The following is a 53,114-nucleotide window of genomic DNA, read 5'->3' on the forward strand; positions in this document are numbered from 1 at the left end:
CTTCATGGGCGACAACCGCGACAATTCCACCGATTCGCGCTTTCCACAGGCCGTGGGGGGCGTCGGCTTCGTGCCGTATGAAAACCTCATCGGGCGCGCCAACCGGGTGATCTTTTCCTCGGCGGGGCGGTCGATGCTGTTCTTCTGGACATGGCGCGGAGATCGCTTCTTCGAGGGGCTGGAGTGAAGCTTTCCGGCGAGATGCGGGCCTTTGCCGGGCGGCTCGGGCATGATTTCGCCCGGCCCGCGCTGCTGATCGAGGCGTTGACGCATTCGTCTATTTCCTCGCCCGGGCGGACAGACAACCAACGGCTGGAATTCCTTGGCGACCGGGTGCTCGGCCTCGTGATGGCCGAGGCGCTGCTCGAGGCGGACAGTGCCGCCGCCGAGGGCCAGCTTGCACCGCGTTTCAACGCGCTTGTGCGCAAGGAAACCTGCGCCGCCGTGGCGCGCGAGATCGACCTCGGCGCGGTGCTCAAGCTCGGGCGGTCCGAGATGCTCTCGGGCGGGCGGCGCAAGGAGGCGCTGCTGGGCGATGCGATGGAGGCGGTGATCGCGGCGGTCTATCTCGACGGGGGCTACGAGGCCGCGCGCGCCGTCGTGCTGCGGCTCTGGGGCGCGCGGATCGCGTCGGTGGAGGCGGATGCCCGCGACGCCAAGACAAGCCTCCAGGAATGGGCGCAGGCGCGCGGCCTGACGCCGCCGGCCTATGTCGAGACGGACCGTTCGGGCCCGGATCACGCGCCGCAATTCACCATCGAGGCGCGGCTCGACAGCGGCGAGCGCGCGGAGGCCACCGCCGGATCGAAGCGGCAGGCGGAACAGGCGGCGGCGGGGGCCTTGCTGGCGCGATTGGAGACAGGAACATGACCACCACCCGCGCCGGATTCGTCGCCCTGATCGGAGAGCCCAACGCGGGCAAATCCACGCTGCTCAATCGCATGGTGGGGGCCAAGGTCAGCATTGTCACCCACAAGGTGCAGACCACCCGCGCGCGTATTCGCGGCGTGGCGATGGCGGGCGACAGCCAGATCGTGTTCGTGGACACGCCGGGCCTGTTTCAGCCGCGCCGCAGGCTCGACCGGGCGATGGTGACGGCGGCGTGGGGGGGGGCTGCGGATGCCGATATCGTGGTGCTGCTGATCGAGGCGCATCGCGGGATCACCGAGGGTGTGGAGCGCATCCTCGAACGCCTCGGTGAGATCGCAAAGGGACACAAGATAGCCCTTGCGATCAACAAGATAGACCGCGTCGAGGCCCCCGTCCTGCTGGCGCTCACCAAGGAGATGAACGACCGGTTCGCGTTCGAGCGGACGTTCCTCATCTCCGCCGAGAAGGGGCATGGCGCGGGCGATCTGCGCGACTGGCTGGCGAGCGAGGTGCCCGAGGGGCCGTGGCTCTACCCCGAGGATCAGATCGCCGACCTGCCGATGCGGATGATCGCCGCCGAGATGACGCGGGAGAAGCTGACGCTGCGGCTGCATCAGGAACTGCCCTATCAACTGACCGTCGAGACCGAGAGCTGGGACGAGCGCAAGGACGGGTCGGCGCGGGTGGATCAGGTGATCTACGTGACGCGCGACGGTCACAAGGGGATCGTGCTGGGCCATCGCGGCGAGACCATCAAGGCCGTGTCCAAGGCCGCGCGCGAGGAGCTGGAGGCGTTCCTGGATCGGCGTATCCATTTGTTTTTGCAGGTAAAGGTGCGAACGGGCTGGATGGAGGAATCCGAGCGCTACTCCGAGATGGGACTGGATTTCAAGGACGGGAACTGATGCCGTGGCCCGGCTGACCGCGCGGTTCTGGGTCGATGCCTATCTGGCGCGGCTGCGGCTGGCGGATATCCCCGCCTTCGTGGTGGCGCATGGCGATGACACGGCGGGCGCGGTGCTGGTCAAGCTCAACACGCTGGACGGAAAAGCACATCTTTTTCAACGGTCTGTCGATCTCATGACGGGTGAGCGGGCTTGGGTCGTCCTGGCCGGGGGAGACGAGGCGGAGGTGGATGCAACCATCGACCGGCAGCGGGGTTTCGACCCGGACCTGTGGGTGGTCGAGGTGGAGGACCGGGCGGGGCGGCACCTGCTCGACGCGGACGGGCTGGGCGGGTGAGCGATGGACTGGCGCGATCAGGGCATATTGCTGAGCACGCGGCACCACGGAGAAACCTCTGTTATCATTGACGTTTTTACGCCAGAGTACGGGCGGCACGCGGGCGTTGTGCGCGGCGGCGCGTCGCGGCGGATGGCGCCGGTGTTGCAACCCGGCGCGCAACTGGACGTGGAATGGCGCGCGCGGCTAGAGGATCACCTTGGCACATTCCGGGTTGAGCCTTTGAAATCAAGGGCTTGGGTGATGGGAGATCGGCTCGCGCTGGCCGGGCTCAACGCGGTCTGCGGGCTGTTGCGCTTTGCCCTGCCGGAGCGCGAGGCGCACGGATCACTCTACCGTAAGAGCCTGATTTTGCTCGACCTTCTGGATCAGCCGGAGATCTGGCCGCTGGCCTATCTCAACTGGGAGATGACGCTGCTGGAGGAGATGGGCTTTGGCCTGGACCTGCGGCGCTGTGCGGTGATGGGGGAAAAAGCCAATGATCTCAGCTATATATCCCCGAAAACCGGGCGAGCGGTGTCGCGGGTGGGGGCGGGTGAGTGGGCCGACCGGCTGCTGCCGCTGCCGCCCTGCCTGTTGGGCGACGGTCCCGCGCCCGATACGGAAATCGTGCAAGGGCTTGATGTGACGGGGTATTTCCTGCGTCACCACCTTGCGCCGCATCTTGGCGACAAGCCCCTGCCCGACGCCCGCGCGCGGCTGGTGAGCCTCGTGACGGCGCGGGCGGGTGCCGGGTGAACCTGTAGGTTCAGGCGACGAACCGCGAGGTTCGGGAGGGGCACCGTGCGGTGCCCCTGTCAGCGGACCGGTCAGCGGACCGGTTAGCGGACCGTGACGACGGTGCATTCGGCGTTGTTGTTGACCTTTTGCGCGACGCTGCCGGCGAGCAGCGAGCGGATGCGCCCGAGACCGCGATGGCCGATCACGATCATGTCGGCCCCGGCCTTTTCGGCCATGTCGAGGATGCCGTCGGCGGGGTCGTCATCGGCGGTCAGGGTGTCCACCTTGCCCGCCCCCGCGGCGCGGGCGCGGTCGACACCGCGTGTCACGATTTCGTCCCCCATGAGGGTGATCATGCGCACCACGTCCGAGGACGGCCGCGAGGATGAGAAGATGTCGCCGCCGCCCGAGCCGCTGAGGATGTTGAAATCGACCTGCTGGGTCTTCTGGACCGATTCGACGATATGCTCGACCTCGGCCATGCGGGCAAGCTCGCGCGAGGGTCGGCCGAATTGCAGCACATGGCCGATGGTGAGCGGCACGTCGAATTTCGCCGCGAGTTCGGCGGCGAGGTCGATGGCCTTGTTGGCGGTATCCGATCCGTCGGTCGCGACAAGGATATGGGTCTTCATGGCTGGTGTCCTCCCTTTGCCCGGGGACGTACAGGTGCTGCACGGCCCCCTCGGGGGACAGCTTGGCATATCCGGCGGGGTGGTGGCTTTGATCGCGATCAAGGCGGGGAATGGCCTGAAGGGGACGTTGGCCCACCGGTTGGGGAGCCGCGCAGCGCCCGACCGCGGGTGGGCGCTCCGACGGTGAGCCGATGCACTTTATGGTGCGGCATATTCCGGCGATTGCAGTGGCTTGAGCGGATGAATAGCGCCCGCCCGTCCGGGCGGTCGGGCGCTGCGCGGCGGTGCCTTGCGGCACCTTGATTCCGCGCGTGGGCAAGCACCTGAGGTCGGCAACAGGCCACAAACTGCCTGACCCTGCCGCGTGCGCCCCACCCCCCCTACTCCGCCGCGCGGAACACCATCTCGCGGCCCGCGTCGTTGGACAGGATCAGCGTATCGCCCGCGATCTCGGCCAGCGTCATATCGCCGAGCGCGCGGAAGTAGCGGGTTTCGGCGTCGAGATCGGGGCAGGCGCGTTTCGTGCCGATGATGTGTCCGGCGGAGAACCACGGGTAGGGCACGGTCTGTTGGCCGGAGTAGCGGTTGCACGGGGCCTCGCCCGCGAGGCGGCCCTCCTCCGGGAAGGTGAGCGTGGCGCGGGCGGGAAAGGCAGCCCCGTCGATGCTGCGCAGCACCCATGTCGCCGTGGCCCCGCCGTGGCCCGAGACGGTCTCGTCCTTGCAATACCCCAGCAGCGACATGGCGACGAGAACGAGCGCGAAGCGCATGGCGATCACCTCAACGCCAGAACCAGATCGACCAGCGAGCCGATGGCCTCGCGGTTGGCCTCTGCCGTGCCGAGCGCCTGCATTCCGATGGCCGCGCCCAGCAGGATGCGCGACAATTCCGGGTTGGCGATGCCGCAGGCGGCGAGCAGCGCGCCGAGACGGTCGTGGCGGAGCGCATCGGTGCGCGCCACGGCCTGCGCGGCGAGGCGGTCGGTGGCGGCCCAGGCGCGGATCGCCGGTTCGGCGGCCTGCGGCGTGTCCGGGTCCGGCGCGGCGATGGCCTGCGCGGTGGCGCGCAGCCGGGCGGCGTCGGGGCCGTCGGCGGCAGGGTCGAGCGCGCTCTCCGCCGCCGCCTGCCACAGCGACAACAGCGCCCCGGAATAGGCGGGGACATCCGCGAAATGCCAGTAGAAAGAGCCCTTGGTGGCACCAAGGCGGCGCGCCAGCGGCTCGGCCCCGAGCGCGCCCGGCCCGGTCTCGCACAGCGCGTCGAGCCCGGCGGCGAGCCAGTCGTCGGGCGTGAGGCGAGGGCGGCGCGGCGCGGTCATGCCCCTGTGCTTAAGCGGTGCGCGGGGGCGCGGCAAGGGGCGCGATGGCCGCGGAGCGCGGCGCGCGCTGTCACGAAAGCTTTGCACCGATGTCGCACGCTTTTCGCACGGCGAGCCTAGAGAACGCGCAACGGACATGGGGGTGAGACGTGCTGCTGACAATCGAGGCGCTGACCAGGAGATTCGGCCGGAACACGGCGGTGGATTCGGTGAGCCTGTCGGTGGACCGGCCCGCGATGATCGGGATCATCGGACGGTCGGGGGCCGGCAAATCCACGCTGTTGCGGATGATGAACCGGCTGACCGATGCCACCTCGGGGCAGATCGTGTTCGAGGGGCGCGACGTGACCGCGCTGAAAGGGGCCGGCAAGCGCGCCTGGCAGTCGCAATGCGCGATGATATTCCAGCAGTTCAACCTCGTGCCGCGGATGGACGTGGTCAGCAACGTGCTGCACGGCACGCTCAACCGCCGCCCGGTGCTGGCGACGATGTTCAACCTCTACCCCGACGCGGATATTCACCGCGCCATCGGGATCCTCGACCGGCTGGGCATCGCCGAACATGCGCCGAAACGCGCCGAGGCGCTGTCGGGCGGGCAGCAGCAGCGGGTGGCGATTGCCCGCGCGCTGATGCAGGACCCCAGGATCATCCTCGCCGACGAGCCGATTGCCAGCCTCGACCCGATGAACGCGCAGATCGTGATGGACGCGCTGCGGCGGATTCACGAGGAGGACGGGCGCACCGTCATTGCCAACCTGCACACGCTCGATACCGCGCGGCGCTATTGCGACCGGGTGGTCGGGATGCTGCACGGGCGCGTGGTGTTCGACGGCACGCCCGAACAGCTCACCACCGGCGTGGCGCGTGACATCTACGGGGCCGATGCGAGCTTTACCGAGGACAGCACATCGACCGCCATCGAAACGCTGGACCGTGGGACGGTGCGCGCGCTGCGCGAGGCCGAAGCCGCGGTCTGACGACCCCCTGGCCCGCCGGGGGGTGGCGGGTCATCAACCCAAGACAACCCAACCGGAGAGAGACACATGACCAAACTCATTGCTGCCATCGTGGCCACCACCGCCCTCGTCAGCCCCGCGCTGGCGCAGGACAAGATCGACGAATTCCGCATCGGCGTGCTGGGCGGAGAGAACGCGCAGGACCGCATGACCTCGAACGAGTGTCTGCGGGAAAAGACCGAAGAGCTGCTGGGCGTGCCCACCAGGATCTTCACGCCCGCCGATTATGACGGGGTGATTCAGGGTCTGCTGGGCGGCACCATCGACGTCGCCTGGCTGGGTGCGTCGGGCTATGCCAAGACCTACCTGACCGATCCCGACGCGGTCGAGCCGGTTCTGGTCAAGGTCAACACCGACGGCTCCTACGGCTATCATTCCATCGGCTTTGCCCGCAAGGAGACCGGCATCGCCTCGCTGGAGGACATGCAGGGCAAGACCTTCGGCTTTGGCGATCCCAACTCGACCAGCGGCTACCTGATCCCGTCGATCGAGATCCCGCAGGAGATCGGCGCCAGCATGGACTCGGGCGATTATTTCGGCGAGGTGAAGTTTACCGGCGGTCACGAGCAGACCATCGTCGCCGTCGCCAATGGCGACATCGATGCCGGTGTGACCTGGGCCGATGGCCTGGGCGCCTGGGAAGACGGCTATAATTCGGGTGCGCTGCGCAAGGCTGCGGATGCGGGGCTCGTGGACATGAACCAGATGGTCGAAATCTGGAAATCCAAGCCGATCCCCGAAGGCCCGGTCGTTCTGCGTCAGGCGCTGCCCGAGGACGTCAAGCTCAAGGTGACGGGCCTGTGGGCATCGCTCAAGTCGATCGACGCGGATTGTGCCTATGGCGTGCTTCAGGGCGACGCGCTGGGCTTCATGCCGATCACGCATGACGCCTATCTGTCGATCATCGAGGCGCGCAAATCCAAGATGTAAGCCGTCAGGGCTGACACTCGGGCCGGGCCTGCCGCGCGCGCGGGCCCGGTCTTATTTGGCGGGGGATTAGGGATGAGCGATCTGACGGCAGGGCAGACGGGCGCGGCACGGGTCGAGGGCGTGCAAGCCGCCTATATGGCGATGACCCGGCGCAAGCGTGCCTACGGGTCGGTGATGCTGATCGTGTTCGTCGCGCTGATGGTCTCGGGCTTTCAGGTGGCCGACGGGCGCAACGCGGGCGGCTTTTGGGACGGGATCACCAATATCTTTCAGTTCCCCGGCGAGGTGCTGGCCGAGGCAAGCGAGAAGATCGCCAACCTGCCCGACCTCATGTGGAAATTCCTGCCTTCGCTCATCGAGACGATCAACATCGCGGCGGCGGCCACGCTTCTTGGGGCGATGCTTGGCGTGCTGATCTCGCTGCTGGCGACGCGGGGTCTTGCGAAATGGCCGCGCCTGATCGGGCTGTTTCGCCGGGTGATGGACATCCTGCGCGCGGTGCCCGAAATCGTGATCGCGCTGGTGCTGATCTTCATCCTCGGCGGCGGGCCGGTGCCCGCGATGATCGCCATCGCGCTGCACACGGTGGGGGCGCTGGGCAAGCTGTTTTCCGAGGTGAACGAGAATGCGAGCCACAAGCCCGTCGAGGGGTTGCATTCGGTGGGCGCCACATGGGGACAGCGGATGTGGCTCGGCGTGATCCCGCAGGTGGCGCCGAATTACCTGAGCTACGCGCTGCTGCGCTTCGAGATCAACATCCGCGCCTCGGCGATCCTCGGCTTCGTCGGCTCTGGCGGTATCGGCTACGATCTCAAGAACGCGTTTAGCTGGGGCCAGGGCCGCTATGACGAGGTGGCGGCGATCTTTCTGCTGCTGTTCGGGACCATCGTGCTCTTCGACCAGGTGTCGAGCCGCTACCGCAACAAGCTGATCGGGGGAGAGTGAGACCATGACCATGGCACGCGAGGCAGGCTTCGACGCCTCCGGGTTCTTTCGGCGCAAGAAACTCATGGCCTTTGCCGTCCCGGCGGCGATCCTCGCCTATTTCGTCTATATCTTCTTTGCCTTCGACATTCCGGGGCTGGCGGAGCGCGCGCGGATGGACAACGCGCGCATCCTTGTCGCCGACAGCTACAGCTACAAGACCCATGTCACGCGCGACAACCGGACGGGCGATCTGAGCATCGCGGTCGAGGGCGAGAACAAGGGCACATGGCCCGAGGGGCGCAGCCCCGACTGGGTGACGCCGGAGGGCGAGGACCGCACGCGCGTGGCGCTCAGGCACGGGCACGAGGTGGTGATCGAGGGCGACGCCATGCGCTATGACGTGCCGGGCTATGGGTTGATCACGGCGGAGGTGTCGCGGCAGGGCATCGACCTGCGCCTGCCGTCGAACGAGCCCCCCGACTGGATCAGCGCCAGCAATGCGCGCGTCGATATCACCACCGAGGGCGGGCGCGTGACGCTGACACGCGCGCGCACCGAGGTGATGCGCTATGCCTTCGGCTGGGAGCTGTTCTGGTTCACGCTCGACAGCCCGTTCCACGGCCAAAGCTTTGGCGAGTTGGCGGGGCTGGTGGTGTCGGGCGACCGCGTCGTCGAGGGCAAGAGCAACCTCGCCGCCATTCTGCACGACATCTGGAACAACAGGATGTGGCAGCACAAGGATGTGATGTGGGCGATTTTCGAGACCATCCTGATGGCCTTTCTCGGCACCATGGGGGCGGCCATCGTGGCGCTGCCGCTGGCCTTTGCGGCGGCGCGCAACTTCTCGCCGCTGATGGCGGTGCGCGCCATGGTGCGGCGGGTGTTCGATTTCGTGCGCGGCGTCGATGCGCTGATCTGGACGATCATCCTCGCCCGCGCCTTCGGCCCCGGCCCGCTGACCGGCGCGCTGGCGATCCTGATCACCGATACCGGCACCTTCGGCAAGCTCTTCTCCGAGGCGCTGGAGAACGTGGACCGCCGCGAGATCGAAGGCGTGCAATCGACGGGGGCGAGGCCGCTGCAACGCTACCGCTTCGGGGTCATCCCGCAGATCACGCCGGTGCTGCTGAGCCAGCTTCTCTATTACCTCGAATCCAACACCCGCAGCGCCACCATCATCGGCGCGATCACCGGCGGCGGCATCGGGTTGTTGCTGACGCAGGCGATGATCACGCAAAAGGACTGGGAAGAGGTGAGCTATTACATCATTCTCATCCTGATCATGGTGATGGTGATGGATACCGTCTCGGGCTGGTTGCGGCGGCGGCTCATCGCGGCGGATGACAGCGGGGTCTGAGGTGCCGGAAGTGAGTATTTGAACCAGGAAGAAACCGGGGCCTCGGGCTTCTTCTTGGCGAAAATACTCGCGCCGCAGGCATTTATCTCTTGGGGAGCACGACATGCCGGGACTGCACGCCGACGGGGCGGTGATTCACCCCGATTGCGAGATCACCGATTGCGCGTTCGGGGCCTGGACCGAGGTCGGGCGGGGCAGCCGTCTGGCGCATGTGGCGATGGGGGATTACTCCTATTGCGACCGGGCCTGCGATCTGGCCAATGCCGCGATCGGCAAGTTCGCCAATATCGCGAGTTATGTGCGGGTGGGGGCCACGGATCATCCGCTGGACCGGGCGTCCCTGCACCATTTCCTCTATCGCTCGGCGTCCTATTGGGACGATGCCGAGGACGATGCCGAGTGGTTCGCGCGGCGGCGGGCGCGGGTGGCGCGGATCGGGCATGACACATGGATCGGGCACGGCGCGCAGGTGAAGCCGGAGGTGTGCGTGGGCCATGGCGCGGTGGTGGCGGCGGGGGCGGTGGTGACGCGCGACGTGGCGCCCTACACGGTGGTGGCCGGGGTGCCGGCGCGGCCCTTGCGCGCGCGGCTGGCGCCCGATCTGGCGGAGCGGATGATCGCGCTGGCGTGGTGGGACTGGGATCACGCGCGGCTTCGTGCGGCGCTGGCGGATTTTCGGGGTCTGACGGCTGAGGCGTTTCTGGACCGCCACGAGCAGGAATAGGGCGACCACGGGGGCCGCCCTGCACCTGCTGAAATATGGGGGCATATCGGGACGTCGAATGCCGCACAAGGTATCGCGGGGCTGTGACAGGGGCATGACGCGGGGACGGATTCTTCAGTCGTCGGTGAGGGTGAGGGTCATCCGATCGCCGGCGAACCATGTGCGCCCGTATTCGACCGGCGTTCCATCGGGATCGACATTGACCGACAGCGTGCGCAGGAGCGGCGCGCCGGGCGGCAGCGCGAGGTGCAGCGCCTGGGTGGGGCTGGCGGCGGTGGCGGTGAGGCGGGTGGAGGCGCGGGTGTAGTCCGGGATGCCCGCCTCGCGCAGCGCGGCGGTGACCGAGCGGAGGCGGGCGAGCGCCTCGGGCAGGCCGGGCAGGCGGGCCGCCGGGAAGCAGGCGCGGAAGAGCGCCACCGGCACGCCGTCGGCCTGCGAGATGCCGTCGCAGACATGCACCTGCGCGCCCTGCGCGAGGCCGAGCGCCGCGGCCTCGCCCGGGTCGGCGGTGCGGGTCTCGATGGCGAGGATCTCCTTGGCGGGCAGCCTGCCGGCCGCGCGCAGCGCCTCGTGAAAGCGGACGCGGCGGCCGAGCGGGTAATCGGCCGGGCGGTGGGCGACGAAGGCGCCGGCGCCGCGCCGCGTGCGGATCGTGCCCGCCTCGGTCAGGGCGGCGAGGGCGCGGCGCACGGTGTGGCGGTTGACGCCGAAACGGGCAGCGAGGGCGGCCTCGGTCGGCAGCCGGTCGCCGGGGGCGTAGCGGCCTGCGGCGATATCGTCGCGCAGGGTGTCATGGATGCTGCGCCACAGCGCGGTGGGTTTGTCTCGGGGCATGTCACGGAAGTTTCACGGGGTGCGGGCTTGTTGGCGGCCCGGGTTTGCGGTAATTATTTGTCTAGTTGTATAGGAATCTCGACAACTTCGCAAGGTGTCTGTCATGGGCGAAAATTCCGAACGCAAGGCATGGATGGGGCTGCTGGCCCGGGCCCCTGCCGCCGATCTGGACCGGCTGTGGCGCGCGGTGGGGCCGATGCCCGAGCACGAATGGCTGCGCGCGCCCGAGGTGGGTGCGGTGATGGTGCGGGGCCGCGCCGGGGCGGAGGGAGCGGCGTTCAACCTTGGTGAAATGGTGGTGACGCGCTGTGCGGTGCGGCTGGCCGATGGACGGGTCGGGCATGGCCATGTGCAGGGGCGCGGCAAGGATCATGCCGAGCAGGCGGCGCTGATCGACGCGTTGATGCAGGGCGATGAGGCTGCGCGGCTGCGCGGCGCGGTGCTCGACCCGCTGGCGCGTGCCGAGGCCGCGCGCCGCGCCGACCGCGCGGGCAAGGCGGCGGCGACCAGGGTGGATTTCTTTACGCTGGTGCGGGGAGAGGATTGATGGAGACGGCGGCCCTTGGCGGTGGTTTCAATGAGGCATCGGTGGATGCGGCGCGCGCGTTTCGCGCGGTGATGCGGGCGATGGCGCGGCCCGGCACGATCGAGCGGGTCGCCGGGGCCGCGCCGCCCGCGCCGCTGTCGGTCGCCGCCGGCGTGGCGGTGCTGGTGCTGTGCGATCCGGGTACGCTGGTGTACCTGGCGGGCGGGCACGACACGCGCGGCTTGCGCGACTGGATCGGGTTTCACACCGGTGCGCCGGTGGTGGCGGAGCGGGGTGCGGCGATGTTTGCGCTGGGGGTGTGGGAGGCGCTGGCGCCGCTCGATGGCTACGCCTTGGGCGAGGCGGAGTTTCCCGACCGGTCGGCCACGCTGATCGTGGAGGTGGAGCGGCTGGAGCCGTATGGTGCGCGGCTGACGGGGCCGGGGATCAAGGGCGCGTCGGCGCTGTCGCTGCCCGAGGTGGCGGCGTTTCAGGCCAACGCGGCGCGGTTCCCGCTGGGGCTCGATTTCCTCTTGTGCTGTGGCAACCGGCTGGCCGGGCTGCCGCGCAGCAGCCATGTGGAGGCGGGCTGATGTATGTGGCGGTGAAGGGTGGCGAGCGGGCGATCGAGGCGGCGCATGGCTGGCTCGCCGAGGAGCGGCGCGGCGATCCGGGCGTCGCCGGGCTGAGCCTCGGGCAGGTGCGCGAGCAGCTCTCGCTGGCGGTCAACCGGGTGATGGCCGAGGGCTCGCTCTACGACCCCGACCTTGCCGCGCTGGCGATCAAGCAGGCGCGCGGCGACCTGATCGAGGCGATTTTCCTGATGCGCGCCTACCGCACGACGCTGCCGCGCTTTGGCGCGTCGGAGCCGGTGGAGACCGGCGCGATGCGCTGCGATCGGCGGATTTCGGCGGTGTTCAAGGACGCGCCGGGGGGGCAGGTTCTGGGCCCCACGTTTGATTACACCCACCGATTGCTGGATTTCGCGCTGGCCGCCGAGGGGGAGGCACCGGAGGCCGCGCGGGTGGAGGCGGCGGCAGAGGCGATGCCGCATATCATGGGTTATCTGAGCCGCGAGGGGCTGATGGAGCGCGAGGCGGAGGGCACCGCGGCGCCGCCGGACATGACGCGCGCGCCGATGGAATTGCCCGCGGACCGGGCGCTGCGGCTTCAGGCGCTGGCGCGGGGCGACGAGGGGTTCCTCCTGGGCCTCGCCTATTCGACGCAGCGCGGCTATGCGCGCAACCATGCCTTTGTGGCCGAGCTGCGCATCGGCGCGGTGGCGGTGGAGATGGAGATCCCCGAACTGGGGTTTGCCATCGAGCTGGGCGAGGTGGTGCTGACCGAGTGCGAGACGGTCAACCAGTTTACCGGCTCAAAAACCGAGCCTGCGCAGTTCACGCGGGGCTATGGCCTCGTGTTCGGCCAGACCGAGCGCAAGGCCATCGCCATGGCGCTGGTGGATCGCGCGCTGCGCTGGCGCGAGCTGGGCGAGGAGGATCAGGGCGCGCCCGCGCAGGACGAGGAATTCGTCCTGATGCATTGCGACAACATCCAGGCGACGGGCTTTCTGGAGCATATCAAGCTGCCGCATTACGTCGATTTCCAGTCCGAGCTGGAACTGGTGCGCAAGTTGCGGGCCGGGGCCGCGGGCGAACCGCGGGGAGCGGACGAATGACCCCGGCCGCAGGCTCACTCCGCGGGCGTCTGGTCGTTCGCCGCGTCGTCGCGCCTGGTCCTGAATCCCGAATTCGGAAAGATCTCCATCAGCATCTTTCCGGCAAGCAGGGCGCCGAACAGCACCATGATAGAGGTTGTCAGCATGGTCATCGTCATTGGTCAAATTCCTTCTATACGTGTGCGTGGGTAACGACCCTCTACCGCCGGAAACGGGCGACAAGATGATGGAAAGGGTCGATTTCATGAAATTTGAAAGCAAAAATGTGGCCGCCTACAACTTCGCCTATCTCGACGAACAGACCAAGCGGATGATCCGGCGCGCGATCCTCAAGGCGCTGGCCGTGCCCGGCTACCAGGTGCCGTTCGCCAGCCGCGAGATGCCGATGCCCTATGGCTGGGGGACGGGGGGCGTGCAGGTGAGCGCGGCCACGCTGACGCCCGACGATGTGCTCAAGGTGATCGACCAGGGCGCCGATGACACCACCAACGCGGTGTCGATCCGCAAGTTCTTCGAGAAGACGGCGGGGGTGGAGACCACCGAGGAGACGGCGCGCGCGTCGGTGATCCAGACACGGCACCGCATCCCCGAGACGCCGCTCTCGGAGGATCAGATCCTCGTCTACCAGGTGCCGATCCCCGAGCCGCTGCGGTTTCTGGAGCCGTCGGAGGTGGAGACGCGCAAGATGCACGCCCTCGAGGAATACGGGCTGATGCATGTCAAGCTCTACGAGGATATCAGCCGCCATGGCGCGATCGCCACCGCCTATGCCTATCCGGTCAAGGTGGCGGGGCGCTATGTGATGGACCCGTCGCCGATCCCGAAATTCGACAACCCGAAGCTGGGGGATTGCCCGGCGATCCAGCTTTTCGGCGCGGGGCGCGAGCAGCGTATCTACGCGCTGCCGCCCTGGACGCAGGTGGTGAGCCTCGATTTCGAGGATCACCCGTTCGAGCCGAGCAAGGCGGAGGCCGACTGCGCGCTGTGCGGGGCCGGGGACAGCTATCTCGACGAGGTGATCGTGGATGACGAGGGCGGGCGGATGTTCGTCTGTTCCGACACCGATTACTGCCGCGCGCGGCGTGCGGCGGGGCATGTGGGGGCGCAGGGCGCGCCCGGGGAGGGGACATGACGGCGCTCTTGCAGGTGCAGGGTATCGCGAAATCCTACGGGGCGCGCGTGGGCTGCGAGGATGTGTCCTTCGATCTGTGGCCCGGCGAGGTGATGGGGATCGTCGGCGAGAGCGGCTCGGGCAAGTCGACGCTGCTGGCGTGCCTGTCTGGGCAGATGGCGCCGGACCGGGGCGCGGTGATCTACGACACGCGCGACCGCGGGCCGGTGGACACGCGCGCGATGTCCGAGCCCGAGCGCCGGATGCTGATGCGCACCGACTGGGCGCTGGTGCACCAGACGCCGCGCGACGGGCTGCGCATGGGGGTCTCGGCGGGCGGTAATGTGGGCGAGCGGCTGATGGCCGTGGGCGCGCGGCATTACGGCGATATCCGGGCGCGGGCGGTGGACTGGCTGGGCCGGGTGGAGATCGGGCCCGACCGGGTGGACGACCTGCCCTCGGCGTTTTCCGGCGGCATGCAGCAGCGGCTGCAGATCGCGCGCAACCTGGTGACCGGGCCGCGGCTGGTGTTCATGGACGAGCCGACCGGGGGGCTCGACGTGAGCGTGCAGGCGCGGCTGCTCGATCTGCTGCGGGGGCTGGTGCGGGAGATGGGCCTCTCGGCGGTGATCGTGACGCATGACCTGGCGGTGGTGCGGCTGCTGGCGGACCGGCTGATGGTGATGAAGGACGGCCGGGTGGTCGAGGCGGGGCTGACCGACCAGGTGCTCGACGATCCGCAGCACGGCTATACGCAATTGCTGGTGTCGAGCGTGTTGCAGGTGTGAGCGAGTATTTTTCCCAGGAAGAAGGAGGGTGGCGGTGATCGAGGTCGAGGGTCTGGGCAAGCGGTTCGTGCTGCACAACCAGGGGGGCGCCGTCATCGAGGTGATGGCGGGGGCGCATCTGCGGGTCGGGCGCGGCGAGTGCGTGGCGCTGACGGGGGCCTCGGGCGCGGGCAAATCGACGCTGATGCGGATGATCCACGGCAATTACCGCGCCAGCGAGGGGCGGATCGTGGTGGCGGGCGTCGATGTGGCGCGCGCCGAGCCGCGCGAGATCATCCGGCTGCGGCGCGAGCGGTTGGGCCATGTCAGCCAGTTCCTGCGGGTGGTGCCGCGGGTGCCCGCGCGCGAGGTGGTGGCCGAGCCGCTGCTGGCGCTGGGCGTGGGCCGCGACGAGGCGCTGGGCCGGGCCGGGGCGCTGATGGCGCGGCTCAACATCCCCGAGGCGCTGTGGTCGCTCAGCCCGACGACGTTCTCGGGCGGCGAGCAGCAGCGGGTGAACATCGCGCGCGGCTTCGTGCACGGCTTTCCGGTGCTGTTGCTGGATGAGCCGACCGCGAGCCTCGACCCCGCCAACCGCGAGGTGGTGCTGTCGCTCATCGCGGAGGCCAAGGCGCGCGGCGCGGCGATCCTCGGCATCTTTCACGACGCGGCGGCGCGGGCGCGGGTCTGTGACCGCGAGGTGGACGTGGGGGCGTTCGCGCCCGCGCGGGGTGCGGCATGAGCCGGGGCCGGTTGATCGCCGTGGTGGGGCCGTCGGGCGTGGGCAAGGACACGCTGATGCGCGCCATGGTCGCGGCGCGGCCCGGTCTGCGCCGGGTGCGGCGGGTGATCACGCGGCCCGCCGATCCGGCCGGCGAGGGGCACGAGACGGTGAGCGAGGCGGAATTCGCGACGCGGCTGAAGGAGGGCGGATTCGCGCTTCATTGGCGGGCGCACGGGCTGCGCTATGGCGTGCCGGTGGGGGTCGCGCTCGACCTGTCGATGGGCCGCGACCTGCTGGTCAACCTGTCGCGCGCGGTGTTGGCGCAGGCGCAGGCCCGGTTCCGGCCCTTTGCGGTGCTGCATCTCGTGGCCGCGCCGGAGGTGCTGGCCGCGCGACTGGCGGCGCGGGGCCGCGAGGCGGGTGCCGAGATCGGGGAGCGGCTGTCGGGGGCCGTGCAGGCGCTGCCCGAGGGGGTGGGGCCGGTGATCGAGATCGACACCGACGCGCCGCCCGAATGGCTGGCGCGGCGGGCGCTGGCGGGTCTCTACGCGGAGAGGGTGTGACGGTGGATCAGGTGAAAGCGGCCCTGCCGGTCCTCGCCCATGAGCGACAGCGCGTCCACCGGGACCGGGCGCGGCAGCAGCGGCGCGAGGTGTGGGCCGAGCGTGGCGCGCAGCGCGGGAAATTCGGATTTCGGGCGCGGTCCGGTGAGGGTGATGTGGAAGCGGAAGCCGTCCATCACATGCGGATAGCCCCATTGTGCGAGGCGGGCCTCCTGTTCGGCGCTGAGCCCGCCGGCGCGGCGGCGGGCAAGCTGCGCCCCGGTGAGCGGCGCGCGAAACGGCTCGAAGGCGCGGACGCAGGCGGCGGCGAGGGCGTTGATGCCGGTCTCGTCGCCCTCGGGGCGCAGCGCGAGGAAGCGGCCAAGGGGCGCGACGGCAAGCCCGTCGAGCGTGACCGGGGCGGTGGCGGCGCAGAAAGCGGCGAAGGCGTCGCGCAAGGCCGCCTCGGTGGTACCGAGGGGCAGCGCGAAGGGCGGCTTCATGGTGGCGTGAAGGCCGTATTTCCGGGGCGTTTCGGTGAGTGTGCTGACCGGCGCGGGCAGGCCGGGGATGTCGGGGTGCGGCACGGCGGTGCCGCGCGCCGGATCCCAGCCGAGCCACGCCGCGCCGAAATCCGAAAGCGGCCCCGGCTGGGGCGTGACATAGACGGCGTAGCGGGTGAAGGGCATGGGGTCTGTCATCGCCGGGCCGGTCTCTTGCAGGAAAGCGTGACGGTGACATGACAGAAGAAACCATTCTCGCCAATGCCCTCCTTGTGCTGCCCGGCGAGGTGCGGTGCGGGTCGCTGTGCCTGCGCGCGGGCCGGATCGCCGATATCGGCAACGGCGCGGGCGTGCCGCCCGGCGCGGTGGATTGCGGCGGCGATTACCTGGCGCCGGGGCTGGTGGAGTTGCACACCGACAACCTTGAGCGGCACATTCAGCCGCGCCCCGGCGTGGACTGGCCGCACGCGGCGGCGATCCTCGCCCATGATGCCGAACTGGCCAGCGTCGGCATCACCACGGTGTTCGATGCGATGCGGGTGGGCTCGATCCCCACCGGCTTGGGCCGCTACGGGGCCTATGCGCGGGGCCTAGCCAACGAGCTGTGGGCGCTCCGCGAGGGGGATGCGCTGCGGATCAGCCATTTCCTGCACCTGCGCGCCGAGGTCTGTTCCGAGACGCTGGAGGCCGAGATGGAGGCGTTTGGCACCGGCGACCGGGTGGGCATCGTCAGCCTGATGGATCACACGCCGGGACAGCGGCAGTTTCGCGACATGGCCAAGCTGGAGACCTATGTAAAGGGCAAGCATGGGCTCGATGATGCCGGGTTTGCCGCGCATGTGGCGCAGCTCAAGGCGCTGCGCGCGGCCAATGGCGACCGGCACGAGGCGGCGGCGGTGGCCCATGCCGCGCGCTATGGCGCGGTGCTGGCGAGCCATGACGACACCACCGAGGAGCAGGTCGCGGTTTCGGAGGGCCACGGCATCCGGCTGGCCGAGTTTCCCACCACGGCGGAGGCGGCGCGGGCCTGCCACGGGCGCGGGATTGCCGTCATCATGGGCGCGCCCAACCTGATCCGGGGCGGGTCGCATTCCGGCAACGTGGCGGCGCGGGAGCTGGCGGAGGCGGGGCATCTCGACATCCTGTCGTCGGATTACGTGCCCTCGGCGCTGCTTTATTCGGCGGTGCTTCTGGGCAGGCTCTGGGGCGACATGGCGCGGGGGCTGGCCACGGTGACACTGGGCCCGGCGCGGGCCGCGGGGCTGGAGGACCGGGGGCGGATCGAAGCGGGCGCGCGCGGCGATCTCGTGCGGTTCGGGCTGCGCGGGGATGTACCGGCGGTGCGGGGTGTCTGGTCGCAGGGGCGGCGCGTGGGGTGAGGGGGCGCGGCGGCCTTCGGCCTTGATTCCGCGCCGGGGCCAGGGAGGCGAATGGCGGGAACAGCCCATGAACGGCCTCATGCAGCCCCGTCCACATTCTCCCAGGTGTCGACACCAAAAGTGCCTGCCGTCAAACGGAAGGGTTGCCTGCGACAAGATGAAAAGGCTCCCGGCCGTGGCGCGCGTTGGGCAGCGGCCCTCCTTTTTGACACCGCCACAAGCCCGGCGCATAACGGGTGCGCTTCCAATCCATTGCACCGGAGACCCCGATGACCGAGCCGCTTTTCGACATCCCCGCCCCGCCCCTCGTGCCCGTCGAGGGCGACGCGCGCGGCTACCCGGTGCGGCGCATCTTCTGCGTCGGGCGCAACTATGCCGCCCATGCCGCCGAGATGGGCAACGAGGTGGATCGCGAGGCACCGTTCTATTTCACCAAGTCGGCCCACGCGCTGTGCCTGTCCGGCGCGACCATCCCCTATCCGCCGGGCACGCAGGACTGCCATCACGAGATGGAATTCGTGGTGGCGCTGGGGGCGGACGCCTTTGAGGTGTCCGAGGCCGACGCGATGGCGGCGGTCTGGGGGTATGGCTGCGGCATCGACCTGACGCGCCGCGACCTGCAATCGCAGGCCAAGGACACGCGGCGGCCATGGGACCTGGGCAAGGATTTCGAGAACGCGGCGATCATCGGCGCGCTGACGCCCAGGGCGCGCTTTGGCGAGATCGGGGCGCAGGCGCTGCGCCTCATGGTGGGGGATCGCGTGGCGCAGGCGGCGCGGCTGTCGGAAATGGTGTGGCCGGTGCCCGCGATCATCGCGCACCTGTCGCGGTTTTATCACCTGGCTGCCGGCGACCTGATCTACACCGGCACACCGGCGGGCGTGGGGCCGGTGGGGCCGGGCGATCGCATGCGGGGCGAGATCGACGGGCTGCCGGCGGTCGAGGTGACGATCGGCGCGGGCGCGTAACGGCGTGGCACCGGCGCGGCGGCCGGTTTTTCGGGGGGAGGGAGGCCCGGTGGGGACGGGTCCTGGCCTGTTGCGGCCGTTCGCCTCTCTGGTCCCGGCGCGGAATCAAGGGCGAAGCCCGCCGCGCCATCGCATGTCCGCCCCGTCGCACCGGAGGTGCGCCGGTATACGCGGCACGCCTTCGGCGTGACGGACAGGCGATGTGGTCAAGCCAGCGCGCCGAGTGCATGTTTTGCGGGTATGCAGGGATAAAGCGCACTGAAAAGACGGTCGGGTCGCCTGCCCGCGGACATGCGATGGCGCGGCTTATCTCAATGTCCCCTCCAGGCGATTCGCGCACAGCCCCCGCGACACGCCCCGTTCACCCCGGCAGCCCCGCCGCCGCCATCAGCCGCCCGGTTTCTTCGGCCAGCAGACGCTCCTGCGCCGCCCCCGCCACCGGCACGCGGCCCGCCTCCAGAAAGAGCGGCGCGGCCAGCGGCGACACGCGGGACAGGCGGCGCAGGGTGATGCGGCCATTGATGCGGTCGAGCATCTCTTCGATGCGGCCGAAATCGACCAGCCCGCGCATGGCCTCGGCCCGCGTGATGTCGAGCAGAAGGTGGCCGGGGTCGTATTTCACCAGCGTGTCATAGAGGATATCCGACGACATCGTGGTCTGCCGCCCGGTCTTGCGCGCCTGCGGGCTGTTGCGTTGGATGAGGCCCGCGATGGTGGCCGAGGCGCGGAATGTCCGCTTCATCACCGCGTTGCCCATGAGCCAGCTTTCAAGGCCTTCGCGCAGCGCCTCGCGGGCAAAGATCGGGGCGGCATCGGTCAGCGGCTCCAGCCCCCAGATCAGCGTGGCGTAATCGGTGGCCACGAACCCCAGCGGCGCGAGGCCCTCTTCCTCCATCCGCTTGGTGACCAGCAGGCCGAGCGTCTGCATCGCGTTGCGCCCGGCAAAGCCGTAGATGCAGACATGCTCGCGCCCGTCATGCGGAAAGCTCTCGATCAGCAGGCGCCCCGCCTGGGGCATGTCCGAAACGCTGCGCTGCAATGCCAGCCAGTCGCGGATATGGGCGGGCAGGCCGGGCCAGTCGGGTTGGTTGAGGATGGCGAGGATACGCTCCGACAGTTGCGTCGAGGTGGCGAACTTGGTGCCCATGAAGGTGGCGATTTTCGGCGTGCGCCCGGGATCGCGGCTGACCTCGACGACCATTTCGCGCAGGGATTCGAAGCGCACGATCTGCCCGCCGATCAGGAAGGTGTCGCCGGGGCTGAGCGAGGCGGCAAAGCCTTCCTCGATCTCGCCCAGGGGCTTGCCGCCGCGTGCCCGGCGCATCCGTACCTTGAGCGTATCGGTGTCCTGAATCGTGCCGATATTCATCCGGATGAGGCGCGGGCTGCGCGGGTCGCGTAGCTGCCAGAGCCCGTCGGGGCGCTGTTTCAGCCGCTGCCATTGGTCATAGGCCCTGAGCGCATAGCCGCCCGTGGCGCAAAACTCCAGGCAGGCGTCGAAGTCTTCGCGCGTGAGCGTGGCATAGGCCCCGGCAGAGGCGACCTCGGCATAAAGCGCGTCCGCCTCGAACGGCCCGGCGCAGGCGGCGATCAGGATATGCTGGCACAGCACGTCGCGCGGACCCGGGCCGCGCGGCTCGCCGTCCAGATCGCGATCCTTGACGGCCTGAAGCGCGGCGAGGCATTCGACCACCTCGAACCGGTTGGCGGGCACCAGGAGCGCCTTGGACGGCGCGTTGTAGCGATGATTGGCCCGCCCGATCCGCTGCACGAGGCGTTTGACGTTCTTCGGCGCGCCGACCTGAATGACCAGATCGACATCGCCCCAGTCGAGCCCCAGATCGAGGCTGCCGGTGCAGACCACGGCGCGCAACTCGCCGCGCACCATCGCGCCCTCGACCCGTTCGCGCTGCGCGCGGTCGAGGCTGCCGTGATGGATGCCGATGGGCAGCGCGTCGTCGTTGGCAAGCCAGAGGTTGTGAAAGAAAATCTCGGCCTGCGCGCGGGTGTTGTGAAAGATGAGCGTGGTCCTGTGGCGGCGCACCTGATCCAGAACGGCGGGAATCGCATACGCGCCGCCGCCCCCGGACCACGGCGGGGCCTCGGCCGTTTCCAGCATGGCGATATCGGGGTCGGGGCCGGGATCGGCGTTCAGGATGTCGCAGCGATGATCGCGATGCGCCATGAAACGGGCGAGGGCAGGCGGATCCTCGACCGTCGCCGACAGCCCCACCCGGCGCAGATCGGGGCAGAGCGTCGTGAGCCGGGCCAGCGCCAGCATGAGCTGATCGCCGCGCTTCGATTCGGCGAGGGCGTGGATTTCGTCGATCACGACGCGCCGCAGCCCGGCGAAGATGCGCGGTGCGTCCTCGTAGGAGATCATCAGCGCCAAGCTCTCGGGCGTGGTCAGCAGGATATGCGGCGGGTCGGCGCGCTGCCGCCGCTTGACGTGGGCGGAGGTGTCGCCGGTGCGGTCCTCGACGCGCACGGGCAGGCCCATCTCCGCGACCGGGCGCGTGAGATTGCGCCGGATATCGGCGGCCAGCGCCTTGAGCGGCGAGACATAGAGCGTGTGCAGCCCGGCGTGATCGCCCTGCGCCAGATCGGCCAGCGTCGGCAGGAACCCCGCCAGCGTCTTGCCGCCGCCGGTGGGGGCGATCAGCAGCGTGGCCGGATCGTCCGCGCGGTCGAGCATGGCCCGCTGATGCGAGTGCATCTGCCAGTCACGGGCGGCGAACCATTGGGCGATGGGGGCTGGAGGCACGCTCATGGAGCGCAAGCTAGTGGATCGGCCGAAACATTTGAATCCCCAAGTCCGGCGACAAGCGGACAGCGCAAGTCAGTCGGATGGTTTGATCAGTTGATCGATCACTCAATAGCCAGGTGGTCGCCCCCTGACACAAGATACCCGGTTCAAGCAGGGTAAGGGCATGAGCCCGGCATGCGGGCTGGCGATCGCGCGGCGGCGCGCAAGCGCGCCTTGTTCCGCGCGATGCGAGGCAGGCGAATGGCAGCAACAGGCCATCCGCCCCCTTCACGACGACTCCGGCCATCGACATCACCGCCCCGCTCTTGGCCCGGTCCCCGCGTCGCGGATTTCGCCCCCGGCGGCCCCGCCGCCCGGCTCAGGCGCGCACCAGCGCCTCGTAGGCGTCCGAGATGTCGCGCGTCATCGCCCCCACCTCGAAGCTGTAATCCCCGATCTGTCCCACCGGCGTCACCTCGGCGGCAGAGCCGGTCAGCCAGCACTGCTGGAAACCTTCCAGCTCCTCGGGCAGGATGTGGCGCTCGTGCACCTTGATCTGGCGATCCTTCAGCAGCCCGATCACCGTCTGCCGCGTCAGCCCGTCGAGGATCGCGTCGGGCAGCGGCGTGTGCACCTCGCCATCCTTGACGAAGAAGATGTTGGCGCCCGTCGCCTCGGCCACGTAGCCGCGGTAATCGAGGAACATCGCGTCCGAGCAGCCCTTGGCCTCGGCGGCGTGCTTGGACATGGTACAGATCATGTAGAGCCCCGCCGCCTTGGCCGCGACCGGGATCGTCTCGGGGCTCGGGCGCTTCCACTTGGCGATATCGAGCTTCGCGCCGCGGGTCTTGGCATCGCCGTAATAGCTGCCCCATTCCCAGGCGGTCACCGCCATGCGGATCGGGTTGCGCGCGGCCGCGACACCCATGTCCTCGCCTGCGCCGCGGAACGCCAGCACCCGGACATAGGCATCGCTGAGGCCGTTGGCGTCGAGCACCGCGCGCTTGGCGGTCTCGATCTCGTCCACCGTGTAGGGGATCGGCATATCCATCAGCTCGCCCGATTTCAGCAGCCGCTCGGAATGGGCGCGGCTCTTGAAGACCTTGCCACTGTAACAACGCTCGCCCTCGAACACCGAGCTTGCGTAGTGCAGCGCATGGCTGAGGATATGCACATTGGCGTCGCGCCAGTCGATGAGCGCCCCGTCCATCCAGATCTTGCCGTCGCGATCGTCATAGCTTGCCATGAGCCTGTCCTTCACAGTATTTGCATTTATTGCGCAAGATACGACCACATCGGACATGAAATTACGCAGTTTCCGCGATTCGCTACCAATTCGATCTTGGAATGTCAATAAAGCTGACTTAATGTCGGGAACGTGAAGGGCGATTTGTGAACGAGGTGCCGGTATGGGAGAGATGCAGGGCGGCGAGAACCTCTTGTTTCTCACCGACGAGCAGTTGCGGCAGGGGATCGAGGCGATGTTCTTCGCCTATCGCGGCTTCACCGCCGATCCCGACCGTATCCTCGCGACGATGGCCTATGGCCGCGCCCATCACCGGGCGCTGCATTTCATTGCGCGCATCCCCGGCACCACGGTCAACAACCTGCTCGCCATCCTCGGCGTCACCAAGCAATCGCTCAACCGCGTGCTGCGGACGCTGATCGAGGACGGGCTGGTCGAGAGCCGCGTCGGCACCACCGACCGGCGCGAGCGGCACCTGCACCTCACCGAGGCGGGCGCGGCGCTGGAGCGCAGGCTGTCGGACGCACAGCGCGCGCGGATGCGCGCCGCCTACCGCGCCGCCGGTCCGCAGGCGGTGGCCGGGTTCCGCCAGGTGCTCGAGGCGATGATGGAGCCCGAGCTGCGCCGCCTCTATCACGCGATCAGGGAGTCCGACACATGACCGAGCCCGCCCCGCACCTGCTGATCGTGGACGATGACGAGCGGATCCGCGGCCTGCTGCGCAAATTCCTGATCCGGCAAGGCTTTCTCGTGTCGGTGGCGCGCGACGCGGCGCATGCGCGGCGGGTGCTGGTGGGGCTCGATTTCGACCTGATCGTGATGGACGTGATGATGCCCGGCGAGAGCGGGCTCGACCTTACCCGTGCCCTGCGCGAGACCAGCACAACCCCGATCCTGCTGCTCACCGCCAGGGGCGAGACCAGCGACCGCATCGAGGGGCTGGAGGCGGGCGGCGACGACTACCTGCCCAAGCCGTTCGAGCCGCGCGAACTGCTGCTGCGGATCAACGCCATCCTGCGCCGGATGCCGGAGCCGCAAGCCGAGGACAAGCAGCCCAGGGTCGTGCAGATGGGCCCCGTCCGCTACGATATCGAGCGCGGCGAGCTGAACCGTGGCGGCGTGCCGGTCAAGCTCACCGCCACCGAGGTGCAGCTCATGCGCATCTTTGCCGGCAACCTGCGGCAGGCGATCAGCCGCGCGCGGCTGGTGGAAGAGCTGGGCCGCGACGACGGGCAGGCACAGGAGCGCGCGGTGGACGTGCAGATCACCCGCCTGCGCCGCAAGATCGAGGCCGACCCGAAACAGCCGCGCTACCTGCAAACGGTGCGCGGCGAGGGCTACATGCTCACCCCGGACTGACCGCCCCCGACTGACCGCCCCGGATGATACATTCACACACGTAAATGTGACGCGCCTGGCCGCGCTTTGCTGTTGAGTTCCGGGGGCGTGCGCCGCCTTCTGGCATGGCCCCGCCGGGGCCGCGCTATTTTGGCCCCGCCGGGGCCGCGCCATTTTCAACAGGAGTGATCCGACATGCCATTGACCAGAATGTTCACCGCCGCCGCAACCGGCCTCGCGCTGTTTGCCGGCACCGCGCTGGCCGCGCCGGTTTCCGTCACCACCGTGCTCGACCCGCAGGAGCAGATGCGCTTCGAGATGGGCGACGGCACCAAGCATTTCGTGCTCGCCGTGCGCCGCGAGGGCGTCTCCGAGGGCGACGGCGTGCTCGCCGGGGCCGATGTCACCGAGTTCGGCTGGCACGACATCGACCCGCCCAACGCGGGAGACCCGCAGGGTTATCTGCGCTTCGAGGCCGGCAATGGCGACGTTGCCATCGTCAGGTTCACCGTGCGCGCGGTGTTCATGAAAGGTGCGGAGAAACCGGCGTTGCACGATAACGGATTCTGGGAATTGGTGAGCGGCACCGGACAGTTCGCAGGCAAGCGCGGCGTCGGCGCGCTCAGGATCGAGCCGGCGGGCGGGCCAAAGCGGCTCTTTACCCTCACCGGCGAGATCGGCGACGCCCCCTGACCGGTGGGGGCTGGCGGGGGCTGGCGGGGGCGCTGTCCCCGCCGCGTGCCCCGGTCACCCTGTCGGCCGGTTCGGGACGGGCAGGCGTACCGCGCCCGCGCGCCCCCGCGTGCAAACCCTGCCGTCGCGTGCCGCGACCGCGCGTCGTGGTCACGATCACGCCCCGCCGCGCCGCCCGCGCCCCGCCACCGCCGCGATACCGACAGGATACCGACCCTGTGCAGGCCAGCGGCGAAATTTATATTAATACATAATATCAACAGCTTGATGGAATTTCCGGAAAATTCCGCGACTCACCCGATGTCGGTTTACCCCGCATTAACCCTGCCCGCGCTATTGCTGTCGGTGCAAGTTGGCGAGGTCACGGGATGCCCAAGGTTACACATCCTTCCACTCACCCCCCACTCCCACCCACCACGGAAGATGAGCGGGTCCAGTGGCTTCGCCTCTTGCGCTCCCGCCGGGTCGGCCCGCGGACCTTCCATCGCCTGATCGCCGAACACGGCTCCGCCGCCGCCGCGCTCGACGCCCTGCCCGAGGTGGCCCGCGCCGCCGGTGTGCCCGATTACCGCGCGTGCCCTGCGGGCGTGGCCGAGGCCGAGCTGCGCGCCGGCGCGGCGGCGGGGGCGCGGCTGCTCACCTGCGCCGAGCCCGCCTATCCCGCGGCCCTGCGCGACCTGACCGACGCGCCCCCGGTGCTCTGGATCATGGGCGATCCGGCGATTTTCGCGCGCCCCGCGATCGCCCTCGTGGGCGCGCGCAACGCCTCCTCGCTGGGGCTTCGCATGGCGAGGTCGCTGGCCGCGGAGCTTGCCGGGCAGGGCCGGGTCATCGTCTCGGGCCTTGCCCGCGGGATCGACACCGCGGCCCACCGCGCCAGCCTCGAACACGGCACCATCGCGGCGATGGCCGGGGGCGTTGACGTGATCTACCCGGCGGAAAATGCGGGGCTTTCCGGGGATATCCTGCGCCGCGGCCTGCGCCTGTCCGAACATCCCCCCGGCCTCGTGCCGCAGGCGCGCCACTTCCCGGCGCGCAACCGGCTCATCAGCGGGCTCGCCAGCGCCGTCGTTGTGGTCGAGGCCGCCGCGAAATCCGGCTCGCTCATCACCGCGCGCAGTGCGCTCGATCAGGGCCGCGAGGTCATGGCCGTGCCCGGTCACCCGATCGACGCCCGCGCCGCGGGCTGCAACATGCTGATCCGCGACGGCGCCACGCTGGTGCGCAGCGCCGCCGACGTGATCGAGGCGCTGCCCCGGCAATCCGCGCCGCACCAGGCCGACATGCCGCTCGCGCCTGCCACGACCGGGACGGGGGCCGCGCCGCCGCCGCCCGGCGACGATACGCCGCCGTCACGCACCCTGCGCGACACCGCCGCCCTGCACCGCCAGATCCTGTCGCGCCTCGGCCCCTCGCCGCTGGCCGAGGATCAGCTCATCCGCGATCTCGCCAGCCCGGCGCAGGCGGTTACCCCGGCGCTCGTCGCGCTCGAACTCGACGGGCGCATCACCCGCCACCCCGGCGGCCTCGTCTCGCTCGCCTCCTGACCGCCGCCATCACCGCGCCCCGCCACCGCGTTGACAAAGCCCCTTGCCAGCCCACATGGTGCGCCGCCATAAGCGGCTCCCAGAGCCGGAAGGAGTGCCCATGCCCGTCGTCGTCGTAGAATCGCCTGCCAAAGCCAAGACGATCAACAAGTATCTCGGCGATAACTACACGGTGCTGGCAAGCTACGGCCATGTCCGCGACCTGCCGCCCAAGGACGGCTCGGTCGATCCCGAGAACGGGTTTGACATGACATGGGAGGTGGGTGCCGACGCGCGCAAGCACGTCAAGGCCATCGCCGACGCGCTCAAGGATGACCCGGAGCTTATTCTCGCCACCGACCCCGATCGCGAGGGCGAGGCGATAAGCTGGCACCTCGAGGAGGCCCTGCGCAAGCGCCGCGCCATCAGGAAGGACACGCCGGTGAGCCGCGTGGTGTTCAACGCCATCACCAAATCCGCCGTCACCGAGGCGATGAAGAACCCCCGCGAGATCGACGCGCCGCTGGTCGAGGCTTATCTGGCGCGCCGTGCGCTCGACTATCTTGTCGGCTTCAATCTCAGCCCCGTGCTCTGGCGCAAGCTGCCCGGCGCGCGTTCGGCGGGGCGCGTGCAATCGGTCTGCCTGCGTCTCATCGTCGAGCGCGAGGAAGAGATCGAGGCGTTCAGGCCCCGCGAATACTGGTCCGTCAAGGCCCGTCTCACCACGCCGCGCGGGCAGGAGTTCGAGGCCCGCCTCGTCACGCTGGCGGGCGACAAGCTCGACAAGTACGGCCTGGAAAACGTCACGCAGGCCGACATGGCCGTGCAGGCGGTGGCGTCGCGCGCCCTCACCGTCACCGGCGTCGAGGCCAAGCCGGCCACGCGCAACCCCTCGGCGCCGTTCATGACCTCCACCCTGCAACAGGAGGCGAGCCGCAAGTTCGGCATGGGTGCGCGGCAATGCATGTCGGCGGCGCAGCGGCTCTACGAGGCGGGGCTGATCACCTACATGCGGACCGACGGCATCGACATGGCCCCCGAGGCGGTGATGGCCGCGCGCGACGCGATCAAGGACCGCTACGGCGCGGATTACCTGCCGAAATCGCCGCGCATGTACAAGAACAAGGCCAAGAACGCGCAGGAGGCGCATGAATGCATCCGCCCCACCGAGATGACGCGCGACGCGGGCAGGGCGCGGATATCAGACGCCGATCAGCGCAAGCTGTACGACCTCATCTGGAAGCGCACGCTGGCCTGCCAGATGGCCGCCGCCCGGCTGGAGCGCACCAGTGTCGAAATCGGTAGCGCGGACGGCCAGGTGGGGCTGCGCGCCACCGGGCAGGTGATGCTCTTCGACGGTTTCCTCAAGGTCTACGAGGAGGGGCGCGACGATGTCGCCACCGACGACGACGACCGTCGCCTGCCGCAGATCAGTGAGGGCGACAAGGCCGCTTTCGCCGGGGCCTCGCTGCGTGCGGACTTCGCCAGGGCGCAGGAGGGCAAGGACGCCGCCGCCGCCATGCTCTCGGACAACGAGGCGGTGCTGGGCCTGCAACACTTCACCCAGCCACCGCCGCGCTACACCGAGGCGACGCTGGTCAAGAAGATGGAGGAGCTGGGTATCGGCCGCCCCTCCACCTATGCCAGCGTGCTGGGCACCATCGAGGAGCGGGAATACGTCCGCAAGGATCAGGGCCGCCTGGTCCCCGAGGACAAGGGCCGAATCGTCACCACCTTCCTCATCAACTTCTTCCGCAAATACGTGGGCTACGAATTCACCGCCAATCTCGAGGAGGATCTCGACCGCGTCAGCGCCGGCGAGGCCGATTACAAGGAGGTGCTGAGCCGCTTCTGGCGGGACTTCTCGGCGGCCATCGCCGAGACCTCCGAACTGCGGATCAAGGACGTGCTCGACGTGCTCGACGACGCGCTCGCCCCCACGCTCTACCCCCCGCGCGAGGATGGCGGCGACCCGCGCCAATGCCCGCTCTGCGGCACCGGGCGACTGCATCTCAAGACCTCGCGATCGGGCGGGTTCGTGGGCTGCGGCAACTACCCCGAATGCCGCTACACCCGTCCCATCGGCGGCGACGCCGCGGAAAACGGCGACCGCATCCTCGGCGAGGACGAGCACGGCAACGAGATTTCCCTGCGCTCGGGCCGTTTCGGCCCCTACGTGCAGCGCGGCGAGGCCACCGAGGACAACAAGAAACCCGACCGCGCCAGCCTGCCCAAGGGCTGGAAGGCCGACGAAATGACGCTGGAAAAGGCGCTCACCCTGCTGAGCCTGCCGCGCGAGGTGGGCGAGCATCCCGATGGCGGCACGATCAAGTCGAATTTCGGTCGCTACGGCCCTTACATCATGCACCAGGGACCCGACGACGCCAAACCGGTCTACGCCAATCTCAAGGACCCCAATGACGTGTTCCAGATCGGCATGAACCGCGCGGTGGAGCTGCTCGCCGAAAAGCGCGCCAATCCCGGCGGGCGCGGGCGGGGGGCCGCCAAGCCGCTGCGAGAGCTGGGCGAACACCCCGAAGAGGGCGGGCCGGTGCAGGTCTTCGAGGGGCGCTACGGCCCCTATGTGAAGTGGGGCAAGATCAATGCCACCCTGCCCAAGGATACGACCCCCGAGGAGATCACGCTGGAGGCGGCGACCGATCTCATCACGGCCAAGGCGGCCAAGTCCGGCGGCAAGAAGAAAGCCGCACCCAAGAAGACCGCCGCCAAGAAGACCGCGGCCAAGAGCACGACCGGCAAGGCGGCCCCCAAGAGCTCCGCGCGCAAGAAGGTGGGCTGAGGCAGGGGGCCCTCGAAATCTTCAAAAGATTTCGGTCCGCTTTCTTTCCAGGAAAGCGACGCGGGGCGGGGCATACGTAGTAATCCGTAAATCGCCGCGATGCAGCGCGCCCCGCGTTGACACCGCCCCCCGCGCCGCCGCATACCATGGGCCACCGCTTTCAGGAGGAGACGCACGATGTCCAAGGTATACGGCTCGGCGGCCGAGGCGCTCGACGGGCTCTTGCATGACGACATGACCATCGCCGCGGGCGGCTTCGGCCTCTGCGGCATCCCCGAACTGCTGCTTGCCGCAATCCGCGATTCGGGCGTCGGAAACCTCACCTTCGCGTCCAACAACGCGGGCGTCGACGATTTCGGCATCGGCATCCTGCTGCAGACCCGGCAGGTGAAGAAGATGATGTCGTCCTATGTCGGCGAGAACGCCGAGTTCATGCGCCAGTATCTCTCGGGCGAGCTGGAGCTGGAGTTCAACCCGCAGGGCACGCTGGCCGAGCGGATGCGCGCTGGTGGCGCCGGCATCCCGGGCTTCTACACCAAGACCGGTGTCGGCACGCAGATCGCCGAGGGCAAGGAACACAAGGAGTTCGACGGCGAGACGTATATTCTCGAACGTGGCATCTTTGCCGACCTCAGCATCGTCAAGGCGTGGAAGGCCGACACCACCGGCAACTGCATCTTCCGCAAGACCGCGCGCAACTTCAACCCGCCTGCGGCGATGTGCGGGCGGACCTGCGTGATGGAGGTCGAGGAGATCGTCGAGCCCGGCACGCTCGACCCCGACTGCATCCACCTGCCCGGCATCTACGTGCACCGCCTGATTCAGGGCGACCACGAGAAACGCATCGAACAACGCACCGTGCGCAAGAGGGAGGAGGCCTGATGCCCTGGACCCGCGATCAGATGGCGGCCCGCGCCGCGCAGGAACTCGAGGACGACACCTATGTCAATCTCGGCATCGGCATCCCGACGCTGGTGCCCAACCACATCCCCGAGGGCGTGCACGTCACGCTGCAATCCGAGAACGGGATGCTGGGCATGGGCCCGTTTCCGCTGGAGGGTGAGGAGGACCCCGACCTCATCAATGCCGGCAAGCAGACCATCACCGAACTGCCCCACACCGCCTATTTCGACAGCGCCACCTCCTTTGGCATGATCCGCGGCGGCAAGATCGCCATGGCGATCCTCGGCGCGATGGAAGTGGCCGGGAACGGCGATCTGGCCAACTGGATGATCCCCGGCAAGCTGGTCAAGGGCATGGGCGGCGCGATGGACCTCGTCGCCGGCGTGCGCCGGGTGGTGGTGGTCATGGACCACACCAACAAGGCCGGCGAGTCGAAGCTGCTCGGGCAATGCACCCTGCCGCTCACCGGCACCGGGGTGGTCAACCGGATCATCACCAATCTCGGCGTGCTCGACGTGGTCGAGGGGGGCTTGCGTATCGTCGAATGCGCCGACGGTGTGACCGAGGACGAGATCCGCGCCGCCACCGAGGCCGCGATCGTCAACTGAGACCGCCCCAGCACGATGCGGGCCGGGCCGCCGCGCCCGGCCCGATTCATCGATGACGCATGTTCGGGAAGCTCAAAACCGGTGCCGACTTTTGAGCAACATGCTCTATTTCAGCGCCAGATCGAAGGCGCAGGCGTCGGTGACAAGCTCGGGCCGCGTCTTGCACAGGCCCCGCGCCACCTCGAAGGCCGCGAGCACCCGCGGCACGTAGTCGCGCGTCTCTGGCCAGGGCGGCACGCCGCCGTGGTCGCGCAGCGCCCCCTCGCCCGCGTTGTAGCCCGCCAGCGCGAGGATCACGTCGCCGCCGAATTCCTCGATCAGCCAGTCGAGATAGGCCACGCCGCCGCGGATGTTCTGTGCCGGTGCCAACGGGTCGGCCACGTCGAATCGCGCCGCGGTGTCGGGCATGAGCTGCATCAGCCCCTGCGCGCCCTTCGGCGACACCGCCGCCGCGCGCCCGCCCGATTCCACCGCGATCACCGACAGCGCCAGCGCGGGCGAGACGCGGGTGCCTATGGTGGCGCGCAGGATGTCGGCCCCCCGCGCGCGCGCCATTTCCTGCAGCGCCTCCAGCCGCGGCACCGCCAGGGCCACCCCGGCCGGCGGGTTGGCCAGCCGCCGCGATGCCGCCTGCAGCCGCATGGCGACGTCGGCGTCGAGCCCGGCGGGCACATCCTCCCAGAACCAGCCGAGGCGGGGGGCCGGCCCCTGATTCGCATCCGGCCCGGCGCGCGGGGTGTCCTGCGGCGTGATCTGCACCAGCGGGCCGCGCCGCTCGCCGGGTTCGGGGGCCTTTTCGAACTTGGGCGAGAAATCGGGAAAGGGCGGCGGATCGCCCGCGCGCGCCGGACCGGTCAGCGCCGACGCCGCACAACAGCACAGGATTCTGAATATTCCGTTGATCGGCACTGCCCCGCCCCGGATTTTGTTTTCCACATGATGCCAACAATCCGGCCAGATGACCAGAATCGTTGCGCTGAATGAGGGTGAAGTTGCGCGATTTTCGCCAGATTTTGCACGTAAAAGCTGTATTTGGATGGGGGTTAGGATTTTGTTTATCTTTATGTTCAGTATCTTAATGGTCTTTCCTGTAAAATCTGTCAATTCACAGAAATCGCTTCATTGCCGCCCAAATCGCGCCCGAATCCGAGGGCCATATAGCTTCACACCACGACGGCAACGGGCCATAAAAACTGGAGGGCTCACACCGGGGTGGATGTGCAAACTGAGCAACTGATCCTTTGGAGGGACCAAACCATGATGAACTTCTTCAAGACTTTCGCCCGCGACGAAGACGGTGCCGTGACGGTTGACTGGGTCGTTCTGACCGCAGCGATTGTGGGCCTCGGCATCGCGGCCATCGCAACGGTCAAGGGCGGCGTCGACTCGCTGGCCGGTGAAATCGACGGCTCGCTCTCCGCCGGCAAGGTCGAGAAACTGGGCACGATGGGCAGCACCGGCGGCAACTAATACCGTCCGTCCCCCTTGCGGCCTACGGGTCGCAAGGGGCGCTTGTCGCGACATCGCGGGGCCGGGGCCGTCATGGGCCCGGCCCCGCGGGCGTCTTGTAACGGGGTCTGCGTCGGGGCGTACCTGCGGACCGTGCCGCGTCCGCCGCCGACTGTCCCTCATTTCGCCACAATCGCGCGGTATCCACGGAACAAGACGCGGCCCGGGACGCCGAGGCGGACCGGCCATGTGCCGCAGAAACTGGAAAGGATGACGCGATGCGCCTGATCTTCGGACTGGTCCTGCTGGTCGGTATCGGCCTTGCAGGGTTCGCCACCTACATGGCGAAGAGTTACATTGACCAGTATCAGCAGCAACTCGCCGAGGAGCGCAAGCAGCGCGCCCCGGCGTTCGAGACGGTCGATGTCATGGTCGCGGCGCGCGACCTGAAATATGGCGAAAAGCTCGAAAAGGACGCGGTCACTATCGTGAGCTATCCCAAGGCGTCCTTGCCCGAGGGTGTCTTTGCCGAGGAAACCGCCCTGTTCCCCGAGGACGCGCGCGACCCGCGCGAGGTGCTGTTCAGCATGGTCATGGGCGAGGTCATCCTCGACAACAAGGTGACCGAACCGGGCGAGGCCGCGGGCATCTCTTCGCGGCTCGTGGACGGTATGCGCGCGTTCGCCATCGAGGTGGACGCCAAGAGCGGGGTCTCGGGCTTCCTGCGTCCCGGCGACCGGGTCGATGTCTATTGGACCGGCAATGTCGGCCAGGGCAATCTGCGCACCGAGGGCAACTCCTCCGGCAGCGTGACCAAGCTCATCGAGGAGGGCCTGCCGCTCGTCGCCGTTGACCAGAGCGCCGACATGAACCGCGAGGAGGCCCGCATCGCGCGCACCGTGACGGTCGCGGCCACGCCGCAGCAGGTTGCCGCCCTGGCACAGGCGCAATCCACCGGGCGGCTGTCGCTGTCGCTGGTCGGCGCGCTCGACCGGACCACCTCGTCCGTGATCGAGGTCGATCAGTACAGCCTGCTCGGCCTGGAGGCTGCCGAGGCCCCGGAGCCGCCGCAGATGGAAGAGGAGCGCTGCACCGTGCGTGCGCGCCGTGGCTCCGAGGTGATCGTCGCCCCCATCCCCTGCACCAACTGAGGCCGCGGCGGCCCGCGCGCGGCCCTTGCCTGGTGGCCGCCCGGGGGCGGCCCCGTGCGGCGGGGGCGGACGGAAACGGCACGGCGACGAGGAAATGCGGCGCGAATCTCATTGATTCCTTGCAAAATTCGCATTTCTCGCACAGAGTGAGGCAAAACCCGGACGCAAGATCCGAACCAGAGGCGTGATCGGAGAGGCAGGTCACATGAGCATCAGGACCATTCTGCACACGGCCCTCGCGGTCGCGTTGATCGGCGCGATGCCGGGCGCGGACCCTGCGCGGGCCGAAACGGTGCGCGTCGTGCGCGGTGACGCGGCCAGCCATATCAATGTGGCAATGAACCGCGCGGTCGTGGTCGAGAGCGACATCTCCTTTGCCGAGCTGAGCATCGCCAACCCTGCCATTGCCGATTTCTCGACCCTTTCGGACCGCACGATATATGTGCTCGGCAAGGCCCCCGGGCGCACCACGCTGACACTGTTCGACGACGCCGGGCGGCTCATCACCAATATCGACGTTCATGTCGGCACCGATATCGCCGAATTCAAGGAGCGCCTGCGCCAGATCCTGCCGGGCGAGGAGATCGACGTGCGCTCGGCCAATGACGGCATCGTGCTGTCGGGCACGGTATCGAGTGCGACGCGCCTGAAACGCGCGCTCGACCTTGCCGAGCGTTATGCGCCCGAGCGTGTATCGAACCTGATGTCCGTCTCAGGCAAGCAGCAGGTGATGCTCAAGGTCCGCTTCGCCGAGATGCAGCGCAGCGTGTCCAAGGCGCTGTCGGCCTCGCTCTCGCTGGATGCGCTCTCCAATCGCAACGGCGGCAACCTGCAGCAATTCGGCTTCGCCGGCGCGAATCTCGGCACCGGTGGTCCGGTCGGAACCGGCCGCGGACCGGTGACCGTCAACCCCGGCGTCGCCGGCGCCGAGCCCGCCGCGGGCACCGCCTTCATCGGTTTCGACATCGGCTCGACCGAGCTTGGCATCCTGCTCGAGGCGCTGGAGACCAAGGGGGCCGTGCGCACCCTGGCAGAGCCCAACCTCACCTCGCTCTCGGGACAGGAGGCGAGCTTTCTCGCCGGCGGCGAATTTCCCATCCCGGTGGCACAGGAACAGGGCACCATCACCGTCGACTTCAAGAAATTCGGGGTGGAGCTGAAGTTCATTCCCCGCGTGCTCGACGACGGCGTGATCAACCTCGAGATGGCCGCCGCGGTGTCGTCCATCGACGACAGCCAGCAGATCGACACCGGCGTGATCTCGCTGCCCGCCTTCCGGCGGCGCGAGACCTCGACCACGGTGTCGATGCGCGACGGCGAGAGCTTTGCCATCGCCGGGCTGTTGCAGGACGATTTCCGCGACAACACCGCGCAGGTGCCGTGGCTCGGCGACGTGCCGGTGCTGGGGGCGCTGTTTCGCAGCGCCGATTACGCGCGCGCGCAGAGCGAGCTTGTCATCATCGTCTCGGCGCATCTGGTATCGCCCACCCGCGGCGAGGCGCTGGCGCTGCCCACCGACCGGGTGCGCCTGCCGTCCGAGAGCGATCTGTTTCTGGGCGGGCGCGTGATGCGCGGCGCGCCGCAATCCGGTGCCGTGGGCGAGGTTGCACGGCAGGATTTCGACGGGTCCTACGGCTACGTGATGGAATGACAGGGGGCAGGGCGATGAAACGGTATCTGGCGGTGTCCGGTCTTTTCCTCGCGGTGGCCTGCGCGCCGCCGGACGGCGAGCTGGCGCGCTCATATTCCGGCGCGGCGGGGTCGATCGTCGACAGCGGAAGCTTCGGCGCGGCGGCGATGAACAACCATCTGGTGATGACCGGCCAGCGCAGCCATGTCATCGACCTTGCCAAGCGCTTTGCCGGCGAGGTTGACAGCACCGTGACCTTTGCCTTCGATTCCGCCGTGCTCGACGCCGCCGCGCGTGACACGCTGCGTCGGCAGGCGCACTGGATCCGCCAGTTCCCCGAGGTGCGCTTCCGCGTCTACGGCCATACCGACGCGGTCGGGCCGTCGCCCTACAACAAGGCGCTCGGGCTGCGCCGCGCGCAGGCGGTCGTCGGCTACCTCGTCGGCCAGGGAATCGGCCGCGACCGGCTGGAGGCGCTGGCCTCGTTCGGCGAGACCCGGCCTCTCATCGTCACCCAGGGCCGCGAGCGCCGCAACCGCCGCACCGTGACCGAGGTGTCGGGCTTCGTCGCCTCGCATCCGATAGTGATGGACGGCAAGTATGCCGAGGTGGTGTACCGCGAATATGTCGAAAGCGCGACCTCGGGCTCCTCTGTCTCGCTCGAAGCCCAGACCGCGGGCGGCGGCGGGGGCGGATAACCGCGCCCGTCCGCGCCCCTTTCGCGCCATCGCGGCCCGCCTCCGGCGGGCCTTTTTTCCGGGTTCGCGGCTTCCTAGAATTACGATCTTTTGGCCAAAATGTCGCCCATATTGGGGGCCACATTTATACCATCGAGCAATGCCCCGCGCCCCCGACGCGACCACTCCGCCGCCTTTGCGGCGCGCGGTCCGATGCGTCGGGTGCCATGGGCCCGACCGGCAAGAATGGTGAGTTTCAAGATGACGCAGTCCGATACCACACCGATCCGCGCCTGCACCATCAGCAGGGATGTGCAGAATTTCGACCTGCTCATCGAGGATATGGAGGCTGCCCTCGGCGAGGCATGGGGGGACCTGGGATTTTCCGAGGCGCTGGCGTTTCTCGGCCAGCCCGAGGCCGCGACCCTCGAATTCGTCGCGCTGGCAATGGACGAGCATGACGAGGACGACCTGCCGCTGCTGAACGAGATCATCACCGTCGCCGCGCAACGCGGGATCAAGAGCATGCTCATCGCCGAGGATGTCAGCCCCGCCGCCCTGCACCAGCTTCTGCGCAACGGTGCCGACGAGTTCGTGCCCTACCCGCTGCCAGAGCGCGAGTTGCAGGCCGCCATCGAGCGCCTGCGCGACCCCGTGCCATCCGCCGCCGAAGCAACCAAGCGCCTTCCCGAGGCCAGCAGCGAGGGCGGCGTGATCTTCGCCGTGCAGGGCCTGGCCGGAGGCACCGGGGCAACCACCCTCGCCGTCAACCTCGCCTGGGAGCTGGCCAATGCGGAAACCGCCAGACCGCCGCAGGTCTGCCTGCTGGATCTCAGTCTGCAATTCGGTTCGGTCGCCACCTTCCTCGACCTGCCGCGTCGCGACGCGGTGTTCGAGATGTGGTCCGAGACCGAGCGTCTCGACGAGGACGTGTTCCGCCAGGCGCTCGTGACCTTCGAGGATCGCCTGCGGGTGCTGACCGCACCCACCGATATCCTGCCGCTCGACATTATCGGGTCCGACGACGTGTCCCGCGTGCTCGATCTCGCGCGGCACCATTTCGACTACGTGATCGTCGATATGCCCACCACGCTGGTGCAATGGACCGAGACGGTGCTCAACCAGTGCCAGATATATTTTGCCACGCTCGAGCTCGACATGCGCTCGGCGCAGAACACGCTGCGCATCAAACGCGCCCTGCAGGCCGAGGATCTGCCGCTTGAAAAGCTGCGCTACTGCCTCAACCGGGCACCGAAATTCACCGATATCGGGGCGCGCTCCCGTGTCAGGCGGCTGGCCGAGAGCCTCGAGATCGCGCTGGAGCTCCAGCTTCCCGATGGCGGGCGGGCAGTGTCGCAAAGCGCCGATCACGGGCTGCCGCTCGCCTCCACCGCGGCCAAGAATCCGCTGCGCCGCGAGATCGCCAAGCTCGCCCGTTCGCTGCACGAGATTGGCCGCGACGAGGCCGAGGCCGCCTGACAAAAGGACGCTGAGGGATGTTTTCACGCTACAGGAAGTCCGGGGGCACCGCCCCCAAGGGCGGGGGTTCGGTGGTCGCGCCCGATCACGCCGTCAAGGTCACCAGCCTGCGCAGGCCGCCGCAGAAGGCCCCGGCCGCGGCCGCGCCCGAGGACAAGGAGCGCAAGCGCAAGGAGCGGCTCGGCGAGATCAAGATCGAGCTTCACCGCGCGTTGCTCGACAATCTCAACCTCGGCGCGCTCGACTCCGCCAGCGAGTCCGACCTGCGCGCCGAAATTCAGTCGATTTCCTCGGAAATCCTCCAGGACAAGGGGATCGTGCTCAACCGCGAGGACCGCACGCGCCTCACGCAGGAGCTTTACGACGAGGTCAAGGGGCTGGGCCCGCTCGAGACGCTGCTCAAGGATGACACGATCAGCGACATCCTCGTCAACGGCCCGCACCAGATATTCATCGAGCGCGAGGGTCGGCTCGTGGTGAGCGACGTCACCTTCAAGGATGAAAAGCACCTTCTGCGCATCATCGACAAGATCGTGAGCGCCGTGGGCCGCCGGGTGGACGAGTCGAACCCGTATGTCGACGCCCGCCTTGCCGACGGCTCGCGCTTCAACGCGATGGTGCCGCCGATTGCAGTCGATGGCAGCCTCGTCTCGATCCGCAAGTTCAAGAAGGACAAGCTTGGTATCGACGACCTCGTGCGCTTCGGTGCCTTTTCCGAGGAGATGGCCGCCTATCTGCAGGCCGCCGTCGCCTGTCGGCTCAACATCATCGTCTCGGGCGGTACCGGCTCGGGCAAGACTACCACGCTCAACGCGCTGTCGTCCTTCATCGACAATGCCGAGCGTATCCTCACCGTCGAGGACACCGCCGAGTTGCAGCTTCAGCAGGCCCATGTCGGCCGGATGGAGACGCGCCCCCCCAATGTCGAGGGCCGCGGCGAGGTCACCGCGCGCGACTGCATCAAGAACGCGCTCCGGATGCGTCCCGACCGCATCATCGTCGGCGAGACCCGCGGCGAGGAGGTGATCGACATGCTGCAGGCCATGAACACCGGTCATGACGGCTCGATGACCACGATCCACGCCAACAACGCGCGCGACGCGTTCAGCCGGCTGGAGAACATGGTCGCGATGGCCGGCATCGAGATGCCGCTCAAGGCCGTGCGCAACCAGATCGCAAGCGCCGTCAACGTGATCGTTCAGGCCAACCGCCTTCAGGACGGCTCGCGCCGGATGACCTCGATCACCGAGGTGACGGGGATGGAGGGCGACGTGATCTCTATGCAGGAGATATTCCGCTTCCAGCGCGTGGGCATCTCGCCCGATAACAAGATCATGGGCCATTTCACCGGCACCGGCGTGCGCTCGCATTTCACCGAACGCTTCCGCTTGTGGGGTTACGATCTGCCGTTCTCGATCTACGAACCCATCGCCGCGGAGTGAGAGCATGACCATAGGTCCGGAACCGATCATCTACGGCCTCGTCTTCATCGGCGTGCTGGTGCTCGTCGAGGGACTCTACCTCACCGTTTTCGGGCGCTCCATCAGTCTCAACAAGCGGGTGAACCGCCGGCTCGAGATGCTCGAGAAGCACGGCAGCCGCGTGGAGGTGATGGAGACCTTGCGCAAGGAGATGCAGCAGCATCTCAAGGCGCGACGCGTGCCGCTCTACTCGATCCTGTCGGTCAAGGCGCAGAAGGCGGCGATCGCCTTCACGCCGCAACAGATCGTGATGATCATGGCGGTCACCGCCGTGCTCGCCTTTCTCGGGCTGACCACCGGCACCGCCACGACGCTGCCGGTGCGGGTGCTGGTTTCGGTGGCGATGGGCGTGGGCGGCGTCTATCTGTGGATTTCCATGAAGGCGTCCAAGCGGATGCGCATGCTCGAGGAACAGCTCCCCGACGCGATCGAGCTGATGGTGCGCAGCCTGCGTGTGGGGCACCCGTTCTCCGCTGCCATCGGCATCGTCGCCAACGAGGTGTCCGACCCGCTGGCCACCGAGTTCGGCGTGATCGCCGACGAGGCCACCTACGGGCGCGACATCGGCGAGGCGCTCAAGGACATGGCCGAACGGCTCGAGATGCAGGATCTGCGCTTTCTTGCCGTGGCGGTGACCATCCAGCAGCAGGCCGGCGGCAACCTTGCCGAGATCCTCGACGGTCTTGCCAAGGTGATCCGCGCGCGTTTTCGCCTGTTCCGCCGCGTCAAGGCAATCACCTCCGAGGCGCAATGGTCGGGCAAGTTCCTGTCTGCCTTTCCGCTGCTCGCCCTCGCCGGCATCCAGGTGCTGAAGCCGGATTACTACGACGAGGCGATGGCGCACCCGTGGTTCATCCCGGCGGCGCTGATCGTGGGCGTGTTCCTCGTGCTCAACATCATCGTCATGCGCGCCCTCGTCAACATCAAGGTCTGAAAGGTCTTACATGTCCCCGCCCCCCGCCATCCTCTCGCTCCTGACCGACAGCCTCGGCCCGTTCGGTCCGGTGATCGTGCTGGGCGGCTTTGGCGTGCTGCTGATGCTGGGCACGATCGGCGTCATGCTCCAGCAAAAGCCCGACCCGCTCGACAAGCTCAAGCAATACCAGCTCGACCAGAGCGCCGCCGCCCCCCGCAAGAACACGCTGCGCGCGAAGGGCCAGAACAAGAAGCTCGACAAATACGCCACCTTTCTCGAGCCGCAGGACAAGAAGGAACTCTCCGAAATCCGCCTCAAGCTCATGCAGGCGGGCTATCGGCAGCGCGACGCGGTGCGCTATTTCCATGCCGCGCAGCTCGGGCTGGCGCTGGGGTTCATGGCGCTTGGCATCCTCTATGTCCTGCTGTTCAAGGCCGAGGGCGAAGCCGACATGAAGATGTCGGCGCTCTACGTCCTCGGCCCCGGGCTCGTCGGGTACATGATGCCGAAATACTGGGTCACCAAGCGCCAGCAAAAGCGCCAGGAGGAAATCCAGGACGGCTTTCCCGACAGCCTCGACATGATGCTCGTCTGCGTCGAGGCCGGGCAGTCGATGGATCAGGCGATCATCCGCGTGGCCCGCGAAATCCGCGCCTCCTACCCGGCGCTGGCCGAGGAATACGAGATCGTCGCCCTGCAGATGAAGGCCGGGCGCGACAAACCATCGGTCCTCAACGAGATGGGCGAGCGCTGCGGCGTGCAGGACATTTCCAGCTTCGTCACCACGCTGATCCAGTCGCAGACCTTCGGCACCCCGGTGGGTGACGCGCTGCGCGTCTACGCGGGCGAGATGCGCGACAAGCGCGTGATGCGCGCCGAGGAAAAGGCCAACAAGCTGCCCACACAGATGACACTGGTCACGATGATGCTTACAGTGCCGCCATTGTTGATCATCCTGGTCGGGCCGTCCGTGCTCGGCATCATGGATCTCATGGCGATGTCCAACTAGCGGCAGGGCAAAATGACGGCACGACTGGCGGGTGTTCTCCTGATGACTGCGGCACTCGCGGGCTGTCTTGGCGCGGGGCGGCCGGAGGGGCATTCCGGCCCCGGTGCCGACACCGGCAAGCAATCCGAGGCCGACCCGCTTCTTGTCGGGCACCGGCTGATGGACGCGGGAGAATTCGATCTCGCGCACCGCGCCTACACCCGTGCCGGGGCGGCGCAGGGGCTGACCACCGACGTGCTCGCGGGACTGGGCAGCGCCAATCTGGCGATGGGCCGGCTCGGCACCGCCGAGCGGCTGCTGCGCCGTGCCATCGAGGGTGACGAGGCCACCCCGGAGATGTGGAACAATCTCGGCGTGGTGCTGGTGGAGAAGGGCGAATACCAGGAGGCAGAGCAGATGCTGCGCCGCGCCTACGCGCTGGACAATGGCGCGAGCGACACGATTCGCGACAACCTGCGTTTGGCTCTCGCAAAAACGCGGGATTCCGGCTATGATGCCGAAACGGAGAAGGACTACAAAGTGGTGCGGCGCGGTGGTGGCAAGTACCTCCTGCGCAAGACACCCTGACGAGGCCGAGGCAGTAAAAGGACGCAAGAATGCGCCATTCCATCCGGATCATCCTGTGTGCGGCAGGCATCATGGGCCTGTCCGCCTGCGAGCCGACCCCGGGAGAGGAGGTCGATCGCGCGTTGCAGGACATCAATGTGATCGACGAGTCGAACCTCAACGAGGTGATGTTGCAGTCGTCGGACCCCGCCGAGGCGGTTGCCTATTTCCAGCGCGCCACCGCCAATGACCCCGGCCGGATCGACCTCATGCGCGGGCTGGCCAAGTCGCTGGTGCGCACGGGCCGCATCACCGAGGCGGTCGCGGCCTGGGAGGCGGTCGCCGACCACGCCGACGCCACCGATGCCGACCGCGTGGCGCTGGCTGAGGCGCTGATCCGTAACAACCAGTGGGACCGCGCGGGCGCGGTGCTCGACGCGACCCCGCCCACGTTCGAGACCTATGACCGCTACCGGCTCGAGGCGATGGTCGCCGACAGCGAGGAGGACTGGGACAAGGCCGACAGCTTCTACGAGACCGCCGTCGGCCTGACCACGAAACCGGCCGCGGTGATGAACAACTGGGGGTACTCCAAGCTCTCGCGCGGCAACCCCGAGGGGGCCGAGCGCCTGTTCGCCGACGCGGTGCGACAGGACCCGGGGATGTTCACCGCCAAGAACAACCTCGTGATGGCGCGCGGCGCGCAGGGCAATTATTCCATGCCGGTGCTGCCCGCGACGCAGGCGGAACGCGCACAGCTTCTCTACACGCTGGGCCTCGCTGCGGTGAAACAGGGCGATGTCGCCATCGGGCGCGGCCTGCTGCAAGAGGCGGTGGAGACCCACCCGCAGCATTTCGACGCGGCCGTGCGCAGCCTGCGCGCGCTCGAGAGCGGTGCGGGCTGAGGCCGCGCCATGGGCCTCGAGACACCGGCCACGGCGGCGCTCTGGCTGCTGATCTTTGCCAGCCCCGTCTGCCTGTGGGTGGCCTGGAGCGACCTGCGCACCATGAAAATTCCCAACAAGGCCGTGGTGGCGCTCGTTTGCGTCTACCTCGTGGTGGGGCTGGCGGTGCTGCCGCCGCCCGACTATCTCTGGCGGCTGAGCCATCTTGCGATCCTGCTGGTCATCGGAATCGGGGCCAATGCCGCCGGGCTGATGGGCGCGGGAGATGCCAAGTTCATCGCAGCCGCCGGGCCGTTCGTGGCCCTGGGCGACGCCTCTGTGGTCATGCTCATCCTCGCGGGCATGCTGCTGGCGGCCTATCCCACCCACCGTCTCGCGCGGATGAGCCCGCTGCGCCGCCTCGCCCCCGACTGGGAGAGCTGGCATTCCGGGCGCCGCTTTCCGATGGGGTTCGCGCTCGGGCCGGCGCTGGCGCTGTACCTCGGGCTTGCCGCGACCTACGGAGCCTGAGCGCGCCGCCCCAGGACCGCCCGGCACAGGCCACAATTTGTGCAAACTCGGCCGCCATGATGCTCTCGGAAAACGGGTATCGACGGCAGGTCAGCACCATGAACATGCAAGCCACGACCGGGGTGCAGCCCCCGCCGCCGCCAAGCCGCATCGAGGAGATGCGGCTGCCGGTGGTAATGATGCGGGATATCATGCTCAAGACGATGTTCCGCAAGAATCTCGATCTGGTCAGCGACATCGCCGACGCCATCTGCCTGCCCCGCGCCGTTACCCAGGAACTTATCGACCTTGCTCGCCAGCAGCGGCTGCTGGAGGCCACCGGCACGCTCCACGCAAACTCGGGCGGCGAAATGGGCTTTCAACTGACCGACGCGGGCAAGACCCGCGCGCTCGATGCGCTCAGCCAGTCGGAGTATTTCGGCCCCATGCCGGTGCCGCTCGACGTCTATGCAGAGCAGGTCAAACGCCAGTCGATCCGCGACCTCCGGATCACCCGCGACCAGCTCACCGGCGCGATGGGCCACCTCGTGCTGCCCCCGGCGCTGCTGGACCATCTCGGCCCGGCGGTGAGCGCGGGACGCTCGATCCTGATGTACGGCCCGCCGGGCAACGGCAAGTCCTCGATCTCCAACGGTATCCGCGACGCGATGGGCGACAAGATCTACATCCCCCGCGCCATCGAATACGCGGGCCAGGTCATCACCGTCTACGACCCGATCGTGCATTCCGCCGCCGAGACCGAGGCCGACGATCCGGGCAGCCTGCGCCGCCGCCGCACCTTCGATACCCGCTATGTCCGTTGCGAGCGGCCCACCGTCATCACCGGCGGCGAGTTGTCGCTCGACATGCTCGATCTCGTCTACAACCCGGTGGCGCGTACCTACCAGGCACCGCTGCAACTCAAATCGACGGGGGGCATCTTCATCGTCGACGACCTCGGGCGTCAAAAGGAGCCGCCGCAAAGCCTCGTCAACCGCTGGATCGTGCCGCTGGAGGAGTCCAAGGACATCCTCGCCCTGCAATCGGGCGAGAAATTCGAGGTGCCGTTCGACACGCTGGTGATCTTCTCCACCAACTTCCACCCCAACGAGATCTTCGACAGGGCGGCGCTTCGGCGCATCTTCTTCAAGATCAAGATCGACGGCCCGAGCCAGGCCGACTTCCTCAAGATCTTCGCGATGGTCGCCAAGAAGAAGGGCATGCCGCTGGACGAGGCGGCGCTGATCCACCTGATCAAGGAAAAATACCCCACGATTGACAACGTCTACGCCAACTATCAGCCGGTCTTCCTGATCGATCAGATGATCGCGATCTGCGAATTCGAGAACATCCCCTACCAGATGTCCGCCGACCTGATCGACCGCGCATGGGCCAACATGTTCGTGCGCGAGGAGGAAGTCCGGCGCTGACAGCGGCGGCGGGCCGGCAAGGCGCGCATCCCGTTCATCCGAAAACCGGGCTGCGCCTGTCAGGCCGCGTAATCCGAGCCTTCCGCGTCGAGGATGGCCTTGAGCTCACTCAGATGCCGCTCGGCCTGCCCGGGATACGCTTCGAGCTCGCGTGCAGTCTTTTCCGCCACCGCGTCCGACAGCACGCGCAATTGCCGTCCGCTCTGAAGCGCGCGGATATAGGTCTCGGCGGCGCGCTCGAAATAATAGAGCCGGTTGAAGGTCTCGGCCACGGTGTCGCCGATCACCATGACCCCGTGATTGCCCATCACCAGCACCTTGTGGCGCGGGTCGCGCAGGAGCCGCGCGCAGCGCGCGCCCTCGTCCTCGAAGGCCAGCCCGCCATAGGCCTCGTCCACGGCGTGGCGGTTGTAGAAGGTGGCACAGTTCTGGTCGATCGGGGGCAGGCGGCTGTCCTCGAGACAGGCGAGCACGGTGGCGTGGATCGAATGCACATGCATGGCGCAGCGCGCGTGGCCGCAATGCCGGTGCAGCCCGCCATGCAGGCCCCAGGCCGTCGGATCGGGCGCGCCCGGCCGGTCCATGGTGTCGGGGTCGGTCGCGTCCACCTCGATCAGGTCGCTGGCGCGGATGCGGGCGAAATGCACCTGGTTGGGGTTCATCAGAAAGCGCGTGCCCTCGTCATCGATGGCGAGGCTGAAATGGTTGGCCACCGCCTCGTGCATATTGAGCCGCGCGGTCCAGCGGAACGCGGCGGCGAGGTCAACGCGCGCCTGCCAGTGCTCCATGTTGGGGTGCAGGTCGGTCACGTTCATATCGCTTTCCTTTCATCATCGGTCAGGGGGCGCGAGGCCGCCCAGGCATAGCCGTTCGCGCACAGGATGCAGGTCTCGCGCAGGCCGTGCGGCTTGTTGGCGGGGGCCTGCAGGACGTGCCCGCCCGCCTCCTCCGCACGCGCGGCGGCAAGGTCCGGATCGCTGTCAAACAGGTGCAGCGTCGCCCCTGCGCCGCGCGGCGGGCTCTCGGGAACGAGGCCCAGCAGCGGATGCGCGCCATAGGTGTGATCGGCGTGAAGCTGCATCAGGTGGCCGTGATACGCCATGATCGCGAAATCGTCGCTCACCCGGTGCGGCACCATGCCGAACACATGGGCGAGGAACGCCGCCTCGGCGGGCACATCCCGTACCAGGATGTTGAGGCCGAGGCCCCGCAGGCTGGCCCCGAACTCCTCCGGGCTGACGGTCTCCAAATCCATGCGCGGGCTCCTCTCCGGGTGCAGCTTGATCGCGGCCCGGCCCCGTGTCAACGTGGCCCGCAACCCCCGTGACAGGACATGCCCATGCCCGCCGCTGACCACCCCGACACGCCGCTCCTGCCCCCCGATCTGCCGGGGCCCGAGGCGTTCACCTGCGCCCGCGCGGCGGTGGCGCGGCTGTGCCTGCTCTACGACCGCGGCACGCGGTTTCTGTGCGACGCCTTCGCCGAGGCGATCGCGGGCCGCATCCCACCGCGGCGCGTCCGCGCGCTCTACCCCGAGATCGTGCTGACCACGACCACTTACGCCGCCATCGACAGCCGGCTGAGCTTTGGCCATGTGTCCTATCCCGGCACCTATGCCGCCACCATCACCCGGCCCGACCTGTTTCGCGCCTATCTCGAACAGCAGATCGGCCTGCTTCTGGACAATCACGGCGTGCCGGTCACCATCGGGCTGTCGGACACGCCGATACCGGTGCATTTCGCCGTGGCGGGCGAGGCGGCGCTCGGCGTGCCACAGGAAGGGGCGGCGGCGTTTACCCTGCGCGACGTGTTCGATGTGCCGGATCTCGCCAGCACCAATGACGACATCGTCAACGGCACCTCGCAGCCGGGGCCCTGCGGCACGCGCCCGCTCGCGCCCTTTACCGCGCAGCGGGTGGATTACTCGCTGGCGCGGCTGGCGCATTACACCGCCACCGATCCGGCGCATTTCCAGAATTACGTGCTGTTCACCAACTACCAGTTCTACGTCGCCGAGTTCGAGGCCTTCGCGCGGCAGGCGCTGGGCACGCCCGGGAGCGGCTATACCGCCTTCGTGGCCCCCGGCAACGCGGCGATCACCGCCTCCGATGCGGCGCTGCGCGCGCCGGGCCAGTTGCCGCAGATGCCGGCCTATCACCTCAAGCGCGCCGATGGCGCCGGGATCACGCTGGTCAATATCGGCGTGGGTCCGTCCAACGCCAAGACGGCGACCGACCATATCGCCGTGTTGCGCCCCCATGCCTGGGTGATGGTGGGCCATTGCGCGGGGCTGCGCAATTCGCAGAGCCTGGGTGATTTCGTGCTGGCGCACGCCTACCTGCGCGAGGATCGCGTGCTCGACGCCGACCTGCCCGCCTGGGTGCCGATCCCGGCGCTGGCGGAAATCCAGATCGCGCTGCAAGAGGCCGTGGCCGAAGAGACGCAGCTCGACGGGTTCGATCTCAAGCGGGTGATGCGCACCGGCACCGTGGCGAGCGTCGACAACCGAAACTGGGAGCTGCGCGAGCACGCGGGCCCGGTGCAGCGCCTGTCGCAGTCGCGCGCCATCGCGCTCGACATGGAGAGCGCCACCATCGCCGCCAACGGATTCCGCTTCCGGGTGCCCTATGGCACGCTGCTTTGCGTGTCCGACAAGCCGCTGCAGGGCGAGCTGAAGCTGCCCGGCATGGCTTCGGATTTCTACAAATCCCAGGTTTCGCGCCACCTGATGATCGGGATTCGCGCCATGGAATCGCTGCGTCGAATGCCGCTCGAACGCATCCACAGCCGCAAATTGCGGTCTTTCGAGGAGACAGCGTTCCTCTGAGTGGGCGAAAATTGGCACAAAATGCGGCAAAAGCCCTTGCATATGGCCCCTAGTCGTTGTGTTCGACCACATCATGACGTTTAATCGCGCCACCAAGGGCCCATAGACGGGCAGTGATACGAAGGAGACCGAATAATGGCGAAGCCGATGACCAAGACCCAACTCGTGGCCGCTCTGGCCGAGGAGATGGGCAGCGACAAGAAATCCGCCGGGGCCGCGCTCGACGCGGTGGTGAATGTCATCACCCGCGAAGTGTCGAACGGCGGTGCCGTGCCGCTGCCGGGCGTGGGCAAGATCTACTGCCGCGAGCGCCCCGAGCGCATGGTGCGCAACCCGGCCACCGGCGAGCAGATGCACAAGGCGGCCGACCGTCAGGTCAAGATGACCTTTGCCAAGGCGCTCAAGGACAGCGTCAACGGCTGATTTTTCCGGGCCGCCCGGGATGCCGGGCGGCCCCCTCGGTCCGGGGCGGCAATTCTGTCCTTGCCCTCCGCGACCGCCTCCCTTATAGAGCGGCAATCCGCGCCCCCGGCCCTGTCCGGGGATTCGCGCGTGATCAAATCCATCCACCGGGTTTCGGGTGACCCTGAGGCACTTGCCAGGGGCTCGCCGGTGTTTTGAAAAGGAAGAGATGGCGATGAAGGCCAGCGATCTGCGTGACAAGACCCCGGACGAGCTCCGGGAAGAGCTTGTCCGGCTCAAGAAAGAACAGTTCAACCTGCGGTTCCAGTCGGCCACCGGCCAGCTCGAGAACCCCGCGCAGATGCGCCGCGCCCGCCGCGACGCCGCGCGTGTCAAGACGATCCTCAACGAAAAGGCCCGCGGCGCGGCCGCCGAGCAGGGAGCCTGAGACCATGCCCAAGAGAATCCTGCAAGGCACCGTCACCTCGGACGCCAACGCCCAGACCGTGACCGTCTCGGTCGAGCGCCGGTTCAAGCACCCGGTCCTGCAAAAGACCATCCGCAAGTCCAAGAAGTACCGGGCGCATGACGAGAACAACACCTTCAAGAAAGGTGACGCGGTGCGCATCATCGAGTGCGCGCCGAAATCCAAGTCGAAACGCTGGGAGGTGCTGGAGGCCTGAACCTTCGCACCATCCGGTTTGATCGAAACCCTGGGGGAAAGAGCGAGAACAGCCCCCACAGGTCGGGAGAAACCACATGATCCAGATGCAGACCAATCTGGATGTCGCTGACAACTCCGGCGCACGCCGGGTGCAGTGCATCAAGGTCCTGGGCGGGTCCAAGCGCAAATATGCGTCCGTTGGCGACATCATCGTCGTCTCGGTAAAGGAGGCCATCCCCCGCGGCCGCGTGAAGAAGGGCGACGTGCGCAAGGCCGTCGTCGTGCGCACCGCCAAGGAGGTCCGTCGCGATGACGGCACCGCCATCCGCTTTGACCGCAACGCCGCGGTGATCCTCAACAATTCGGGCGAGCCCATCGGCACCCGTATCTTCGGGCCGGTCGTCCGCGAACTGCGCTCCAAGAGCTTCATGAAGATCATCTCGCTCGCCCCGGAGGTGCTGTAAGATGGCCGCGAAACTGAAAAAGGGCGACAAGGTCGTCGTGCTCGCCGGCAAGGACAAGGGCCAGACAGGCACCATCCTCAGCGTCGATCCCAAGGCCGGCCGCGCCGTGGTCGAAGGCGTGAACATGGCGATCCGCCACACCCGCCAGAGCCAGCAGTCGCAGGGCGGCCGCATCCCGCAGCCGATGCCCATCGACCTCTCGAACCTCGCCATGACCGACAAGAACGGCAAGGCCACGCGCGTCGGCTTCCGCACCGAGGGTGACAGGAAGGTGCGCTATGCCAAGACCACGGGGGACGCGATCGATGCTTGATACGGCAACCTATATCCCGCGCCTGCGCACGCAGTTCCGCGACGTGATCAAGCCCGCTCTGAAGGAAGAGTTCGGCTACACCAACGACATGATGATCCCGCGGCTCGACAAGATCGTGCTCAACATCGGCTGCGGTGCCGAGGCGGTGAGGGACTCCAAGAAGGCCAAATCGGCGCAGGAAGACCTGAGCGCGATCGCAGGCCAGAAGGCGGTCACCACCAAGGCGCGCAATTCCATTGCTGGCTTCCGTCTGCGCGAGGGGATGCCGATCGGTGCCAAGGTCACGCTGCGCGGCGACCGGATGTATGACTTCCTCGACCGGCTCATCACCGTGGCCATGCCCCGCATCCGCGACTTCCGCGGCGTCCCGGGCAAGTCCTTTGACGGGCAGGGCAATTATGCCATGGGCATCAAGGAACACATCGTCTTTCCCGAAATCAACTTCGACAAGGTCGACGAAGTCTGGGGGCTGGACATCATCATCACAACCACGGCGAAGACCGACGCTGAAGCCAGGGCGCTGTTGAAGCATTTCAACATGCCCTTCAACAGCTGAGCCGGGGGAGGATCAAGACATGGCCAAGAAAGCAATGATCGAGCGCGAGAAGAAGCGCCAGAAGCTGGTGGATCGCTACGCCGGAAAGCGGGCTGCGCTCAAGGCGATCATCAAGGACGAATCGAAGTCGATGGAAGAGCGTTTCCGCGCCTCCCTCAAGCTCGCGCAACTGCCGCGCAACAGTTCGGCCACGCGCCTGCACAACCGCTGTCAGCTCACCGGGCGTCCGCACGCCTATTATCGCAAGCTGAAGATCAGCCGGATCGCCCTGCGCGACCTGGGCTCCGCCGGGCAGTTGCCCGGCGTGGTGAAATCGAGCTGGTAAGGAGGCCCGTGTGATGAACGATCCTGTCGGCGATATGCTCACCCGTATCCGCAACGCGCAGATGCGCGGCAAGTCCACGGTCCGCACCCCCGCCTCGAAGATGCGCGTGCGCGTGCTCGACGTGCTGGCGTCCGAGGGCTATATCCGCGGTTACGAATCCGCGACCGGCCCCACCGGGCACCCGGAGCTGGAAATCAGCCTCAAGTATTACGAGGGCACCCCGGTCATCCACGAGATGAAGCGGGTTTCCAAGCCGGGCCGCCGCGTCTACCTGGGCGTGAAGGACATCCCGCAGGTCCGTCAGGGCCTCGGCGTGTCGATTGTCTCCACCCCCAAGGGTGTGATGTCGGATGCAGCCGCGCGCGCCGCCAATGTCGGTGGCGAAGTGCTCTGCACGGTATTTTGAGGGAGGCCCGGACATGTCTCGTATCGGCAAGCAACCCGTGGCCCTGCCCGATGGCGTCACTGCCACGCTCTCGGGTCAGACCATCGAAATCAAGGGTCCCAAGGACGCCAAGACCTTCACCGCGACCGACGATGTGACCATCACAATCGAGGATGGCACCATCACCGTCACGCCGCGCGGCAAGTCCAAGCGCGCACGTCAGCAATGGGGCATGACCCGCACGGTCATCGCCAACATGGTGCACGGAGCCAAGGATAATTTCCGCCGCGAGCTGGAAATCCGCGGCGTCGGCTACCGGGCGGCGGTGCAGGGCAACGTGCTCAGGCTCAACCTCGGCTACAGCCATGACGTGGATTTCCCGATCCCGGACGGCGTGACGATCACGGCCCCCAAGCAGACCGAACTGGTGGTCGAGGGCACCGACAAGCAGCTCGTCGGCGAGGTCGCGGCCAATATCCGCGACTGGCGGCGTCCCGAGCCCTACAAGGGCAAGGGCATCCGCTACAAGGGCGAGTATATCTTCCAGAAGGAAGGCAAGAAGAAGTAAGGAACGCGACAGATGGCAAACAGCAAGAGAAAACTGTTCCTCAAACGCCGCCTGCGCGTTCGGAGCAAACTTCGCAAGGTGAACGCGGGGCGCGTGCGTCTCTCGGTCCACCGCTCGAACAAGAATATCAGCGTGCAGCTCATCGACGATGTGCAGGGCGTGACGCTGGCGGCGGCCTCGACCCTGGAAAAGGATCTGGGCTTTGTCGGCAAGTGCACCGTCGAGGCGGCGGCCAGGGTCGGAGAGACGGTCGCCGAACGGGCGAAGAAGGCCGGGGTGACCGAAGCCTATTTCGACCGCGGCGGCTTCATCTATCATGGCCGCGTCAAGGCGCTGGCCGATGCCGCGCGCGACGCCGGGCTGAAGATCTGAGGAGACGAGAGACATGGCAAGAGATGACAAACGCCGCGACCGTCGCGACCGCGACGAGACCCCGGAATTCGCCGACCGTCTCGTCGCGATCAACCGCGTCAGCAAGACGGTGAAGGGCGGCAAGCGCTTCGGCTTCGCCGCGCTCGTCGTCGTCGGTGACCAGAAGGGGCGCGTCGGCTTCGGCAAGGGCAAGGCCAAGGAGGTCCCCGAGGCCATCCGCAAGGCCACCGAGGCCGCCAAGCGCGGCATGATGCGCGTGCCGCTGCGCGAGGGCCGCACACTGCACCACGATATCGAGGGGCGGCACGGCGCCGGCAAGGTGGTGATGCGCACCGCTCCGCACGGCACCGGCATCATCGCGGGCGGGCCGATGCGCGCGGTGTTCGAGATGCTGGGTGTCCAGGACGTGGTCGCCAAGTCGAACGGTTCGCAGAACCCCTACAACATGATCCGCGCCACGCTCGATGGCCTGCGCAAGCAGACCAGCCCGCGCATGGTTGCGCAGCGTCGTGGCAAGAAGGTCGCCGACATCCTGAAAAAGGGTGACGAGGCCCCCGCCGCCGCGCCCGAGCCGGCAGAAGCGTAAGGAGGCCTGAGCATGGCAAAGACCATCGTCGTCAAGCAGATCGGCTCGCCGATCCGCCGCCCCGAGAAGCAGCGCCAGACCCTGATCGGTCTGGGGCTGAACAAGATGCACAAGACCCGTGAGCTTGAGGACACGCCCAGCATTCGCGGCATGATCGCCAAGATTCCGCATATGGTGCAGATCGTCGAGGAAAAGGGCTGAGCGCCGTTTTCTTCAAAAGAAAACGGTCCGGAAACTTTTGAAGTTTCCGAGCTCCTGGAATGAACGCCCCGGCCAGCGATGGCCGGGGCGTTGGTTGTCTCAGGACGCGGCGGTCCTCAATGGCCCTCGCCCCACCACCACACACCCCAGCGTCACCCGCAGCGCATCGGCCAGCTCGTCCACCGTCCCGGTCGAGACGAACAGCCCGCCGGTGGCGTCGGGCAGGCATTTCGCCACCGTTTCGCCGTCCAGGTCCTGTGCCTCGGGGCTGTTCCACGAGAACGGGTCATAGACCACGCGGAAGCCGATGACGTGCACGGTCAGCCCGGGCCGCTGCGCCGCCAGCCGCGCGCCCAATGCGCAGGGCGTTCCGCCGCAGGTTTCGTTGCCGTCCGTCACCAGCACCACGATCCCCTCGCCGCCCAAAACATCCGCCGCCGCCGCGACCGAGGCCGCGAGCGGCGTCAGACCTCCGGGCGCAATCCCCTCGATCCCTGCCACCACCTCCGCCCCGGCATCGGCGCGGGGGCCGAAGCGCAGGTCGATCCCGGCGCAGGCATGTGCGCCCCCCGGCCCGTAGGTCAGCAGCCCCACCCGCCGGACGGGCGCGATATCGGGCATCGCGTCGCGCACGGCGCGGCGGGCATCCATGATCCGCGTGGGCGCGGTCGGATCGTGGCCCACCTCGCCCATCGAGCCCGAACCGTCGAAAACCAGCATCGCGTCGCGCGCGCAGCCCATGGCGGCCTGCGGCGCGGGGCCGGGCAAGGCGGCGAGGCTGAGGGCAAGGGCGAGGGGCAGGGCGCGCATGGGCAGGCTCCGGGGGTCCAGATTTAGCCTAGCGCGGGCCGGGCGCTTGTCCAGAGGAGCAAGTCCTGCCACCGTCATCCCCGGGCCTGACCCGAGGACCGCTGGATCGGGAGATCGTCCGGTCACGCCGGACGATGACGGAAGACGCCCGGCAACGTGCCGCTTGCATGTCCCCGCAGCCCGGCCCTAGCGTACCGCCATGAAAACCATCGAGTATGTCTATTCCGCCCATTCCGCCTTTGCCTGGCTCGGCTCGACGCGCCTGTCGGAGATCTGCGCGCAGCACGGCGCGCGGCTGCTGCACAAGCCGATCGACCTGTCGCCGGTGATCGAGGCGGCGGGCGGGCTGCCCTTCGCGAAGCGCACGCAGGCGCATGTCGATTACTTCTTCGGCCGCGATATCGCGCGTTGGGCCGAATATCGCGGCGTGCCGGTGGTCCACCACCGCCCAACCCATCACGACGCGCCGCTCGCGCTGCCAAACGGCGCGATCATCGCGGCGCAGGAGGCCGGGCCAGGGGCCGATGCGCTGGCCCACGCGATCCTCGGCGCGCATTGGCGCGACGATGCCGACATCTCGGACCCGGACACGCTCGCGCCGCTGATCGCGGGCTGCGGGCTGGATGCGGACGCGATCCTGTCGGCGGCCCGCTCGGAGCCGGTGCAGGCCATCCACCGCGCCAATACCAAAGAGGCGATCGCGCGCAATGTCTTCGGCTCGCCCACCTATTTCGTCGGCGGTGATCCATTCTACGGTCAGGACCGGCTGGACATGGTGGACCGCGCGCTCGCCCGCCCCTTTGCGCCCGCCGAATGGCGCAACCCGCCGGTCGGCTGACAGACGGGCGGAC

At 67.8% G+C, this 53,114-nt stretch carries 64 protein-coding genes (1 of these 64 only partly in view); 52 read left to right on the top strand and 12 right to left on the bottom strand.

Annotation, left to right across the window (positions count from 1 at the left end; translation table 11 throughout):
- The 5 genes in view from lepB to recO are tightly spaced (at most 4 nt apart) and all read left to right on the top strand, a layout consistent with a single transcriptional unit that may run on beyond the window.
- On the top strand, positions 1-187 hold the end of the coding sequence (gene lepB / locus ACFFU4_RS17035) for a signal peptidase I (RefSeq protein WP_377071059.1). Its footprint begins 644 nt before the window's first position; the window shows 187 of its 831 coding nt (coding positions 645-831); the start codon falls outside the window, past its left edge; its stop codon occupies positions 185-187.
- Positions 184-870, top strand: a complete 687-nt coding sequence (gene rnc / locus ACFFU4_RS17040; protein ID WP_377071061.1) for a ribonuclease III — start codon at positions 184-186, stop codon at positions 868-870. Before lepB ends, rnc begins: the two co-directional genes overlap by 4 nt.
- Positions 867-1,775, top strand: a complete 909-nt coding sequence (gene era, locus ACFFU4_RS17045; protein WP_377071062.1) for a GTPase Era — start codon at positions 867-869, stop codon at positions 1,773-1,775. The genes rnc and era overlap by 4 nt, the downstream gene beginning before the upstream one ends.
- Positions 1,776-1,779: 4 nt before the next feature.
- Positions 1,780-2,112 carry a DUF1491 family protein gene (locus tag ACFFU4_RS17050; protein WP_377071063.1) on the top strand — a complete coding sequence of 111 codons (333 nt, stop codon included), beginning with the start codon at positions 1,780-1,782 and terminating at the stop codon, positions 2,110-2,112.
- A gap of 3 nt (positions 2,113-2,115) precedes the next feature.
- A complete protein-coding gene (recO, locus tag ACFFU4_RS17055) occupies positions 2,116-2,850 on the top strand; it encodes a DNA repair protein RecO (protein ID WP_377071064.1) in 735 nt (244 codons plus the stop codon).
- Positions 2,851-2,933: 83 nt separating this feature from the next.
- Here the strand turns inward: recO and ACFFU4_RS17060 are convergent, their stop codons facing one another.
- From ACFFU4_RS17060 to ACFFU4_RS17070, 3 genes are all read right to left on the bottom strand, one after another.
- Complete coding sequence (locus tag ACFFU4_RS17060) at positions 2,934-3,464, bottom strand: universal stress protein (RefSeq protein WP_377071065.1); 531 nt, start codon at positions 3,462-3,464, stop codon at positions 2,934-2,936.
- 380 nt (positions 3,465-3,844) lie between these two features.
- The gene (locus tag ACFFU4_RS17065; protein ID WP_377071066.1) at positions 3,845-4,234 is read right to left on the bottom strand and encodes an META domain-containing protein; all 390 of its coding nucleotides are present in this window, start codon (positions 4,232-4,234) and stop codon (positions 3,845-3,847) included.
- 5 nt (positions 4,235-4,239) lie between these two features.
- The gene (locus ACFFU4_RS17070) at positions 4,240-4,782 is read right to left on the bottom strand and encodes a TetR/AcrR family transcriptional regulator (protein WP_377071067.1); all 543 of its coding nucleotides are present in this window, start codon (positions 4,780-4,782) and stop codon (positions 4,240-4,242) included.
- A 152-nt stretch (positions 4,783-4,934) separates the two neighbouring features.
- Here ACFFU4_RS17070 and phnC point away from each other — a divergent pair, with 152 nt between their 5' ends.
- The 5 genes from phnC (at position 4,935) to ACFFU4_RS17095 (ending at position 9,736) form a co-directional block, all read left to right on the top strand.
- Positions 4,935-5,759, top strand: coding sequence for a phosphonate ABC transporter ATP-binding protein (phnC, locus tag ACFFU4_RS17075; RefSeq protein WP_377071199.1), 825 nt, complete (start codon positions 4,935-4,937; stop codon positions 5,757-5,759).
- Positions 5,760-5,825: 66 nt separating this feature from the next.
- On the top strand, positions 5,826-6,728 hold the full coding sequence (gene phnD, locus ACFFU4_RS17080; RefSeq protein WP_377071068.1) for a phosphonate ABC transporter substrate-binding protein: 903 nt from the start codon (positions 5,826-5,828) through the stop codon (positions 6,726-6,728).
- Between the two features lie 72 nt (positions 6,729-6,800).
- Positions 6,801-7,673 carry a phosphonate ABC transporter, permease protein PhnE gene (gene phnE, locus ACFFU4_RS17085; RefSeq protein ID WP_377071069.1) on the top strand — a complete coding sequence of 291 codons (873 nt, stop codon included), beginning with the start codon at positions 6,801-6,803 and terminating at the stop codon, positions 7,671-7,673.
- 4 nt (positions 7,674-7,677) lie between these two features.
- Entirely contained in the window at positions 7,678-9,012 is a 1,335-nt protein-coding gene (gene phnE / locus ACFFU4_RS17090) for a phosphonate ABC transporter, permease protein PhnE (protein ID WP_377071070.1), read from the top strand.
- 103 nt (positions 9,013-9,115) lie between these two features.
- Positions 9,116-9,736 (top strand): LbetaH domain-containing protein, encoded by a 621-nt coding sequence (locus ACFFU4_RS17095; protein ID WP_377071071.1) that lies wholly within the window; start codon positions 9,116-9,118, stop codon positions 9,734-9,736.
- A gap of 114 nt (positions 9,737-9,850) precedes the next feature.
- On the opposite strand, the gene phnF is transcribed toward ACFFU4_RS17095, so the two are convergent.
- Positions 9,851-10,570, bottom strand: coding sequence for a phosphonate metabolism transcriptional regulator PhnF (phnF, locus tag ACFFU4_RS17100; RefSeq protein ID WP_377071072.1), 720 nt, complete (start codon positions 10,568-10,570; stop codon positions 9,851-9,853).
- Positions 10,571-10,673: 103 nt separating this feature from the next.
- On the opposite strand from phnF, the gene phnG reads away from it, so the two are divergent.
- From phnG to ACFFU4_RS17115, 3 genes are read left to right on the top strand one after another with little or no spacing between them, the layout of a single operon-like run.
- A complete protein-coding gene (phnG, locus tag ACFFU4_RS17105) occupies positions 10,674-11,117 on the top strand; it encodes a phosphonate C-P lyase system protein PhnG (protein WP_377071073.1) in 444 nt (147 codons plus the stop codon).
- A complete protein-coding gene (gene phnH, locus ACFFU4_RS17110; RefSeq protein ID WP_377071074.1) occupies positions 11,117-11,689 on the top strand; it encodes a phosphonate C-P lyase system protein PhnH in 573 nt (190 codons plus the stop codon). Before phnG ends, phnH begins: the two co-directional genes overlap by 1 nt.
- A complete protein-coding gene (locus ACFFU4_RS17115; protein ID WP_377071076.1) occupies positions 11,689-12,774 on the top strand; it encodes a carbon-phosphorus lyase complex subunit in 1,086 nt (361 codons plus the stop codon). The genes phnH and ACFFU4_RS17115 overlap by 1 nt, the downstream gene beginning before the upstream one ends.
- Before the next feature lie 14 nt (positions 12,775-12,788).
- Here the strand turns inward: ACFFU4_RS17115 and ACFFU4_RS17120 are convergent, their stop codons facing one another.
- A complete protein-coding gene (locus ACFFU4_RS17120; protein ID WP_377071078.1) occupies positions 12,789-12,932 on the bottom strand; it encodes a hypothetical protein in 144 nt (47 codons plus the stop codon).
- 107 nt (positions 12,933-13,039) lie between these two features.
- Between ACFFU4_RS17120 and ACFFU4_RS17125 the strand changes: the two genes are divergently transcribed.
- Genes ACFFU4_RS17125 through phnN form a run of 4 tightly spaced genes read left to right on the top strand, consistent with a single transcriptional unit; the run spans position 13,040 to position 15,939 of the window.
- A complete protein-coding gene (locus tag ACFFU4_RS17125) occupies positions 13,040-13,906 on the top strand; it encodes an alpha-D-ribose 1-methylphosphonate 5-phosphate C-P-lyase PhnJ (protein WP_377071200.1) in 867 nt (288 codons plus the stop codon).
- On the top strand, positions 13,903-14,673 hold the full coding sequence (gene phnK / locus ACFFU4_RS17130) for a phosphonate C-P lyase system protein PhnK (protein WP_377071079.1): 771 nt from the start codon (positions 13,903-13,905) through the stop codon (positions 14,671-14,673). Before ACFFU4_RS17125 ends, phnK begins: the two co-directional genes overlap by 4 nt.
- Positions 14,674-14,707: 34 nt before the next feature.
- Entirely contained in the window at positions 14,708-15,394 is a 687-nt protein-coding gene (gene phnL / locus ACFFU4_RS17135) for a phosphonate C-P lyase system protein PhnL (RefSeq protein WP_377071081.1), read from the top strand.
- Complete coding sequence (gene phnN / locus ACFFU4_RS17140; RefSeq protein ID WP_377071083.1) at positions 15,391-15,939, top strand: phosphonate metabolism protein/1,5-bisphosphokinase (PRPP-forming) PhnN; 549 nt, start codon at positions 15,391-15,393, stop codon at positions 15,937-15,939. The genes phnL and phnN overlap by 4 nt, the downstream gene beginning before the upstream one ends.
- Here phnN and ACFFU4_RS17145 read toward each other — a convergent pair.
- A complete protein-coding gene (locus tag ACFFU4_RS17145; protein ID WP_377071202.1) occupies positions 15,921-16,607 on the bottom strand; it encodes a DUF1045 domain-containing protein in 687 nt (228 codons plus the stop codon). The two genes, phnN and ACFFU4_RS17145, sit on opposite strands and share 19 nt — an antisense overlap.
- Before the next feature lie 50 nt (positions 16,608-16,657).
- Between ACFFU4_RS17145 and ACFFU4_RS17150 the strand changes: the two genes are divergently transcribed.
- Both ACFFU4_RS17150 and ACFFU4_RS17155 read left to right on the top strand, forming a co-directional pair.
- On the top strand, positions 16,658-17,800 hold the full coding sequence (locus tag ACFFU4_RS17150; protein ID WP_377071085.1) for an alpha-D-ribose 1-methylphosphonate 5-triphosphate diphosphatase: 1,143 nt from the start codon (positions 16,658-16,660) through the stop codon (positions 17,798-17,800).
- A 269-nt stretch (positions 17,801-18,069) separates the two neighbouring features.
- On the top strand, positions 18,070-18,768 hold the full coding sequence (locus ACFFU4_RS17155; protein ID WP_377071087.1) for a fumarylacetoacetate hydrolase family protein: 699 nt from the start codon (positions 18,070-18,072) through the stop codon (positions 18,766-18,768).
- Between the two features lie 361 nt (positions 18,769-19,129).
- On the opposite strand, the gene ACFFU4_RS17160 is transcribed toward ACFFU4_RS17155, so the two are convergent.
- Together ACFFU4_RS17160 and ACFFU4_RS17165 are read right to left on the bottom strand one after the other, a co-directional pair.
- Entirely contained in the window at positions 19,130-21,538 is a 2,409-nt protein-coding gene (locus ACFFU4_RS17160; protein WP_377071088.1) for a ligase-associated DNA damage response DEXH box helicase, read from the bottom strand.
- Between the two features lie 355 nt (positions 21,539-21,893).
- Complete coding sequence (locus tag ACFFU4_RS17165) at positions 21,894-22,760, bottom strand: branched-chain amino acid aminotransferase (protein WP_377071090.1); 867 nt, start codon at positions 22,758-22,760, stop codon at positions 21,894-21,896.
- A gap of 163 nt (positions 22,761-22,923) precedes the next feature.
- On the opposite strand from ACFFU4_RS17165, the gene ACFFU4_RS17170 reads away from it, so the two are divergent.
- From ACFFU4_RS17170 to ACFFU4_RS17200, 7 genes are all read left to right on the top strand, one after another.
- Positions 22,924-23,421, top strand: a complete 498-nt coding sequence (locus ACFFU4_RS17170; RefSeq protein ID WP_377071091.1) for a MarR family winged helix-turn-helix transcriptional regulator — start codon at positions 22,924-22,926, stop codon at positions 23,419-23,421.
- The gene (locus ACFFU4_RS17175; RefSeq protein ID WP_377071093.1) at positions 23,418-24,119 is read left to right on the top strand and encodes a response regulator; all 702 of its coding nucleotides are present in this window, start codon (positions 23,418-23,420) and stop codon (positions 24,117-24,119) included. Before ACFFU4_RS17170 ends, ACFFU4_RS17175 begins: the two co-directional genes overlap by 4 nt.
- A gap of 174 nt (positions 24,120-24,293) precedes the next feature.
- Positions 24,294-24,791 carry a hypothetical protein gene (locus ACFFU4_RS17180; RefSeq protein WP_377071095.1) on the top strand — a complete coding sequence of 166 codons (498 nt, stop codon included), beginning with the start codon at positions 24,294-24,296 and terminating at the stop codon, positions 24,789-24,791.
- Positions 24,792-25,159: 368 nt separating this feature from the next.
- Entirely contained in the window at positions 25,160-26,338 is a 1,179-nt protein-coding gene (gene dprA / locus ACFFU4_RS17185) for a DNA-processing protein DprA (protein WP_377071097.1), read from the top strand.
- A 100-nt stretch (positions 26,339-26,438) separates the two neighbouring features.
- Positions 26,439-29,117 carry a type I DNA topoisomerase gene (gene topA, locus ACFFU4_RS17190; protein WP_377071099.1) on the top strand — a complete coding sequence of 893 codons (2,679 nt, stop codon included), beginning with the start codon at positions 26,439-26,441 and terminating at the stop codon, positions 29,115-29,117.
- A 177-nt stretch (positions 29,118-29,294) separates the two neighbouring features.
- Positions 29,295-29,999 carry a CoA transferase subunit A gene (locus tag ACFFU4_RS17195; RefSeq protein WP_377071100.1) on the top strand — a complete coding sequence of 235 codons (705 nt, stop codon included), beginning with the start codon at positions 29,295-29,297 and terminating at the stop codon, positions 29,997-29,999.
- Complete coding sequence (locus ACFFU4_RS17200) at positions 29,999-30,628, top strand: 3-oxoacid CoA-transferase subunit B (protein WP_377071102.1); 630 nt, start codon at positions 29,999-30,001, stop codon at positions 30,626-30,628. The genes ACFFU4_RS17195 and ACFFU4_RS17200 overlap by 1 nt, the downstream gene beginning before the upstream one ends.
- Before the next feature lie 105 nt (positions 30,629-30,733).
- Here ACFFU4_RS17200 and ACFFU4_RS17205 read toward each other — a convergent pair whose 3' ends face one another.
- Complete coding sequence (locus tag ACFFU4_RS17205) at positions 30,734-31,564, bottom strand: lytic transglycosylase domain-containing protein (protein WP_377071103.1); 831 nt, start codon at positions 31,562-31,564, stop codon at positions 30,734-30,736.
- A gap of 321 nt (positions 31,565-31,885) precedes the next feature.
- On the opposite strand from ACFFU4_RS17205, the gene ACFFU4_RS17210 reads away from it, so the two are divergent.
- The 12 genes from ACFFU4_RS17210 to ACFFU4_RS17265 all read left to right on the top strand — a co-directional run bounded on the left by ACFFU4_RS17210 (position 31,886) and on the right by ACFFU4_RS17265 (position 43,790).
- Positions 31,886-32,098: a Flp family type IVb pilin gene (locus ACFFU4_RS17210; protein ID WP_377071104.1), complete on the top strand. Its 213-nt coding sequence runs from the start codon at positions 31,886-31,888 to the stop codon at positions 32,096-32,098.
- Between the two features lie 257 nt (positions 32,099-32,355).
- Positions 32,356-33,228, top strand: coding sequence for a Flp pilus assembly protein CpaB (cpaB, locus tag ACFFU4_RS17215; RefSeq protein ID WP_377071106.1), 873 nt, complete (start codon positions 32,356-32,358; stop codon positions 33,226-33,228).
- Positions 33,229-33,433: 205 nt separating this feature from the next.
- Positions 33,434-34,879, top strand: coding sequence for a type II and III secretion system protein family protein (locus ACFFU4_RS17220; protein WP_377071108.1), 1,446 nt, complete (start codon positions 33,434-33,436; stop codon positions 34,877-34,879).
- Positions 34,880-34,893: 14 nt separating this feature from the next.
- A complete protein-coding gene (locus tag ACFFU4_RS17225; RefSeq protein ID WP_377071109.1) occupies positions 34,894-35,556 on the top strand; it encodes an OmpA family protein in 663 nt (220 codons plus the stop codon).
- A gap of 240 nt (positions 35,557-35,796) precedes the next feature.
- On the top strand, positions 35,797-37,014 hold the full coding sequence (locus ACFFU4_RS17230; protein WP_377071110.1) for a CpaE/TadZ family protein: 1,218 nt from the start codon (positions 35,797-35,799) through the stop codon (positions 37,012-37,014).
- A 17-nt stretch (positions 37,015-37,031) separates the two neighbouring features.
- The gene (locus tag ACFFU4_RS17235; protein ID WP_377071111.1) at positions 37,032-38,456 is read left to right on the top strand and encodes a TadA family conjugal transfer-associated ATPase; all 1,425 of its coding nucleotides are present in this window, start codon (positions 37,032-37,034) and stop codon (positions 38,454-38,456) included.
- Between the two features lie 4 nt (positions 38,457-38,460).
- Entirely contained in the window at positions 38,461-39,429 is a 969-nt protein-coding gene (locus tag ACFFU4_RS17240) for a type II secretion system F family protein (RefSeq protein WP_377071112.1), read from the top strand.
- A 10-nt stretch (positions 39,430-39,439) separates the two neighbouring features.
- Positions 39,440-40,420 (top strand): type II secretion system F family protein, encoded by a 981-nt coding sequence (locus ACFFU4_RS17245; protein WP_377071113.1) that lies wholly within the window; start codon positions 39,440-39,442, stop codon positions 40,418-40,420.
- Between the two features lie 42 nt (positions 40,421-40,462).
- Positions 40,463-40,987 carry a tetratricopeptide repeat protein gene (locus ACFFU4_RS17250; protein ID WP_377071115.1) on the top strand — a complete coding sequence of 175 codons (525 nt, stop codon included), beginning with the start codon at positions 40,463-40,465 and terminating at the stop codon, positions 40,985-40,987.
- Between the two features lie 29 nt (positions 40,988-41,016).
- Complete coding sequence (locus ACFFU4_RS17255) at positions 41,017-41,871, top strand: tetratricopeptide repeat protein (protein ID WP_377071116.1); 855 nt, start codon at positions 41,017-41,019, stop codon at positions 41,869-41,871.
- A gap of 9 nt (positions 41,872-41,880) precedes the next feature.
- The gene (locus tag ACFFU4_RS17260; protein WP_377071118.1) at positions 41,881-42,381 is read left to right on the top strand and encodes an A24 family peptidase; all 501 of its coding nucleotides are present in this window, start codon (positions 41,881-41,883) and stop codon (positions 42,379-42,381) included.
- A gap of 98 nt (positions 42,382-42,479) precedes the next feature.
- Positions 42,480-43,790, top strand: coding sequence for a DUF8689 domain-containing protein (locus tag ACFFU4_RS17265; protein WP_377071203.1), 1,311 nt, complete (start codon positions 42,480-42,482; stop codon positions 43,788-43,790).
- A gap of 59 nt (positions 43,791-43,849) precedes the next feature.
- Here ACFFU4_RS17265 and ACFFU4_RS17270 read toward each other — a convergent pair whose 3' ends face one another.
- Positions 43,850-44,605 carry a class II aldolase and adducin N-terminal domain-containing protein gene (locus ACFFU4_RS17270; protein ID WP_377071120.1) on the bottom strand — a complete coding sequence of 252 codons (756 nt, stop codon included), beginning with the start codon at positions 44,603-44,605 and terminating at the stop codon, positions 43,850-43,852.
- Complete coding sequence (locus ACFFU4_RS17275; protein ID WP_377071121.1) at positions 44,602-45,045, bottom strand: VOC family protein; 444 nt, start codon at positions 45,043-45,045, stop codon at positions 44,602-44,604. Before ACFFU4_RS17275 ends, ACFFU4_RS17270 begins: the two co-directional genes overlap by 4 nt.
- Before the next feature lie 84 nt (positions 45,046-45,129).
- Here ACFFU4_RS17275 and ACFFU4_RS17280 point away from each other — a divergent pair, with 84 nt between their 5' ends.
- The 13 genes from ACFFU4_RS17280 (at position 45,130) to rpmD (ending at position 51,453) form a co-directional block, all read left to right on the top strand.
- Positions 45,130-46,617 (top strand): AMP nucleosidase, encoded by a 1,488-nt coding sequence (locus tag ACFFU4_RS17280; protein WP_377071123.1) that lies wholly within the window; start codon positions 45,130-45,132, stop codon positions 46,615-46,617.
- A 135-nt stretch (positions 46,618-46,752) separates the two neighbouring features.
- On the top strand, positions 46,753-47,040 hold the full coding sequence (locus ACFFU4_RS17285; RefSeq protein WP_377071124.1) for an HU family DNA-binding protein: 288 nt from the start codon (positions 46,753-46,755) through the stop codon (positions 47,038-47,040).
- A 214-nt stretch (positions 47,041-47,254) separates the two neighbouring features.
- Entirely contained in the window at positions 47,255-47,467 is a 213-nt protein-coding gene (rpmC, locus tag ACFFU4_RS17290; protein WP_377071204.1) for a 50S ribosomal protein L29, read from the top strand.
- 4 nt (positions 47,468-47,471) lie between these two features.
- The gene (gene rpsQ / locus ACFFU4_RS17295; RefSeq protein WP_104017211.1) at positions 47,472-47,702 is read left to right on the top strand and encodes a 30S ribosomal protein S17; all 231 of its coding nucleotides are present in this window, start codon (positions 47,472-47,474) and stop codon (positions 47,700-47,702) included.
- Positions 47,703-47,778: 76 nt separating this feature from the next.
- Positions 47,779-48,147: a 50S ribosomal protein L14 gene (rplN, locus tag ACFFU4_RS17300; RefSeq protein WP_377071125.1), complete on the top strand. Its 369-nt coding sequence runs from the start codon at positions 47,779-47,781 to the stop codon at positions 48,145-48,147.
- 1 nt (position 48,148) lies between these two features.
- On the top strand, positions 48,149-48,460 hold the full coding sequence (gene rplX / locus ACFFU4_RS17305; RefSeq protein ID WP_377071127.1) for a 50S ribosomal protein L24: 312 nt from the start codon (positions 48,149-48,151) through the stop codon (positions 48,458-48,460).
- Positions 48,453-49,016 (top strand): 50S ribosomal protein L5, encoded by a 564-nt coding sequence (gene rplE, locus ACFFU4_RS17310; RefSeq protein ID WP_377071128.1) that lies wholly within the window; start codon positions 48,453-48,455, stop codon positions 49,014-49,016. Before rplX ends, rplE begins: the two co-directional genes overlap by 8 nt.
- Positions 49,017-49,035: 19 nt before the next feature.
- Positions 49,036-49,341: a 30S ribosomal protein S14 gene (gene rpsN, locus ACFFU4_RS17315; RefSeq protein ID WP_377071129.1), complete on the top strand. Its 306-nt coding sequence runs from the start codon at positions 49,036-49,038 to the stop codon at positions 49,339-49,341.
- Positions 49,342-49,354: 13 nt separating this feature from the next.
- Positions 49,355-49,747: a 30S ribosomal protein S8 gene (gene rpsH, locus ACFFU4_RS17320; protein ID WP_377071130.1), complete on the top strand. Its 393-nt coding sequence runs from the start codon at positions 49,355-49,357 to the stop codon at positions 49,745-49,747.
- Between the two features lie 13 nt (positions 49,748-49,760).
- Positions 49,761-50,294: a 50S ribosomal protein L6 gene (rplF, locus tag ACFFU4_RS17325; protein WP_377071131.1), complete on the top strand. Its 534-nt coding sequence runs from the start codon at positions 49,761-49,763 to the stop codon at positions 50,292-50,294.
- Positions 50,295-50,306: 12 nt separating this feature from the next.
- Entirely contained in the window at positions 50,307-50,666 is a 360-nt protein-coding gene (rplR, locus tag ACFFU4_RS17330) for a 50S ribosomal protein L18 (protein ID WP_377071132.1), read from the top strand.
- A 13-nt stretch (positions 50,667-50,679) separates the two neighbouring features.
- Positions 50,680-51,252: a 30S ribosomal protein S5 gene (rpsE, locus tag ACFFU4_RS17335; protein WP_377071133.1), complete on the top strand. Its 573-nt coding sequence runs from the start codon at positions 50,680-50,682 to the stop codon at positions 51,250-51,252.
- Between the two features lie 12 nt (positions 51,253-51,264).
- Positions 51,265-51,453, top strand: a complete 189-nt coding sequence (gene rpmD, locus ACFFU4_RS17340; protein ID WP_377071134.1) for a 50S ribosomal protein L30 — start codon at positions 51,265-51,267, stop codon at positions 51,451-51,453.
- A gap of 99 nt (positions 51,454-51,552) precedes the next feature.
- On the opposite strand, the gene ACFFU4_RS17345 is transcribed toward rpmD, so the two are convergent.
- Complete coding sequence (locus tag ACFFU4_RS17345; protein WP_377071135.1) at positions 51,553-52,263, bottom strand: vWA domain-containing protein; 711 nt, start codon at positions 52,261-52,263, stop codon at positions 51,553-51,555.
- Positions 52,264-52,462: 199 nt separating this feature from the next.
- Between ACFFU4_RS17345 and ACFFU4_RS17350 the strand changes: the two genes are divergently transcribed.
- Entirely contained in the window at positions 52,463-53,101 is a 639-nt protein-coding gene (locus tag ACFFU4_RS17350; protein ID WP_377071136.1) for a 2-hydroxychromene-2-carboxylate isomerase, read from the top strand.
- Positions 53,102-53,114: the final 13 nt, after the last annotated feature.

It is taken from the genome of Roseovarius ramblicola, assembly GCF_042430665.1.
Classification (GTDB): domain Bacteria; phylum Pseudomonadota; class Alphaproteobacteria; order Rhodobacterales; family Rhodobacteraceae; genus Roseovarius; species Roseovarius ramblicola.

What these genes read in the sequence shown, in the direction of transcription:
- ACFFU4_RS17060 (WP_377071065.1), bottom strand. Translation starts at nt 3,464, where the DNA reads ATGAAGACCCATATCCTTGTCGCGACCGACGGATCGGATACCGCCAAC.
- rpsE (WP_377071133.1), top strand. Translation starts at nt 50,680, where the DNA reads ATGGCAAGAGATGACAAACGCCGCGACCGTCGCGACCGCGACGAGACC.
- phnE (WP_377071069.1), top strand. Translation starts at nt 6,801, where the DNA reads ATGAGCGATCTGACGGCAGGGCAGACGGGCGCGGCACGGGTCGAGGGC.
- phnD (WP_377071068.1), top strand. Translation starts at nt 5,826, where the DNA reads ATGACCAAACTCATTGCTGCCATCGTGGCCACCACCGCCCTCGTCAGC.
- rpsQ (WP_104017211.1), top strand. Translation starts at nt 47,472, where the DNA reads ATGCCCAAGAGAATCCTGCAAGGCACCGTCACCTCGGACGCCAACGCC.
- rpsH (WP_377071130.1), top strand. Translation starts at nt 49,355, where the DNA reads ATGAACGATCCTGTCGGCGATATGCTCACCCGTATCCGCAACGCGCAG.
- ACFFU4_RS17195 (WP_377071100.1), top strand. Translation starts at nt 29,295, where the DNA reads ATGTCCAAGGTATACGGCTCGGCGGCCGAGGCGCTCGACGGGCTCTTG.
- ACFFU4_RS17250 (WP_377071115.1), top strand. Translation starts at nt 40,463, where the DNA reads ATGACTGCGGCACTCGCGGGCTGTCTTGGCGCGGGGCGGCCGGAGGGG.
- ACFFU4_RS17170 (WP_377071091.1), top strand. Translation starts at nt 22,924, where the DNA reads ATGGGAGAGATGCAGGGCGGCGAGAACCTCTTGTTTCTCACCGACGAG.
- ACFFU4_RS17255 (WP_377071116.1), top strand. Translation starts at nt 41,017, where the DNA reads ATGCGCCATTCCATCCGGATCATCCTGTGTGCGGCAGGCATCATGGGC.
- ACFFU4_RS17095 (WP_377071071.1), top strand. Translation starts at nt 9,116, where the DNA reads ATGCCGGGACTGCACGCCGACGGGGCGGTGATTCACCCCGATTGCGAG.
- topA (WP_377071099.1), top strand. Translation starts at nt 26,439, where the DNA reads ATGCCCGTCGTCGTCGTAGAATCGCCTGCCAAAGCCAAGACGATCAAC.
- dprA (WP_377071097.1), top strand. Translation starts at nt 25,160, where the DNA reads ATGCCCAAGGTTACACATCCTTCCACTCACCCCCCACTCCCACCCACC.
- ACFFU4_RS17180 (WP_377071095.1), top strand. Translation starts at nt 24,294, where the DNA reads ATGCCATTGACCAGAATGTTCACCGCCGCCGCAACCGGCCTCGCGCTG.
- rpmC (WP_377071204.1), top strand. Translation starts at nt 47,255, where the DNA reads ATGAAGGCCAGCGATCTGCGTGACAAGACCCCGGACGAGCTCCGGGAA.
- rpmD (WP_377071134.1), top strand. Translation starts at nt 51,265, where the DNA reads ATGGCAAAGACCATCGTCGTCAAGCAGATCGGCTCGCCGATCCGCCGC.
- phnE (WP_377071070.1), top strand. Translation starts at nt 7,678, where the DNA reads ATGACCATGGCACGCGAGGCAGGCTTCGACGCCTCCGGGTTCTTTCGG.
- ACFFU4_RS17065 (WP_377071066.1), bottom strand. Translation starts at nt 4,234, where the DNA reads ATGCGCTTCGCGCTCGTTCTCGTCGCCATGTCGCTGCTGGGGTATTGC.
- ACFFU4_RS17070 (WP_377071067.1), bottom strand. Translation starts at nt 4,782, where the DNA reads ATGACCGCGCCGCGCCGCCCTCGCCTCACGCCCGACGACTGGCTCGCC.
- ACFFU4_RS17240 (WP_377071112.1), top strand. Translation starts at nt 38,461, where the DNA reads ATGACCATAGGTCCGGAACCGATCATCTACGGCCTCGTCTTCATCGGC.
- rplR (WP_377071132.1), top strand. Translation starts at nt 50,307, where the DNA reads ATGGCAAACAGCAAGAGAAAACTGTTCCTCAAACGCCGCCTGCGCGTT.
- ACFFU4_RS17260 (WP_377071118.1), top strand. Translation starts at nt 41,881, where the DNA reads ATGGGCCTCGAGACACCGGCCACGGCGGCGCTCTGGCTGCTGATCTTT.
- ACFFU4_RS17285 (WP_377071124.1), top strand. Translation starts at nt 46,753, where the DNA reads ATGGCGAAGCCGATGACCAAGACCCAACTCGTGGCCGCTCTGGCCGAG.
- rpsN (WP_377071129.1), top strand. Translation starts at nt 49,036, where the DNA reads ATGGCCAAGAAAGCAATGATCGAGCGCGAGAAGAAGCGCCAGAAGCTG.
- rplF (WP_377071131.1), top strand. Translation starts at nt 49,761, where the DNA reads ATGTCTCGTATCGGCAAGCAACCCGTGGCCCTGCCCGATGGCGTCACT.
- ACFFU4_RS17115 (WP_377071076.1), top strand. Translation starts at nt 11,689, where the DNA reads ATGTATGTGGCGGTGAAGGGTGGCGAGCGGGCGATCGAGGCGGCGCAT.
- ACFFU4_RS17120 (WP_377071078.1), bottom strand. Translation starts at nt 12,932, where the DNA reads ATGACGATGACCATGCTGACAACCTCTATCATGGTGCTGTTCGGCGCC.
- cpaB (WP_377071106.1), top strand. Translation starts at nt 32,356, where the DNA reads ATGCGCCTGATCTTCGGACTGGTCCTGCTGGTCGGTATCGGCCTTGCA.
- phnF (WP_377071072.1), bottom strand. Translation starts at nt 10,570, where the DNA reads ATGCCCCGAGACAAACCCACCGCGCTGTGGCGCAGCATCCATGACACC.
- ACFFU4_RS17280 (WP_377071123.1), top strand. Translation starts at nt 45,130, where the DNA reads ATGCCCGCCGCTGACCACCCCGACACGCCGCTCCTGCCCCCCGATCTG.
- ACFFU4_RS17220 (WP_377071108.1), top strand. Translation starts at nt 33,434, where the DNA reads ATGAGCATCAGGACCATTCTGCACACGGCCCTCGCGGTCGCGTTGATC.
- ACFFU4_RS17165 (WP_377071090.1), bottom strand. Translation starts at nt 22,760, where the DNA reads ATGGCAAGCTATGACGATCGCGACGGCAAGATCTGGATGGACGGGGCG.
- ACFFU4_RS17350 (WP_377071136.1), top strand. Translation starts at nt 52,463, where the DNA reads ATGAAAACCATCGAGTATGTCTATTCCGCCCATTCCGCCTTTGCCTGG.
- ACFFU4_RS17150 (WP_377071085.1), top strand. Translation starts at nt 16,658, where the DNA reads ATGACAGAAGAAACCATTCTCGCCAATGCCCTCCTTGTGCTGCCCGGC.
- ACFFU4_RS17225 (WP_377071109.1), top strand. Translation starts at nt 34,894, where the DNA reads ATGAAACGGTATCTGGCGGTGTCCGGTCTTTTCCTCGCGGTGGCCTGC.
- ACFFU4_RS17145 (WP_377071202.1), bottom strand. Translation starts at nt 16,607, where the DNA reads ATGCCCTTCACCCGCTACGCCGTCTATGTCACGCCCCAGCCGGGGCCG.
- rplN (WP_377071125.1), top strand. Translation starts at nt 47,779, where the DNA reads ATGATCCAGATGCAGACCAATCTGGATGTCGCTGACAACTCCGGCGCA.
- ACFFU4_RS17235 (WP_377071111.1), top strand. Translation starts at nt 37,032, where the DNA reads ATGTTTTCACGCTACAGGAAGTCCGGGGGCACCGCCCCCAAGGGCGGG.
- rplX (WP_377071127.1), top strand. Translation starts at nt 48,149, where the DNA reads ATGGCCGCGAAACTGAAAAAGGGCGACAAGGTCGTCGTGCTCGCCGGC.
- phnH (WP_377071074.1), top strand. Translation starts at nt 11,117, where the DNA reads ATGGAGACGGCGGCCCTTGGCGGTGGTTTCAATGAGGCATCGGTGGAT.
- era (WP_377071062.1), top strand. Translation starts at nt 867, where the DNA reads ATGACCACCACCCGCGCCGGATTCGTCGCCCTGATCGGAGAGCCCAAC.
- ACFFU4_RS17245 (WP_377071113.1), top strand. Translation starts at nt 39,440, where the DNA reads ATGTCCCCGCCCCCCGCCATCCTCTCGCTCCTGACCGACAGCCTCGGC.
- phnN (WP_377071083.1), top strand. Translation starts at nt 15,391, where the DNA reads ATGAGCCGGGGCCGGTTGATCGCCGTGGTGGGGCCGTCGGGCGTGGGC.
- phnG (WP_377071073.1), top strand. Translation starts at nt 10,674, where the DNA reads ATGGGCGAAAATTCCGAACGCAAGGCATGGATGGGGCTGCTGGCCCGG.
- ACFFU4_RS17175 (WP_377071093.1), top strand. Translation starts at nt 23,418, where the DNA reads ATGACCGAGCCCGCCCCGCACCTGCTGATCGTGGACGATGACGAGCGG.
- ACFFU4_RS17345 (WP_377071135.1), bottom strand. Translation starts at nt 52,263, where the DNA reads ATGCGCGCCCTGCCCCTCGCCCTTGCCCTCAGCCTCGCCGCCTTGCCC.
- recO (WP_377071064.1), top strand. Translation starts at nt 2,116, where the DNA reads ATGGACTGGCGCGATCAGGGCATATTGCTGAGCACGCGGCACCACGGA.
- ACFFU4_RS17160 (WP_377071088.1), bottom strand. Translation starts at nt 21,538, where the DNA reads ATGAGCGTGCCTCCAGCCCCCATCGCCCAATGGTTCGCCGCCCGTGAC.
- rplE (WP_377071128.1), top strand. Translation starts at nt 48,453, where the DNA reads ATGCTTGATACGGCAACCTATATCCCGCGCCTGCGCACGCAGTTCCGC.
- phnK (WP_377071079.1), top strand. Translation starts at nt 13,903, where the DNA reads ATGACGGCGCTCTTGCAGGTGCAGGGTATCGCGAAATCCTACGGGGCG.
- ACFFU4_RS17270 (WP_377071120.1), bottom strand. Translation starts at nt 44,605, where the DNA reads ATGAACGTGACCGACCTGCACCCCAACATGGAGCACTGGCAGGCGCGC.
- ACFFU4_RS17200 (WP_377071102.1), top strand. Translation starts at nt 29,999, where the DNA reads ATGCCCTGGACCCGCGATCAGATGGCGGCCCGCGCCGCGCAGGAACTC.
- ACFFU4_RS17230 (WP_377071110.1), top strand. Translation starts at nt 35,797, where the DNA reads ATGACGCAGTCCGATACCACACCGATCCGCGCCTGCACCATCAGCAGG.
- ACFFU4_RS17210 (WP_377071104.1), top strand. Translation starts at nt 31,886, where the DNA reads ATGATGAACTTCTTCAAGACTTTCGCCCGCGACGAAGACGGTGCCGTG.
- ACFFU4_RS17155 (WP_377071087.1), top strand. Translation starts at nt 18,070, where the DNA reads ATGACCGAGCCGCTTTTCGACATCCCCGCCCCGCCCCTCGTGCCCGTC.
- ACFFU4_RS17275 (WP_377071121.1), bottom strand. Translation starts at nt 45,045, where the DNA reads ATGGATTTGGAGACCGTCAGCCCGGAGGAGTTCGGGGCCAGCCTGCGG.
- ACFFU4_RS17265 (WP_377071203.1), top strand. Translation starts at nt 42,480, where the DNA reads ATGAACATGCAAGCCACGACCGGGGTGCAGCCCCCGCCGCCGCCAAGC.